Source organism: Enterobacter sp. E1, assembly GCF_016809815.1.
Taxonomy (GTDB): Bacteria; Pseudomonadota; Gammaproteobacteria; order Enterobacterales; family Enterobacteriaceae; genus Enterobacter; species Enterobacter adelaidei.
In genome coordinates this window covers 346,030-403,273 of the sequence record NZ_JAFBJM010000002.1, presented here as the reverse complement: position 1 = coordinate 403,273, position 57,244 = coordinate 346,030, and the positions used below count along the sequence as shown (strand labels likewise).

Sequence of the window (57,244 nt, the reverse complement as noted above, 5' to 3'; positions counted from 1 at the left end):
GTTGTTAAACCAGGGTTCGATCTCGCGGATCTTATTTAAATTCACGCAGAACGAACGGTGACAGCGGAAAAAGTGTGCCGCAGGCAGCTTGCTGCAGAACTCGGTGATGTTCATCGCAATCACATAAGATTCTCGACGCGTATAGACAAACGTCATCTTTTCATGCGCTTCGGCGTAATAAATATCGTTGACTGGCGTCACAATGATACGTTCATCTTTGACCAGATTAATGGTGTCATTTTCACGTACCGTGGGGGTGGCGCTAGCGGGAGCAGTCTGCTGCTGCCATGCGGCTTCCAGCTTTTGCAGCATGCTGATAATACGCGACTCCTGGTAAGGCTTAAGAATATAGTCAAATGCCTCCAGCTCGAAGGCCTCCACGGCGTGCTCTTTCCAGGCGGTGACGAAAACAATGAACGGCTTATGGGCAAACTGATTGATGTTTTGCGCCAGCAATACGCCATCCAGCGACGGAATATTAATATCCAGAAAAATAGCGTCGACCCGGTTGTGCTGCAGAAACTTCAGCACATCCAGACCATCGTCAAAGGTACCCACAATCTCCATCTGGCTGTGGGTTTTGATAAGCCAGGTTAGCTCCTGTTGAGCCAGAATTTCATCTTCTACGATGATGACTTTCATAGGTCACTCCACCAGGGGTAACAGGGATGTTGCCGCATGAACGGATGAACGTTCATTCGGAACGTAAAAAGCGATTTCGGTACCCGGTTCAAGGCGATGAATATGCAGCCCGTCGCCGTAGAGCAGTTTGACCCGATGGTGCACGTTCAGCAGCCCGATTTTATTCCCGGGCATCTCGTTAGATTCCACGCGCTCAATAACTTTGGGATCAATACCGTGGCCGGTATCGCGTACGGCAATGCGCACCCGGTTGCCGCTTTCGGTGACGCTGATAGTGACGACACCTTTGCCTTTACAGGGCTGAATACCGTGAACAATCGCGTTTTCGACCAGCGGCTGGATTAGCAGGCTCGGGATCACGCAGTTGACCTCTTCATCAATATCGTAAATGACCGTGAGCTTGTCGCCAAAGCGTGCCTGCTCAATCGCGATGTAGTCTTTAATCTGGTACAGCTCTTTTTTGATGTCGATCTGCTCGTCATCTTTCAGCTCGATGTTGTAGCGCAGATAGCGGGACAGGTTAAAAATCAGCTGGCGCGCGGTGTCCGGATTAAGACGAATGGACGAGGAAATCGCGTTCAGCGCGTTAAACAGGAAATGGGGATTGATTTTGCTCTGCAGTGCGCGTAACTCTGCCTTATTTGCCATTTCACGCAGTTGCTCCGCCCGGGAAACTTCCAGTTGTGTGGAGATAATTTGCGACAGACCGATGGCCATCTCCTGAAGTGAGGAGGTGATCTGATGCGCGTGGCAGTAATAAATTTTCAGCGTGCCCGTCACGACACCTTTTTCCCATAACGGGATCACCAGCATGGAGTGGATTTCCGGCGTCCGGTGGGCTTCATCATTGTTTTTGATAATGATTTTGCCGTAGTTAATCGCCTGTCTGGTGGTCGGGCTGATGGTGTCATCGTTGTCGTGATAGTTGTGCTCCCCAACACCGACGTAGGCTAGCACGTGGTCGATGTTGGTGATGGCGACGGCATCAGCGTGAATATCGTGGCGGATAATCTCGCAGACCTGACGCAGTGATTCCGCGTTAACGTGGCGGAAAAGCGGCAGGGTTTTGTTGGCAATATCGAGCGCCAGCTTGGCCTGACGAGCAGCACTGGCCTCCTTTTCCCCTTCGACACTTTGCACCAGCAGCACGATAAAACCGATACAGACGCTGCCCAGGATCATGGGAATACCGATTTTCGAGACGATATCCAGCCCCAGTGCGGTGGTGGGAGCCCACACCACGACCAGGATCATGGTTAGCGTTTCGCACACCATGCCTGCGATGATCCCGGCGCGCCAGCGTTGCTTTTTCGGGATCTTGCGGTTAATCCACCCGGAAAGTACCCCGGCAATAATGCTGGTGATAAAGCACGGCACAGCCGTCACGCCACCAATATCAATCAGGTAGCGATGGGTGCCGGCAATCATGCCGGTGATGACGCCCACCCACGGGCCAAACAAAATTCCGCCGGACATGACGGCAATAATCCGCACGTTAACCAGCGACCCCTCAACCGGCACGCCGGACCAGGTGCTGAACAGCGCAAACAGTGAAAAGATGGCGGTAACAGCCAGTAGCTCTTTGGGGGAGTGTGCAGACTTATGCAAAAGCTCGCGAAACAAGCGAATGCGAATAAGGAAGAACAGGCAAATCAGCATTAATGCCGCCCGGTCAAAAACCGCCAACAGCATAGTGAATATTTCGTGCACGAGTAGACCTGGGGTAACGGGAAAGAACCATGATAAAAAACCTGGCGCGTATTGACCAGCTATCCGTCAGGTTTATCAAATGAGGAAAAACCATAGTTTACAAAGGGGATTATCCGGTGTGTGCTGACATGTCCCGATTTTTTATTATCGACGTATCGACAGGTAACTGCTTTGATATCATTGTGTTAAAAAACAGCTATCAGACAGCCGAATTCCCCTTTGGTGCTTCCGCTTTTTAACACAGCAGGGTTCCGGTTTTAGCGCGATCGCTTTTTTTTCATTTCCCTCTCGACAGCATGATTTTTTTCAGGTTATTTTCTAAGCACGCCACATGCGTGGCAGCGTCGCTCGGACGGTCCGGGCGCTAACGTTAATCTGAGGAATCTATGGCTGAATTCAGTCCTGAACGCCGTTTTACGCGCATCGATCGTCTCCCCCCTTATGTTTTCAATATCACCGCTGAACTGAAGATGGCTGCACGTCGTCGTGGCGAAGACATCATTGATTTCAGTATGGGGAACCCTGACGGCCCAACTCCACCGCATATTGTTGAGAAACTCTGCACGGTTGCCCAGCGTCCTGATACGCACGGCTACTCAACGTCTCGCGGTATTCCTCGGTTACGTCGCGCGATCTCGCGCTGGTATCAGGATCGCTACCAGGTTGATATCGATCCTGAAAGTGAAGCCATTGTGACCATTGGCTCGAAAGAGGGCCTGGCACACCTGATGCTGGCGACGCTGGATCACGGTGATACGGTCCTGGTTCCGAATCCAAGCTACCCGATCCATATCTATGGTGCGGTGATTGCCGGGGCGCAGGTACGTTCTGTGCCGCTGGTGGAAGGTGTCGATTTCTTCAACGAACTGGAACGTGCGATTCGCGAAAGTTACCCGAAACCGAAGATGATGATCCTTGGTTTCCCGTCGAACCCAACGGCGCAGTGCGTGGAGCTTGATTTCTTCGAGAAAGTTGTAGCCCTGGCTAAGCGTTATGACGTACTGGTGGTTCATGATTTAGCCTATGCAGACATCGTCTACGACGGCTGGAAAGCCCCGTCTATTATGCAGGTTCCGGGCGCGCGCGATGTGGCAGTAGAGTTCTTTACCCTGTCTAAAAGCTACAACATGGCAGGCTGGCGAATTGGCTTTATGGTGGGTAACAAAACGCTGGTGAGTGCACTGGCGCGAATCAAGAGTTACCACGACTACGGCACTTTTACGCCGCTACAGGTCGCGGCTATTGCGGCTCTTGAGGGCGATCAGCAGTGTGTTCATGAGATTGCGGCCCAGTATAAACGTCGTCGCGATGTGCTGGTGAAAGGGTTACATGAAGCGGGCTGGATGGTAGAAATGCCGAAAGCGTCCATGTACGTCTGGGCGAAAATTCCTGAACCGTATGCGGCGATGGGTTCCCTGGAGTTTGCCAAAAAGCTGCTGCAGGATGCAAAGGTGTGTGTGTCACCTGGCATTGGCTTTGGCGACTATGGCGACACCCATGTGCGATTCGCCCTGATTGAAAACAGCGACCGTATTCGTCAGGCAGTGAGGGGCATTAAGAGTATGTTCCGTGCTGACGGGCTGCTTTCATCAAAAAGTATTGCTGAAAATCCCGCGTCATCATGACATAAAAAAACAGGAGCCGATGGCTCCTGTTTTTTTGACTGCATGTTCTTCACTAGATCATCAGGGCAAAGGTTCCGGCCCAGACTAAAACAATCACCGAAATGCCCATAAAGAAATATTTCACGTTTCATCGCTCCGCGTATCTTGTGGTACGCATTAAAAACAGAGTCCACCTGATTATAGAGAGCTGAAATCCGGTCAAAACGGAAAAGAGATTTTCCCGTTACGCCGTCAACTCCAGCTCAGAATTCTGTGCTTTCCTGTTGCCAGACGGCGCTAATGTACGCTTAAAAATGAGGGGTGGCAAGAGGGATTTTCTTAAATAATTTCCGTTACTTACGAGTGTCGTGGAACGGCGACAGTTTGATTTCAGAGTGCAATAAATTCACTTTTAGCGACGCGCAGAAAAACAATTGTCCAGAGTGATTACAGGTGATTGAAAAGGTTAGTTTCCTGGCGAAACTAACCTTCATGAAGGGCTTAAATATAGAGCGAGGCTTCGCCAAGGGGACGCGTTTTGAAACGGCGATGCATCCAGAGGTACTGCTCTGGTGCACGCATGATTTCGGTTTCGATAATTTTATTGATGAACGCTGCCGCTTCGCATTCGTTTTCCGGATAGTTAGCCATTTCAGGGGAGATATGCAGACGATAGCCTGATTTATCTGCTTTCCTTACCATCGTCACGGTCAACATGGCTGCACCAGACAGACGCGAAATGACAAATGTACCGTTGGTCGTTGCAACGTCTTTAACCGCAAAGAAGGGGGCAAAGCTGCTGCCCTTACGACCGTAATCCTGATCGGGTGCAAACCAGACGGCTTCACCTTTCTTCAGGGCACCGACCATACCGCGCAGGTTATTACGGCTGATCATCGCCTTATTGGAACGCATACGACCCCGCGTCTGTACCCATTCCATCAGCGGGCTGTTGTGAGGACGATAGGTTGCCATCATTGGCTGGCAAAGCCCCATCACACGACCACCCAACTCCAGCGACATAAAGTGAACCCCGACAACCATCACCCCACGATTTTGCATCTGGGCACGTTTAAGGTTATCCAGACCTTCCACATCAAACCACTTACGGACGCGTTCATCCGGCCAGAACCAGGCCATGCCGGTTTCAAGCAGTGCCATGCCGATAGATTTGAAGTTTTCAGCGATGAGTTTCTCGCGCTCTTCGGCATTGTACTGTGGGAAGCAAAGCTCGATATTTTTACGCGCGATGGATTCACGTCGTTTCAGGAAATAGCGGGATGCACTCCCCAGTTTAGACCCCAGCAAACGCAGTACGGGGTAGGGAAGCTGAACCATCAGCCAAAGAACGCCAAGACCAAACCATGTAAACCAGTAACGCGGGTGTAAAAACGCACGTTGAAATTGGGATTGAGACAAAATAGTAAAACCTATGTGAAGCCTGTAAAGGTAGCGCAGAGTGTGCGATACGACGTGCCGATAAGACCGTTCTTCAAGGTGATGGTTGCAGGCTTTACCGAACTTTACGGCGTTACCTGGCCACTGCTGATTTGGGCGGGCGGCGTAATGTAGCACCGTTATACGATATGTGCTATTACTCGTTTTTGATTAAAAAAGCGGCAATGAGAAAGGTGGTTGATTTTGTAGTTTTTATCGACAGATTAAAGATGTATCACTTCATTTCTGGAGCATAATTATGGGTGCTGATAAAGTCTGTTTTAACGGCTAAAACGTGACTGACAGGAAGAACCGGGTGACTGAACAAATCGATTACCAGATTGAAAAGTACAGGTTTACAGAAGCGAATGAACCTTCCCGACTGACAAAGCAGTGGGATGATGTTTTGAGCGAATGCAGGGAGAGCAAAGCCGGTGCCGAAGAGCGTTTACGTATTGCCTTGCTCAATGTCGATTACGTGACCAGTTTCGAGCTCCCTTTTCGTCTGCTGCTAGTGCGTACACCCCAGCTTATAGCCGGGATACGTAACGAGCTGGAACTCAGCCAGAAAAATGTCATTTTTAACGGTAAACGCTTCGGTTGTGTCTGGAGTGTTAAAACGGATCTCAATGACGTCCCTGATAATTATCAATACCGTCTGTCTACCCGCATACGGCGGATTAGCCCGACCACACACACGGCCGAGCCCTTTTTGCAAATTGCCAAAGAAATTAAGCTGCCAGCTGAACGTCTGAAGCGGGCGTTGCTGAGTGGGCTGGACGTTACTGCGCTTGATGCGCTTTTTTGGTTTGGCATCCAACGAATTGCAGCCGAGGTGTCGCGTCTGAGAAAAGCGGGAATGAGGATCGCAACGGATGAAACATGGGTATTTGAAAATCTGACAGGCACGACCCGTCGTGTACCGGTTTATCGTTACGTCTCATAAAGTTATCTTTGGTTAATATTTATACCTGAGAAACGATTTTTGAAAATTAGTTGGTTATGAGGTGTGCTGGGCTTGCTGAGAGCGCGTCATGGTGTCCCCTGCAGGAATCGAACCTGCAACTAGCCCTTAGGAGGGGCTCGTTATATCCATTTAACTAAGGGGACGAGGCGGCACGAGTATAACGTTATTTACACTTAGCGTTAAGCGCATTGCCGCCTGACTGCTCAAAGAGTCACCATTCATGCCGATTTTTTTGTCGATTTATCATCATTTTCCCGTGCCTTAAGCTCTGCTTTGCGTTTGTTCGACATGTCGTTACGGATTTGCGCATGGCTCAACAGCGCGAAGATGAATGTCCCGCCGCAGATGTTGCCCGCAAGCGTCGGCAGGGCGAATGGCCAGAAAAAATCGCTCCAGTGAAGTGTGCCATTAAAGACCAGATAGAGTATTTCAACGCTACCCACCACGATATGCGTCGTGTCAGCCAACGCAATCAGCCAGGTCATCAAGATGATTACCACAATTTTAGCGCTGCCGGCTGAAGGAAACATCCAGACCATCGTGGCGATAATCCAGCCGGAGATGATGGCATTGGAGAACATTTCAGCTGGCGTATTTTTCATCACATCCATGCCAATTTTCACAAACGCATCGCGGGTGGGTTCATCAAATATCGGCATATATTCAAATGCCCAGGCCGCGACGCCTGTACCGATGATATTGCCCAGCAGGACCACGCTCCACAGACGCATCAGTAAACCGAAATTACCGAGGGTAGGGTTTTGCATCACAGGCAGAACGGCGGTAACGGTGTTTTCCGTAAACAGCTGCTGCCGCGCCATGATGACGATAATGAAGCCGAAGGTATAGCCGAGATTCTCGAGTAAAAACCCGCCGGGCACACCTTCCAGTTGAACATGAAAGATGCCTTTTGCAAGCAGAGAAGCTCCCATTGAAAGCCCGGCAGCGATAGCTGACCAGAAAAGGGCCATGACATCACGTTCCATCTCTTTTTCGCCATCCTGGCGAATATGCTCGTGGATCGCCATCGCGCGGGAGGGGAGGCGATCTTCGTCAACTTCTATCTTCTCGCCGCGGGCTTTCTCTTCGCTCTCAATTTCAATCTTCTCATTACTTTCTCCCACTTTTTCTTCGCCTACTTCTTTCATAATTACTCCCGCAGGTTGATTTTCTTCTAAGCGTAGCGGTTTTTATTGGGCTGCCTGTGGGGAAGCTCTTAAATTGGTGGCAATAGCAACAAAGGTGAGACATCTCTTTCAAACACATTATAAAATTGCCAGCGAAACGAATTCCAAAAGCCAGGCTATGCTGAGATCAGAGTCACGCTGGTTACTGCCCGTAATTGTGCTCATGGACATCGGTAAACGTGCTGTTACAATCGCTTGCATGTTTACAGGCGGAGCATTAAAGGCTCCGTTACGGATGGCAATCAACGATAGCCAAACTGAACAGGGAGATATTTATGAAACTTCGGCTGTCGGCGCTTGCGCTGGGTGCGACGATGCTTGTGGGCTGCGCCAGCTCTGGGGAGCAAACGGGACGCTCCGATCCTCTCGAAGGATTTAACCGCTCAATGTATAGCTTCAACTACAACGTGCTGGACCCGTATGTGGTTCGCCCGGTGGCAGTGGCATGGCGCGATTATGTTCCGCAACCCGCGCGTAATGGGTTAAGCAATTTTACCAGCAACCTCGAAGAGCCTGCGGTAATGGTGAACTATTTCCTGCAGGGTGACCCGTATCAGGGGATGGTGCACTTTACTCGCTTCTTCCTGAACTCTCTGTTGGGGATGGGGGGCTTCATTGATGTTGCAGGTATGGCCAACCCGAAACTGCAGCGTGAACAACCGCACCGTTTCGGTAGTACTCTGGGGCATTATGGCGTAGGTTACGGCCCGTATGTCCATCTGCCGTTCTATGGCAGTTTCACCGTCCGTGATGATGGCGGTGATATGGTGGATACGCTGTATCCGGTTCTGTCGTGGCTAACCTGGCCGCTGTCGATTGGTAAATGGACGGTGGAAGGGATTGAAACACGTGCGCAACTGCTCGACTCTGATGGTCTGCTGCGTCAGTCTTCTGACCCGTATATTATGGTTCGTGAAGCGTACTTCCAGAATCATGACTTTATTGCCAACGGCGGTAAGCTGAAGCCGGAAGAGAATCCAAACGCGAAGGCCATCGAAAACGAATTAAAAGACATTGATTCGCAGTAAATAAAAAAGGTGAGCGATGCTCACCTTTTTTGATCCCGCGCGATTAGAACGCGTAGTTGAAGTTAGTACCGAACAGCCAGGCTTTACCTTCAGAACGGAACTCGTACGGACCTTCTTTGATGGTCACGGACTGACCGTGCATGTAAGAGGCACCTACGTCAACAGAAGCATCTTTATTGAACGCATAAGTCGCACCTGCGCTCAGCCAGAAGCGGTCCTGATCCGGGATAGAAATGGAACGTGTCTGAGCCGGAACCGGGCTATCATCAAAGGCAATACCGGTACGGAAGGTCCAGTTAGTATCGTAGTAGTAGGTGGTACCCAGCGCGATACGATAAGAGTCTTTGAAGCTCTCATCCTTATAGAAAAGCGTCTGGCCATTAGAGCCGGTCGCTTTCAGCTCCTGGAACTGACTCCAGCTGGTATAAGCCATGCTGTAGTGAATTGCCCATTGTGGCGCAACCTTGTTGTAACCTGAAACTTCCCACATTTCTGGCAGGTTAAGCGTCAGAGATCCCGGAATAGTTCTGCCACCAGTTGGATACGGGAAACCTGGGACGGCGGTGTTCATGTTGCTGTTGTAATCTCCGTCGAAGTCGATTTTAACTTCAGAACGGTAGGTCAAACCCCAACGGTTGTTTTTATCCAGCTCATACAGAATACCCGCGTTCCAGCCATAACCCCACTCGCTGCCTTTCAGGCGTGCAATTTGGGTGTCGGCAGGGATGGCGGCCAGTTGTTTGGCTTTGGCGATGGCGGCCGGGCGTGCTGCCGCAGGCAGGTTTGGTACCTGAGAGAGAATCTGACCGGCAGCCAGCATACCGGCGTCACCTGCATAGCGCTCGATTTTAGCATCGGCGTAAACCGCATCAAAACCAAGACCAAAGCTCCAGTTGTCGTTCAGACGATAAGCGCCGCTCAGGTTCAGGTTTACGGTTTTCAGGTCAGTTTTACCGCCCATTGTGCCCGCTGCATAGTTATCGCCATATTCAGTCGCCAGACCAAAGTTAGAGGTCACTGATGCCCCCCAACCAAACTGGTCGTTAATAGGTGCAACAAAATGTACGTTTGGAACCCAGGCGCTTGGGGCGATGTTGTCCGCATTCAGGCTCTTACCGGACGGCGATTTACCAGAGATATTAACATCCGGGTCAATATAGACGGCACCAGCAGAGAACGTTGGGCGGTCAAACATCATAATCAGTGCCGGGTTACGGCTCGCGTTACCCGCATCATCAGCGATGGCGCCTTCCCCGGAATATGCGCGGCCAAGGCCAGAGGAAGAAAATTCGTTTAACTGAAAGCCCGCTGACCATGCGGAAGTGGATACGAGTGCCACTGCGACTGCCAGCGCAGTCTTGTTGAACAGGGTTTTCTGGCTCATGACCATAACCTCATTGAGTTATTTTTATTCAATAATTGTTACATACCGTAACAGGAGCGCGAAGTGTAGGGTCTGAGGTATGACAGACAAATCAGACCAGTGGCCAGAGTATAGGTCTGACCAGCCAGAATGTTGCAAGTTTGTTTATTAATATTTTCAAACATGTTTCTTGAAACGAGATCTGCTTGGCAAAAATGTGACCATCGCGACTCACCCAAAAGGGTGGTTTTTGTTTTAGATCATTTTTTAGTGTGATATTGGTCACTTATCCGATTTTACGCCATTAACGGCTGGAGAGAGCCAGCGTCGGGGCGTAAAATATCAGCATCGTGTTTATCTCGCGTCCTGCGCGAATACAGAGGAAATTGAGCTATGAGTAAATGCAGTGCTGATGAAACCCCGGTTTGCTGCTGTATGGATGTTGGTACCATCATGGACAACTCCGATTGCACCGCCTCTTACAGCCGTGTATTCACCAACCGTGCCGAAGCGGAAGAGACACTGACCGCGCTGAGCAAACGTGCGCGTGATGTGGAATCCGAACCGTGCGACATTAAGTCTACCCTCACCGAAGTGGAAGGCGGCGTGAAGCTGGATATCGACTTTGTGTTCGCCTGCGAAGCAGAAACGCTGATTTTCCAGTTGGGTCTGCGTTAATCTTTTTTGCCCGGTGTCATTCCTCACAAATGCCTCTGCCATGCAGGGGCATTTTCTTTTTCTTCTCTGTGTTTTAGCTCGCACTTTTTCGTTTCCCTGATTGGCTGAATGTAAAAAAATGGTTAAGACTATTATCAGGTCAGACCACTTTATGTTTGCGCAAAAAATTTTACAGGGGAGTGTTATGAGTCAGGCATTACCGCTTATTACCCGTCAGGGCGATCGCATTGCCATTGTCAGTGGATTGCGTACGCCATTTGCACGTCAGGCAACGGCATTTCATGGCATACCGGCTGTTGACCTGGGGAAAATGGTGGTGGGGGAGATGCTGGCTCGCAGCGAAATTCCGCCAGAGGTCATCGAACAGCTGGTTTTCGGTCAGGTCGTGCAGATGCCTGAAGCACCCAATATTGCGCGGGAAATCGTCCTCGGAACCGGAATGAATGTCCATACTGATGCCTACAGCGTCAGCCGCGCGTGCGCGACCAGCTTCCAGGCTGTAGCTAACGTGGCTGAAAGCCTGATGGCGGGCACCATTCGTGCCGGTATTGCTGGCGGAGCGGACTCCTCTTCGGTACTGCCGATCGGGGTCAGCAAAAAGCTGGCGCGCATCCTGGTTGACGCCAACAAAGCCCGCACAACCGGACAGAAGCTCAAACTCTTCTCTCGTTTACGCCTGAGGGATCTCATGCCTGTACCTCCTGCGGTTGCGGAATATTCCACGGGTCTACGCATGGGTGATACCGCCGAGCAGATGGCGAAGACCTATGGCATTACCCGCGAGCAGCAGGATGCGCTGGCCCACCGTTCACATCAGCTGGCAGCGAAAGCCTGGTCTGAAGGTAAACTGGCTGATGAGGTGATGACCGCTTATATCCCGCCATATCGAGAACCGCTTGCGGAAGATAACAATATCCGCGGTACCTCGACGCTGGCGGATTATGCAAAACTGCGCCCTGCGTTTGACCGCAAACATGGCACGGTAACCGCGGCTAACAGTACGCCACTGACGGACGGCGCTGCTGCGGTGATCCTGATGACCGAATCCCGCGCGAAAGAGCTGGGTATCACCCCCCTGGGCTATTTGCGCAGCTACGCTTTTACCGCCATTGATGTCTGGCAGGACATGCTGTTAGGGCCTGCCTGGTCCACGCCGCTGGCACTGGATCGCGCAGGGCTGACGCTGGCTGATTTAACCCTGATTGATATGCACGAAGCCTTTGCCGCACAAACCCTGGCAAACGTGCAGTTACTGGCAAGCGAGCGTTTTGCGCGAGATGTGCTGGGCCGTACCCATGCCACTGGTGAAGTGGATCAAAGCAAATTCAACGTGCTGGGCGGCTCTATCGCCTATGGTCATCCGTTTGCCGCCACAGGGGCGAGGATGATCACGCAAACATTACACGAGCTACGTCGCCGTGGCGGCGGGTTTGGCCTTGTTACCGCCTGTGCGGCGGGTGGCCTTGGTGCAGCAATGGTTCTGGAGGCCGAATAATGGATATGCCATCCGCATTTAATCTGACGGTTCGCCTCGATAACGTCGCCGTTATCACTATTGATGTGCCTGATGAAAAGATGAATACCCTGAAGGCTGAATTTGGTGTTCAGGTTCGCGCGATGCTAAAGCAGATCCGTGAAAACAAGGCCATTCGTGGCCTGGTGTTTATCTCTGCTAAGCCGGACAACTTTATTGCCGGAGCCGACATTAACATGATCGCCCGTGCGCAAAGTGCTCTGGAAGCCGAAGAGCTGGCGCGTCAGGGCCAGCAGGTGATGGCGGAGATCAACGCTCTGCCGATCCCGGTGATTGCCGCGATCCACGGCGCATGTCTGGGCGGGGGACTGGAGCTGGCGCTGGCCTGTCATAGCCGTATCTGTACCGATGACGCAAAAACCATTCTGGGTCTGCCGGAAGTGCAGTTAGGACTTCTGCCAGGCTCCGGCGGAACGCAGCGTTTGCCACGCCTTGTGGGGGTCAGCACTGCACTCGAAATGATCCTGACGGGTAAGCAACTGCGTGCCCGCCAGGCCCTAAAAGCCGGCCTGGTTGATGAAGTGGTTCCTCATTCCATTTTGCTGGAGGCTGCCGTCGAACTGGCTCTGAAAGGACGCCAGGCTAAACGTCCTCTACCCGTTCGTGAACGCGTTCTGGCCGGGCCGTTGGGACGTGCTTTGCTGTTCAGTATGGTGGGTAAAAAGACTGAGCAGAAAACCAAAGGCAACTACCCGGCGGCGAAGCGAATTCTTGAGGTTATTGAAACAGGGCTATCGCAGGGCAGCAGTAGCGGCTATGCCGCTGAGGCTAAAGCCTTCGGTGAACTGGCGATGACGCCGCAGTCGCAGGCACTACGCAGCATTTTCTTTGCCAGCACTGAGGTGAAAAAAGATCCGGGTAGTGAGGCTAAACCTGCTCCGCTACGCGCCGTTGGCGTACTGGGTGGTGGGCTAATGGGCGGCGGAATATCTTTTGTTACCGCAAGCAAAGGTAAATTGCCTGTACGTATCAAAGACATCGCTGCGAAAGGGATCAACCACGCGCTGCAGTATAGCTGGCAGAACCTTGATCAGAAGGTCAAACGCCGCCATATCAGGGCAAGCGAGCGTGATAAAACCCTGGCGATGATCTCCGGTACGACGGATTACAGTGGTTTTGCGCATCGCGATCTGGTGATTGAAGCCGTGTTTGAGGATCTGGCGCTTAAGCAGCAGATGGTGGCAGACGTTGAGCTACATTGCGCCCCGCACACCATTTTTGCCTCAAACACGTCGTCATTGCCGATTGGCGATATCGCGGCGAAAGCCGTGCGTCCGGAGCAGGTGATTGGCCTGCACTTCTTTAGCCCGGTAGAAAAAATGCCGCTGGTGGAAGTGATCCCGCATGCCACAACCAGCCCGCAAACCATCGCCACCGTGGTGAAACTGGCCAAAATGCAGGGTAAGACACCGATCGTTGTGGCGGACAAAGCCGGTTTTTACGTTAACCGTATTCTGGCTCCCTATATTAATGAAGCCATGCGGTTGCTGACAGAAGGCGAGAAAATCGAGCACGTCGACGAGGCGCTCGTCAAGTTTGGTTTCCCTGTTGGGCCAATCCAACTTTTGGATGAGGTGGGAATAGACACCGGAACTAAAATTATACCTGTGCTGGAAGCCGCTTATGGCGATCGTTTTACCCCGCCTGCAAATATTGTTTCTGCAATTTTGAAGGACGATCGCAAAGGCAGAAAAAATGAACGCGGTTTCTATCTTTACGGCGCGAAAGGGCGTAAAAGCAAGAAACAGGTCGACCCTTCTGTTTATGGGCTTATTTCGACCGCCGGTCAGGGAAAACTGTCTGCCGTTCAGTGTGCTGAACGGTGTGTGATGATGATGCTCAATGAAGCGGCGCGCTGCTTTGGTGAGCAGGTTATCAGGAGCGCGCGTGATGGTGACATCGGCGCGGTATTCGGCATTGGTTTCCCGCCGTTCCTTGGCGGCCCGTTCCGTTACATGGATACGCTTGGTGCGGGTGAAGTGGTTGCTATCCTGCAACGTTTGGCCTCGCAGTATGGTCCACGGTTTACACCGTGTGACGAATTATTGCAGATGGCGGAACAGGGCCAGACATTTTGGCCTGTAAGGGAAACTGTCCTCGTAAGTTGAGGTCAAAGAAGGGTAAATCCTGAAGTGAATGAACCTGTTCTGGCGATTTTGTAAACAGAGATTGACTATACTTACGCCATTGAGGTAAAAAACAGCGTTTCATTCACCGAATGGATCAGGCACAATGCCCGGCCATCGGGTTTTCTACCTCTCAGCAGTTATCGCGGGTAGTTAACGCCGGTGATTCTGGTTAACAAAAGCGGTGCAATATGCAAGTTTTTATCATGCGTCACGGCGACGCGGCACTCGATGCCGCCAGTGACTCAGTACGTCCTTTGACCGTCTGTGGCTGCGACGAGTCTCGTCTGATGGCGACCTGGCTTAAAGGTCAAAAAGTGGACATCGAACGCGTTCTGGTGAGTCCGTTCCTGCGTGCTGAACAGACGCTGGACGTGGTAGGGGAGTGTATGAACCTGCCTGCCAGTGTGGACGTTCTCCCTGAACTCACCCCGTGTGGCGATGTAGGCCTTGTCAGCGCTTATCTTCAGGCGCTGTACAATGAAGGTGTCGCTTCCGCGCTGGTCATTTCCCACCTGCCACTGGTTGGTTATCTGGTATCTGAGCTTTGCCCGGGCGAGACCCCGCCGATGTTCACGACATCCGCCATTGCCAATGTCACTCTCGACGAAACGGGCAGAGGTACCTTCAACTGGCAGATGAGTCCGTGCAACCTGAAGATGGCAAAAGCGATCTGATGTGACGTGTGCTATAGCGGGGAGCAGAGCATGCTTCCCGCTGTTCTGTCAGGGCAATTCTGGCGGCTGCCACTCTTCTACTTCAATCAACACCAGCAATGCGGCATCTCCGCCGTACTCTTTCGGTGCCTGATGAAAAGCCATCACGTGCGGATGTTGAGCCAGCCACAGGGGGGTTTGTTGCTTGAGAATATGTTTGCCGTGGCCGTGCATCACGCAAGTGCAAAAAACATGTTCACGGCGACAGGCCGCAATTAAAGCTCCCAGCTCTTGCTTCGCCTGCATCTGCGTCAAACCATGCAGATCGAGAAACAGCTCGGGTGAATAATCCCCACGGCGTAATTTCTTCAGCTCAAAATGGCTGACGTCTTCACGAACATACTTCACCGCCCCTTGCGTATTGAGCAGCGGCTGAAATTCATCTGAAAAATAGTGGCTGTTATCCGCCTGCTCCTGCAGCAGCCGTTTGACCGGTACTTCGCTGATTTTTTTACGCTGTGGGCGATGGACAATAGTGTCCTGCGCGATTTTACGCGTCCCGGTCATCAGCTGTCGGAAGAGCGCCTGATCCTCCTCGCTGAGCGATGTTTTCTTTTTCATTTGTCATTCTCATCTCGTATTTCCGATAGTGTACCCGACTAAACGCATTTTTTAACCTCAAGCGGCACGCGTCATTGCTGATTTATCGCCGTCTTCATGGCAAACTAGCCGCCGAAAATTATGCGAGCATGCCCTGGAGGAAAGAGTGGATAAAATTTTTGTCGATGAAGCAGTAAACGAGCTGCATACCATACAGGACATGTTGCGCTGGTCGGTTAGCCGCTTCAGCGCCGCCAATATCTGGTACGGTCACGGTACCGATAACCCGTGGGATGAGGCTGTTCAGCTGGTGCTGCCGTCTCTCTATCTGCCGCTGGATATTCCTGAAGACATGCGCACCGCGCGCCTGACCTCAAGCGAAAAACACCGCATTGTTGAACGTGTGATCCGCCGCGTGAACGAGCGTATTCCGGTCGCCTACCTGACTAACAAAGCCTGGTTCTGCGGCCACGAGTTCTATGTTGATGAACGCGTGCTGGTGCCGCGCTCGCCAATTGGCGAGCTGATTAATAACCACTTTGAAGGTCTGATCGGCCATCAGCCACAACACATTCTGGATATGTGTACCGGCAGTGGCTGCATCGCCATCGCCTGCGCGTATGCTTTCCCGGAAGCGGAAGTGGACGCAGTGGATATCTCCACCGACGCGCTGGCTGTTACCGAGCACAACATTGAAGAACATGGTTTGATTCACCACGTTACGCCAATTCGCTCCGATCTGTTCCGCGACCTGCCAACGTTGCAATACGATCTCATTGTCACTAACCCGCCGTACGTTGATGCGGAAGACATGTCCGATCTGCCGAACGAATATCGCCATGAGCCGGAACTGGGTCTGGCTTCAGGTTCTGACGGCCTGAAGCTGACGCGTCGCATCCTGGCCTGCGCGCCGGATTATCTGACCGACGACGGTGTTCTGATTTGTGAAGTAGGCAACAGCATGGTACATCTGATAGAGCAGTACCCGGATGTGCCGTTCACCTGGCTTGAGTTCGACAACGGCGGTGACGGCGTCTTTATGCTGACCAAAGCGCAGCTGCTCGACGCGCGTGAACACTTCAGTATCTATAAAGATTAATCCAGCGGGCTTCGGCCCGTTTCACAACGCTCAAACACAAACAACAATATCGGAGCCGTGATGGCAGGAAACAGTATTGGACAGTTATTCCGTGTGACCACTTTTGGTGAATCGCACGGGCTGGCATTGGGTTGTATCGTTGACGGCGTCCCGCCAGGCATCGAACTGACCGAAGCCGATTTACAGCACGACCTCGACCGTCGTCGTCCGGGCACTTCTCGCTACACCACGCAGCGTCGCGAACCGGACCAGGTTAAAATTCTCTCCGGCGTCTTTGAAGGCCGTACCACCGGGACCAGCATTGGTCTGCTGATTGAAAACACCGATCAGCGTTCTCAGGACTACGGTGCTATCAAGGACGTGTTCCGCCCAGGCCATGCCGACTACACCTACGAGCAAAAATACGGCTTCCGTGACTATCGCGGCGGTGGACGTTCTTCCGCGCGTGAAACCGCGATGCGCGTGGCCGCAGGGGCGATTGCCAAGAAATACCTGCAGCAGAAGTTTGGCATTGTGATCCGTGGCTGTCTGACCCAGATGGGCGACATTCCGCTGGCCATTAAGGACTGGGAGCAGGTTGAACAGAACCCGTTCTTCTGTGCTGATGCCGACAAGCTGGAGGCGCTGGACGAACTGATGCGCGGCCTGAAAAAAGAGGGCGACTCCATTGGTGCGAAAGTCACCGTGGTGGCGGACGGCGTCCCGGCTGGCTGGGGTGAGCCGGTATTTGACCGTCTCGACGCCGACATCGCCCACGCGCTGATGAGCATTAACGCGGTGAAGGGTGTAGAGATTGGCGACGGTTTTGACGTGGTTCAGCTTCGTGGCAGTCAGAACCGCGACGAAATTACGAAAGCCGGTTTCCAGAGCAACCATGCGGGTGGCATTCTCGGTGGGATCAGCAGCGGGCAGCAGATTGTTGCCAACATCGCACTGAAGCCGACCTCCAGCATCACCGTGCCGGGCCATACGATTAACCGCGATGGCGAAGAAGTTGAGATGATCACCAAAGGACGTCACGATCCGTGCGTGGGGATCCGCGCGGTGCCGATCGCCGAGGCGATGCTGGCTATCGTGCTGATGGATCACTTCCTGCGCCAGCGCGCGCAGAATGCGGATGTGACGACCACCATTCCACGCTGGTAAACATGAAAAAGACCGCAATTGCTCTGCTGGCGCTGCTCGCCAGTGGAGCCAGTCTGGCCGCGACGCCATGGCAAAAAATCACCCACCCGGTGGCGGGGAGCGCGCAGTCCATTGGTGCCTTTTCGAACGGCTGTATCGTCGGTGCCAAGGAGCTTCCGCTACAGTCCGATACCTACCAGGTGATGCGTACCGATCAACGTCGTTATTTCGGTCACCCGGATCTGGTGTTGTTCATCCAGCGTCTGGGAAACCAGGTGCATAACCTGGGGTTGGGCACGATGCTGATTGGCGATATGGGGATGCCTGCCGGCGGTCGTTTTAACAGTGGGCACGCCAGTCACCAGACAGGGCTGGATGTCGATATCTTCCTGCAACTTCCGAAGGCGCGCTGGAGTTCTGCCCAACTGCTAAAACCGCAGGCGCTGGATCTGGTGGCAAGCGACGGAAAAAACGTTGTGCCTTCGCTGTGGTCGCAGGATGTGCTCAGTTTGATCAAGCTGGCGGCAAAAGATAACGACGTCACGCGGATTTTCGTCAACCCGGCTATCAAACAGCAGCTCTGCCTGGATGCCGGAACCGATCGCGACTGGCTGCGCAAAGTCCGCCCGTGGTTCCAGCACCGTGCGCACATGCACGTGCGTCTGCGCTGCCCGGCGAACAGCCTGGAATGTGAAGATCAGCCGCTACCGCCGTCGGGCGATGGCTGCGGATATGAACTGCAAAGCTGGTTTGAGCCAGCCAAACCTGGAACCTCTAAGCCTGAGAAGAAGACACCGCCTCCGTTGCCGCCTTCCTGCCAGGCGCTACTGGATGAGCATGTACTTTAATGGATAATTTCGTCGATCTGTTTATGGTGTCGCCGCTGCTGCTGGTGGTGCTGTTCTTTGTGGCCATGCTGGCCGGTTTTATCGATGCTCTTGCGGGCGGCGGCGGGCTGTTAACCGTGCCCGCGCTACTGGCGGCGGGCATGAGCCCGGCGCAGGCTCTGGCCACGAATAAGCTGCAGGCTTGCGGCGGTTCACTCTCGGCATCGCTCTATTTTATCCGCCGTAAGGTGGTTAGCCTTGCCGATCAGAAGCTCAATATTCTGATGACCTTTATCGGCTCGACGTCAGGCGCGTTGCTGGTCCAGCACGTGCAGTCCGATATTTTGCGCCAGATCCTGCCGATTCTGGTCATCTGCATCGGGCTTTACTTCTTGCTGATGCCAAAACTCGGTGAAGAAGACCGTCAGCGTCGACTGCACGGCTTGCCGTTTGCTCTGATTGCCGGTGGCTGTGTGGGTTTTTACGACGGTTTCTTCGGCCCGGGCGCCGGTTCATTTTATGCGCTGGCGTTCGTGACGCTAGCCGGGTTTAACCTTGCCAAATCCACTGCCCATGCCAAAGTGCTTAACGCGACCTCAAACCTTGGTGGCCTGTTGCTGTTTATCATCGGGGGCAAGGTTATCTGGGCAACCGGGTTTGTGATGATGGCGGGGCAGTTCCTGGGCGCGCGTGCAGGCTCGCGTCTGGTGTTAAGCAAAGGACAAAAACTTATCCGCCCAATGATTGTTATCGTCTCGGCGGTAATGAGCGCCAAACTTCTTTATGACAGCCATGGACAGGAGATCCTCACCTGGTTGGGTATGCACTCATGAACAGTACGCATAAATACGAACAGCTGATTGAGATTTTTGACGGCTGTTTTGCTGACGATTTTAATACCCGTCTGATTAAAGGCGACGACGAACCGATCTATCTTCCCGCTGATGCTGACGTGCCGTATAACCGCATCGTCTTTGCTCACGGTTTTTACGCCAGCGGGTTGCACGAGATTTCGCACTGGTGCATCGCCGGAAAAGCGCGTCGCGAGCTGGTGGACTTCGGCTACTGGTACTGCCCGGACGGACGTGACGCCGCAACGCAGGGGCAGTTTGAAGATGTTGAGGTTAAACCGCAGGCGCTGGAATGGTTATTCTGCATCGCGGCGGGTTTCCCGTTCAACGTGAGCTGTGACAACCTCGAAGGCGACTTCGAGCCAGACCGTATCGTGTTCCAGCGCCGCGTTCATGCGCAGGTGATGGAATATCTTGAGAAAGGCATTCCGGAACGTCCGGCGCGTCTGATCGAGGCTTTACAGAATTATTACCACACGCCGGCGATCGCGGCGGAATGCTTCCCCTGGCCGGAAGATCTTTAACTGAGGAAAGAAGATGATCGCAGAATTTGAATCACGCATTCTGGCGTTAATTGATGACATGGTGGAACACGCCAGTGATGATGAGCTGTTCGCCAGCGGTTATCTGCGTGGTCACCTGACGTTAGCCGTTGCTGAGCTGGAGGCCGGGGACGATCACACTGCCGAGGCCGTTCATGATGAAGTGACCCGCAGCCTGGAGAAAGCTATTCAGGCAGGAGAACTCTCTCCGCGCGATCAGTCACTGGTGCTGGGTATGTGGGACAATTTGTTCCAGCAGGCGAAAGCGAAGTAATTGTTTTCAGCCCTCTCCCGCAGGGAGAGGGCTCCAGACCACAGCCTACTTAACCTTTTTCCCCTTCAGCAGTTTCCGCACCCACAGTCGGTTTGGATTAAGCCCTGCAAGCGTAACCCTGTCCAGCGGAATCGGCTCTTCGCTCATTTGCGCGGCCAGTACTTCAGCCAGCAATGGCGCTGAACATAATCCCCGCGAGCCTAGCCCACCCAGCATAAACAGGTCCGGATACAGCGGTGCACTCACTGCAGTATCTTTGTTTTCCGCAAGATCCTGATAAGCCTCCAGTGTTGCTTCATAGTCCGGTACGTTACCCGCCATAGGCAGATGGTCGCGGGTGGCGCAGCGCACGCCGCAACGCGCTTCCCCCTCGCTGATGTCAACCTCTTTCGCCCACGCAGCATCCGGGAAACAGTCAATCAGTCGCTGGCGGTTTTGCTGTTGGTCCGCATCGCTGTAGTGCATATCCGTTTCGCCACGATGGTAGCTGGCGCCGATGCAGTGATGGCCGTTAGACGGGTTTTGTGGCGTCAGATAACCGTCATAGCACAACACCTGACGCAGCTTGCTCAGTTCGGGCGCGGTCGGGATATGGCTCACCTGGCCGCCGACCGGATAAACCGGCAACGTCTCTGTCTGGATAAACTGGCTGATGTTATGTCCGTTTGCTAGCACAACGCTGGCATGGCTCGCCTCTTTGCCATCGGCAAAACGGAGATTCCAGCGATCTGTGCGGCTCAGCGATTCAACCTTGTGAGCATAATGTGCTGTCAGTCCGCGCGATTGTGCCAGAGCAATGACCGCCGCGGTCAGTTCCGCCGGGCACAGCCAGCCGCCGAGCGGATACTGAATGCCTCCACAGCCGGTGTCCACGCCAGCGGTGTCTGCCACCTCTTGCGTACTTACCGCGCGGGCAATTTCGTCAGGCAGATCCAGCGACAGCATCTGCGTGATTTTTTGCTGGCTCTTTTCATCCCAGCCGAGCTGGGTCACGCCGCACCAGTCATGGTCGAATGCCACTGGCAGGGCGTCATACAGATGACGAGCGAAGATAAAGGCTGCCGGGAAAAACTCACTCAGTGCGGGATCGTGAGCGCTTAAAAGGGGATAGAGCGCCCCCTGACGGTTGCCGGAAGCCCCCCTTGCTGGCGTCTCGTCAGCACAGTAGAGTGTCACCTGCCAGCCCCGGTGGAGAAGGGCGAGAGAAAGCAGGGCGCTGGCGATCCCTCCGCCGACTATCGCCACTTCGCGCGATGCGCTGGCGCGGCGTGCAAACCAGGGCGCCTGAGCGGGAATGTCCAGCGTCTGATCCATCCTGCCGACCAGCATGTCGCGCTTGCGGCCAAAACCTTTGGTCTTCTGCATGGTAAAGCCCGCTTCCTGCAACCCCCGGCGGACAAATCCTGCCGAGGTAAAGGTAGCGAGCGTTGCACCCGGGCGCGCCAGCCGCGCCATCGCGGTGAACAGATGCTGACTCCACATATCCGGGTTTTTGGCAGGCGCAAAGCCGTCCAGGAACCATGCATCTACCTTCTGATTCATCGAATCATCGAGCTTATCGGTCAGTTCATTGATGTCGCCAAGCCACAGATCCAGTGTGATGCGTCCGCCGTCCAGCAGTAAACGGTGACAGCCCCCAATATGAGGCGGCCACTGCGCCTGAAGCTGCTCTGCCAACGGTGCAAGTTCCGGCCAGTGCTGATGGGCGAGCCGCAGATCGTGCGCCGTGAGCGGGAATTTTTCGAAACTGATGAAATGTAATCTTTGTAGCGTAGCCTCAGGGTGTGCAGTGTGAAACTGATCGAACGCCTGCCAGAGGGTCAGAAAATTCAGTCCGGTACCGAAGCCGCTCTCGGCGACCACGAACAGATTCCGCGGATGTACAGGGAAGCGAATGCTGAGCTGGTTTCCGTCGAGGAAAACATAGCGGGTTTCTTCCAGTCCGTTATCATTAGAAAAATAGACGTCATCAAAATCTCGGGAAACAGGTGTACCCTCAGCGTTGAATTCGAGGTTGGCGGGTTGTATAGCATTTTGTTTCACGTAAGTTACTCGTCTGACAGGCAGTGGCACGATCTTAACGATGTGAGCCCATCGGTGCAAATTTCCGCAGAAAATGGCTGATCGGACTTGTTCGGCGTACAAGTGTACGCTATTGTGCGACTCGAAACTTACTATAGTGCGACTTACAGAGGTATTGAATGAAACGTGCAGTGATTACTGGCCTGGGCATTGTCTCCAGCATCGGTAATAACCAGCAGGAAGTCCTGGCATCTCTGCGTGAAGGACGCTCCGGGATCACTTTCTCTGAAGAGTTTAAAGATTCAGGTATGCGCAGCCACGTATGGGGTAACGTCAAACTGGACACCACCGGTTTGATTGACCGCAAAGTGGTTCGTTTCATGAACGATGCCTCTATTTATGCTTATCTCTCCATGCAGGAAGCGATCAAAGATTCCGGCCTGAGTGAAGAGGTTTATCAGAACAACCCGCGCGTGGGTCTGATTGCCGGTTCCGGCGGCTCATCAAAAGCGCAGGTATTCGGTGCTGACGCAATGCGCAGCCCGCGTGGTCTGAAAGCAGTAGGTCCGTACGTGGTAACCAAAGCCATGGGTTCTGCGGTTTCCGCGTGCCTGGCGACCCCATTCAAAATCCACGGTGTGAACTACTCCATCAGCTCCGCGTGTGCGACGTCTGCACACTGCATCGGTAATGCTGTTGAGCAGATCCAACTGGGTAAACAGGACATCGTATTTGCTGGCGGCGGCGAAGAGCTTGGCTGGGAAATGGCCTGTGAATTCGACGCGATGGGCGCACTGTCCACCAAGTACAATGAAACCCCGGATAAAGCATCCCGTACCTATGATGCGCACCGTGACGGTTTCGTTATCGCTGGCGGCGGCGGTATGGTTGTGGTTGAAGAGCTGGAACATGCGCTGGCACGTGGCGCGCACATCTATGCTGAGATCGTGGGCTACGGTGCAACGTCTGATGGCGCTGACATGGTTGCGCCATCTGGAGAAGGTGCGGTGCGCTGCATGAAGATGGCGATGCACGGTGTTGATACCCCAATCGACTACCTGAACTCCCACGGTACCTCTACTCCGGTAGGCGACGTGAAAGAGCTGGGTGCAATCCGTGAAGTCTTCGGCGACAACAGCCCGGCAATCTCCGCGACCAAAGCGATGACCGGACACTCTCTGGGTGCGGCTGGCGTGCAGGAAGCGATCTACTCTCTGCTGATGCTGGAAAACGGCTTTATCGCCCCAAGCATCAACATCGAAGAGATGGACGAGCAGGCTGCTGGCCTGAACATCGTGACCAAACCAATGGACGCGACGCTCACCACCGTCATGTCCAACAGCTTCGGTTTCGGCGGCACCAACGCCACGCTGGTGATGCGCAAGCTGAAAGCATAAGTTTTATGTTTGATTCAGAAAGGGAGCCATAAGGCTCCCTTTTTTTATGCATTGACAACTGGCTGATCTGACAGGCAAACTTCACCACTCAACATTATCCTCACGATAATGCGTAAGCGTTTAACGTCAACCAACGCACCTTAATCCTGATAATCAGGTAGAGGGGGCGTGGCATTTCCCCGCCTTACTCTTCATTTCGGAGTAAAGCATGACTGCAATAACTCAAACAGAAACAACCCCTTCAGCGAACGTCTCGCTGTTCCGTATCGCCTTTGCCGTATTTCTGACCTATATGACCGTTGGTCTGCCGTTGCCGGTGATCCCGCTGTTCGTTCATCAGGAACTGGGCTATGGCAACACCATGGTCGGCATTGCCGTGGGCATTCAGTTTTTAGCCACGGTATTAACGCGTGGATACGCCGGTCGTCTGGCGGATCAGCACGGTGCTAAACGTTCCGCACTGCAGGGGATGTTTGCCTGCGGGCTGGCAGGTGGTGCGTGGCTGCTGGCTGCTCTCCTGCCGGTCGACGCCGCGTATAAATTTGCGCTGCTGGTGCTGGGCCGTTTAATCCTCGGCTTTGGTGAAAGCCAGCTGCTGACCGGTACCCTGACCTGGGGTATGGGTCTTGTGGGGCCTGCGCGTTCCGGAAAAGTGATGTCCTGGAACGGTATGGCCATCTACGGCGCGCTGGCCGCGGGCGCACCGCTTGGACTGCTGATCAATAGCCAGTTTGGATTTGCGGCGCTGGCTGCCACCACCATGCTGTTACCGCTCCTGGCGTGGGCGTTTAACGGCTCGGTCCGTAAAGTACCTGCCCATAAAGGGGAGCGTCCTTCCCTGTGGAGCGTGGTTGGTCAAATATGGCAGCCGGGTCTTGGCCTGGCACTGCAGGGTGTGGGATTTGCGGTGATTGGTACGTTCGTCTCGCTTTATTTCATGAGCCGTGGCTGGGCGATGGCGGGCTTTACCCTCACTGCCTTTGGCGGCGCATTTGTGCTGATGCGAGTGCTGTTCGGCTGGATGCCGGATCGTTTTGGCGGTGTGAAAGTGGCGGTAGCGTCGCTGATGATAGAAACCGTTGGCTTGTTGCTACTGTGGAACGCACCGGTCGCTTCTGTTGCACTGATCGGCGCAGCACTCACCGGTTGCGGTTGTTCACTGATCTTCCCGGCGCTCGGCGTTGAAGTCGTGAAGCGTGTTGCCCCGCAGGTGCGTGGTACAGCATTGGGCGGCTATGCGGCGTTTCAGGATATCTCATACGGTGTCACCGGGCCGCTGGCGGGGCTGTTAGCCACTTCGTTTGGCTATCCGTCAGTGTTCCTGGCGGGAGCGGTTTCTGCGGTGGTTGGGATTATTGTGACGCTGGTGGCGTTTCGCAGGACTTGAGCCGTTGTAGGCCCGGTAAGCGCAGCGCCACCGGGCAAAACCTCAGGCAACCAGCCAGAAAATCGCCAGCGCAATCATCAGCGCAATAAACAACAGCCCCGGACGGGCAGACAGCGTTCTGAAGGTCTCCACGACCGGTGCAAACAGCGGGTTGTAGATCGGCTGAATATCCCTGACTTCCGGCACGCCGCCTTCACGCTCGGCGCGGCGGATAAAGATTTGATTCAGCAAATCCTGCACCTGCGCGGTGGTCAGTACCGTTTGCGGCGTGGCCTGCCAGGTCTGCTGGGCGTAATCCCGAATCACCTCAAACTCATGCGGCTCAAGCGGCTGTTTCAGTGCCGCCTGGAGCGTATGCAGGGTAGGGGTACTCTGGGTACTCAGCGTCTGACGGGCCTGTAGCCAGGTCACCAGATGGGTAAACTGTTTCGCCGGGATCAGCTCGCCCGCTTTCACGCCGGAAAGCTCTAGCATCGACTGCCAGATAAGCTTCGTTGACTCGCCGGTGGCGGCGGCCAGTTTGGTCACCATCTGGTTCAGTGTATTGTGTTCAGCAGGCAGCAGCGGACGCTCGGTTGACGGACGCTGTTGCGGTTGCGGGATGGTCAGCTGATTGGTTTGCAGCAGCGTCAGCACGGTTTTCAACTGCTCTGGCGTCAGCTGACTCAGGGCGGTCTGGCCAAACTGCTGGCGAATGAAATCACTGACCGCCTGTCGGTTATTACCCTGGCCTAACAGCTCGGTGAGCTGTGAGACAATCTGCCGGGTGGTGTGATTTTGCTGTGCGGCGGTAATACGCTGATTCAGATTTTGCTCGGCCGCAGGGAAATGGCGCGACTGCAGCGGTGCATCGTTCCGGACACCTAAATCATGCTTAACCCCGGCCCAGACTTCCGCGTTTTGCTGTGACGTCAGCGCAATCAGGCGCGTGATCAGTCGCTCCAGCACGGTGCGCTGTTGTGTGGATAGCGGTTGTTCACCGGCAACGTTCGGCGTGACAGGGCCTTCACCCGGAGGGCGTGGCGGCGTACCTGAAATGGGCTGCATCGTCAAAAATCCTTAAAGTCAAAACTCAGCGTAAACCTGGCATACGTATATGCCTGGCGGCCAGATTATGGCACACTTGGCAGGTTTTCTTCCTCTCAAACAGGTACTCAGACGTGAAAATCCTCGTTGATGAAAATATGCCTTATGCCCGTGAGCTGTTTAGCCGCCTGGGTAACGTTAAGGCTGTCCCTGGTCGTCCAATCCCGGTTAACGAACTGGATGATGCGGATGCGCTGATGGTGCGCTCGGTGACCAAAGTAAATGAGTCGTTGCTCGCCGGTAAAGCGATTAAGTTCGTCGGGACCGCAACGGCAGGGACCGATCATGTGGATGACAAATGGCTTAAGCAGGCGGGGATCGGTTTTTCCGCCGCGCCGGGCTGTAACGCCATTGCTGTAGTGGAATACGTTTTTTCCTCCCTGCTGATGCTTGCCGAGCGTGACGGTTTTGCGCTGCAGGATCGTACCGTAGGGATTGTCGGTGTGGGTAATGTGGGCGGACGCCTGCAAAAACGTCTGGAAGCGTTGGGTATTCGTACTTTGCTGTGCGACCCTCCGCGCAAAGACAACGGTGAGGAAGGGGATTTCCGCCCGCTGGATGAACTGGTTGAACAGTGCGATGTGATCACTTTCCACACGCCACTGTTTAAAGAAGGGCCGTATAAGTCGCTGCATCTTGCCGACGAAGCCCTGATCCGTCGTCTGAAACCTGGCACTATTCTGATAAATGCCTGCCGCGGTCCGGTGGTGGATAATGCCGCGCTGCTGACATGTCTGAATGATGGGCAAGACCTCAGCGTGGTGCTGGACGTCTGGGAGCCAGAGCCGGATCTCAACGTTGAGCTGCTTAACAAGGTGGACGTGGGTACTGCGCATATCGCCGGTTACACCCTCGAGGGGAAAGCGCGCGGCACGACTCAGGTCTTCGAAGCCTACAGTGCCTTTATTGGGCATCCGCAGCAGGTCGCGCTGGATACCTTACTGCCTGCACCTGAATTTGGCCGCATTACTCTGCATGGTCCGCTCGATCAGGCGACGCTGAAAAGGTTGGTACATTTGGTGTATGATGTGCGCCGCGATGATGCGCTACTGCGTAAGGTGGCGGGGATCCCGGGTGAGTTTGACAAGCTGCGCAAAAACTATGTTGAGCGCCGTGAGTGGTCCTCTCTGTATGTGATTTGCGATGACGCAAAGGCTGCAACGCTACTGCATAAACTGGGTTTTAACGCCGTTCATCACCCGGCGCATTAATGTCTTCTTAATGCTCCCTGTCGGATACTCCGACAGGGACGCTTTTTTATTTCTGGAGTAAACCACCATGTCTGAAGGCTGGAACATTGCCATTTTAGGTGCCACGGGTGCCGTGGGCGAAGCCCTGCTCGAAACCCTTGCTGAGCGTCAGTTCCCGGTGGGCGATATCTATGCGCTGGCGCGTACCGATAGCGCGGGTGAGCATCTGCGTTTCAACAGTAAATCCGTGATGGTTCAGGATGCGGCAGCGTTCGACTGGACGCAGGCGCAGCTGGCATTTTTCTCCGCGGGCGTTGAAGCCACTGCTGCTTACATTGAAGAGGCGACTAACGCAGGATGTCTGGTGATCGACCTGAGCGGTCTGTTCTCCATGGAGCCGGATGTGCCGCTGGTGGTGCCGGACGTGAACCCGTTTGTGCTGGCTGATTACCGTAATCGCAATATCATCGCGGTACCAAACAGCCTGACCAGCCAACTGCTGACCGCTCTGAAACCACTTATCGACGACGGCGGCCTGTCGCGTATTACTGTCACCAGTCTGCTGTCCGCCTCCGCAAATGGCAAAAAGGCCGTCGATGCGCTGGCCGGTCAGAGCGCGAAGTTGTTGAACGGTATCCCGATTGACGAAGACGATTTCTTTGGTCGTCAGCTGGCGTTCAACATGCTGCCATTGCTGCCCGATCGCGAGGGTTCCGTGCGCGAAGAGCGCCGGATCGTCGATGAAGTTCGTAAAATTCTGCAGGACGACGGCCTGATGATCTCCGCGAACGTCGTGCAGTCCCCGGTCTTCTACGGTCACGCGCAGATGGTAGGTTTTGAAGCGCTGCGTCCGCTGGCGGCAGAAGAAGCGCGCGATGCGTTTGGTCGTGGGGAAGACATTGTGCTTTCCGAAGAGAGCGAGTTCCCGACCCAGGTGGGCGATGCCACCGGTAGCGCGCATCTTTCCGTTGGCTGCGTGCGTAACGACTACGGTATGCCGGAGCAGGTGCAGTTCTGGTCCGTTGCTGACAACGTTCGTTTCGGCGGTGCGCTGATGGCGGTCAAAATCGCTGAAAAACTGGTACAGGAGTACCTGTACTGATGTCAGACGTGGATCAAAAGCCAGTTCATAAAATTGCCCTCGGTATTGAGTACGATGGCAGTAAATACTATGGCTGGCAGCGTCAGAATGAGGTGCGCAGCGTCCAGGAGAAGCTGGAAAAAGCGCTCTCTCAGGTGGCAAACGAGCCAATTAACGTCCTGTGCGCGGGCCGTACGGACGCGGGTGTTCATGGCACGGGGCAGGTGGTTCACTTTGAAACCACTGCCGTGCGTAAAGATGCTGCCTGGACGCTGGGTGTAAATGCGAATTTACCTGGTGACATTGCTGTTCGTTGGGTGAAAGCTGTGCCGGATGATTTTCACGCGCGCTTCAGCGCCACGGCGCGTCGCTACCGTTATGTCATCTACAATCAACGTCTTCGTCCAGCGGTGTTAAGCCAGGGTGTGACGCATTTTTATGAACCGCTTGATGCTGAACGTATGCATCGTGCGGCGCAATGTCTGATTGGTGAGAATGACTTTACGTCGTTTCGTGCGGTGCAGTGTCAGTCCCGCACGCCGTGGCGTAATGTCATGCACATAAACGTCAGCCGTTTTGGCGCTTATGTGGTGGTGGATATCAAAGCCAATGCCTTTGTACATCATATGGTACGGAATATTGTGGGCAGCCTGATGGAAGTGGGTGCCGGACACCAGCCGGAGAGCTGGATTGCTGAACTGCTGACAGCGAAGGACAGAACGCTTGCGGCAGCCACGGCGAAAGCGGAGGGGTTGTATCTGGTCTCGGTAGACTATCCGGATCGGTTTGACCTGCCGAAACCGCCAATGGGCCCGCTATTTTTAGCGGACTAAACAAAGGTGCAATTAGGGCTTAAACAATATGGACGTAATTCGTTTTTTGATTGATTTCATCCTGCATATTGATGTTCACCTGGCAGAGCTTGTCGCGCAATATGGCGTCTGGGTATACGCTATTCTGTTCCTCATTCTGTTCTGTGAAACCGGTCTGGTCGTCACCCCGTTTTTACCCGGGGATTCGCTGCTGTTCGTCGCCGGGGCGTTATCAGCGTTACCGACCAATGATCTGAATGTACATCTGATGGTGGTGTTGATGGTGATTGCCGCCATTATTGGTGATGCGGTCAACTATACGATTGGGCGAGTATTTGGTGAGCGGCTTTTCAGTAATCCGGACTCGAAAATTTTCCGTCGTAGCTATTTAGACAAGACCCATGCGTTTTATGAACGCCATGGTGGCAAAACCATTATCCTTGCGCGTTTTGTGCCTATTGTGCGTACATTTGCACCGTTTGTGGCGGGAATGGGACATATGTCCTATCGTCACTTTGCAGCATACAACGTGGTTGGCGCGCTGCTGTGGGTTCTGCTCTTTACCTATGCAGGCTACCTGTTTGGCGATCTTCCGGTGGTTCAGGAAAACCTTAAGTTACTGATTGTAGCGATTATTGTGCTTTCTGTACTGCCGGGCGTGATTGAAATTATCCGTCACAAACGTGCGGCGGCGAAACAAACGAAGTAAATGCACACTGGCGGTTCGACCACTTTTTTATCCAAAGTTTCGGGCTGTTATGTTTTAATGTGCAACATTCATGGTCTGTTGGAGGCAAAAATGGCATTATTCGCCTCTTATAGCAAAACTGGCATACGACCAGGTTCAGGCAGAAAGGTTATCAATGAGCTGGATTGAACGAATTAAAAGCAACATTACCCCAACGCGCAAAGCGAGCATTCCTGAAGGGGTATGGACGAAGTGTGATAGCTGCGGCCAGGTTCTGTATCGCGCAGAGCTGGAACGCAACCTAGAGGTGTGTCCGAAGTGTGACCACCACATGCGTATGTCGGCGCGTAACCGCCTGCATAGCCTGCTGGACGAAGGTTCTCTGGTAGAACTGGGTAGCGAGCTTGAGCCAAAAGACGTGCTGAAGTTCCGCGATTCCAAAAAATACAAAGATCGTCTGGCCTCTGCGCAGAAAGAGACCGGCGAGAAAGACGCGCTGATCGTCATGAAGGGCACCCTGCATGAGATGCCGGTTGTTGCTGCTGCGTTTGAGTTCTCCTTTATGGGCGGCTCAATGGGTTCAGTGGTGGGTGCGCGTTTTGTGCGTGCCGTTGAGCAGGCGCTGGAAGACAACTGCCCGCTGATCTGCTTCTCTGCCTCTGGCGGTGCGCGTATGCAGGAAGCGTTGATGTCTCTGATGCAGATGGCGAAAACCTCTGCTGCACTGGCAAAAATGCAGGAGCGTGGTCTGCCTTACATCTCTGTGCTGACCGACCCAACCATGGGTGGCGTCTCCGCAAGTTTCGCGATGCTGGGCGATCTGAACATCGCTGAGCCAAAAGCGCTGATCGGCTTTGCGGGTCCTCGCGTTATCGAGCAGACCGTGCGTGAAAAACTGCCGCCGGGCTTCCAGCGCAGTGAGTTCCTCATTGAAAAAGGTGCCATCGACATGATCGTCCGTCGTCCGGAAATGCACCTGAAGCTGGCGAGCATTCTGGCGAAGCTGATGAACCTGCCAGCGCCAAACCCGGATGAGCCGCGCGAAGGCGTGGTGGTACCGGATCAGGAACCCGAGGCCTGATAACTGAAAAGGGCAGGGCCGGTTGGCGCTGCCCTTTTGCTTTCTAAACTGTTAATGACAACCGGGCATCATGGAAAATAAAAGCATTCCCCAAGCCACGTCGCCCCTGGCCGCGTGGCTTTCTTATCTGGAAAACCTGCACAGCAAAACCATTGATATGGGCCTTGAGCGCGTAAGCCAGGTCGCTGCGCGTCTTGATGTGCTGAAACCTGCGCCTTTCGTTTTTACTGTCGCGGGCACCAACGGTAAAGGGACGACCTGCCGTACGCTGGAATCCATTCTGATGGCTGCGGGTTATAAGGTTGGCGTTTACAGCTCTCCACACCTGGTACGCTATACCGAACGGGTTCGCGTGCAGAACAGCGAGTTGCCGGAATCGGCACATACGACCTCGTTCGCGGAAATTGAAGCCGCGCGCGGTGAGATCTCATTAACCTATTTCGAATACGGTACGCTTTCGGCGCTATGGCTGTTCAAGCAGGCGCAACTCGATGTGGTGATCCTTGAGGTCGGACTGGGTGGGCGTCTTGATGCCACCAATATGGTGGATGCAGATGTGGCGGTGGTCACCAGCATCGCGCTGGATCATACCGACTGGCTGGGACCGGACCGTGAAAGCATTGGCCGCGAGAAGGCCGGTGTTTTCCGCGCAGATAAGCCCGCCGTGGTCGGCGAGCCGGATATGCCACACACCATCGCTGACGTGGCAAACGAGAAGGGCGCGCGTCTGCTGCGCCGCGGCGTTGACTGGCAGTATGAAGTGCGTGACAACGCCTGGTGCTTTAGCGATGCACAGGGCGCGCTGGACAACCTGCCTCTGCCGCAGGTGCCACAACCTAACGCGGCAACGGCACTGGCAGCACTGCGCGCCAGCGGCCTCGCGGTCAGCGAGCAGGCGATCCGCGATGGTATACAGAACGCGATTCTGCCCGGGCGTTTCCAGATCGTCAGCGAGTCACCACGTCTCATTCTGGATGTGGCTCATAACCCACATGCGGCGGCTTATCTTGCCGGACGTCTTAAATCGTTACCAAAAACCGGGCGCGTACTGGCAGTTATCGGTATGCTTCATGATAAAGATATCGGCGGGACGCTGGCCTGCATGGAGAGTGTGGTCGATAGCTGGTATTGTGCTCCTCTGGAGGGGCCGCGTGGTGCAACAGCCGAGCAACTGATGGAACATCTTGGCAAAGGCGCAATCTACAATAGCGTGGCCCAGGCCTGGCATGCCGCGATGGCGGATGCTAAACCAGAAGATACCGTGCTGGTGTGTGGCTCATTCCACACCGTAGCACATGTCATGGAAGTGATGGACGCGGGGAGAACCGGTGGCGAGTAAGTTTCAGAACCGTTTAACAGGAACCATTGTGCTGGTCGCGCTCGGGGTGATTATCCTCCCGGGTCTGCTCGACGGGCAGAAAAAGCATTATCAGGATGAGTTTGCCGCTATTCCGCTGGTCCCTAAACCGGGTGACCGCGATGAGCCGGATATGCTGCCTGCGGCAACGCAAGCACTTCCTGCTCAACCACCGGAAGGTGCGGCAGAAGAGGTTCGTGCGGGCGATGCTGCAGCACCGTCGCTCGACCCGTCCCGTCTGGCGGCAACAAGCAACAATGAGATCGACCCAGTGCCGGTAGAGCAGCCTAAACCTGTTGAAAAACCGAAGCCGGTCGACAAACCACAGCCGAAACCACAGCGCGATAAGACAGCAGAACAGCTGGCCGCTGCTTCAGAGACAGCTCCACCAGCGAAACCGGCTCAGCAAGAGGCCGCAGCCCCAACGGGCAAAGCTTACGTTGTGCAGCTTGGTGCGCTGAAAAATGCGGATAAAGTCAATGAGGTGGTGGGGAAACTGCGCAGTGCGGGGTATCGTGTTTACACTTCACCTTCCACGCCGGTGCAGGGTAAAATTACACGTATCCTCGTGGGGCCAGAGGCGTCTAAAGACAAACTGAAAGGTTCGCTCGGCGAGCTGAAGCAGATCTCCGGTCTGAGTGGTGTAGTGATGAGCTACAGCGCTAACTAAGTACGACCTGCTCCTGAAAGAGAGAGGCGATAGGCCACGGCGTTGAGCATTTTTTCAGCGCCTTTTTTATTTACGCGCGGGAAGGAAATCCCTACGCAAACGTTTTCTTTTTCTGTTAGAATTCGCCCCGAACTGGATGACAGGGCGTTAAATCGTGGGACACATATGGTCTGGATTGATTACGCCATCATTGCGGTGATTGGTTTTTCCTGTCTGGTTAGCCTGATCCGTGGCTTTGTTCGTGAAGCGTTATCGCTGGTAACATGGGGTTGTGCTTTCTTTGTTGCCAGTCATTACTACACTTACCTGTCTGTCTGGTTCACGGGCTTTGAAGATGAACTGGTCCGAAATGGAATCGCTATCGCGGTGCTGTTTATCGCGACGCTGATTGTCGGCGCTATCGTGAATTACGTGATAGGTCAGCTGGTCGAGAAAACCGGTCTGTCAGGAACGGACAGGGTGCTCGGGATCTGTTTCGGTGCATTACGAGGCGTACTGATTGTAGCCGCGATCTTGTTCTTCCTGGATACCTTCACCGGGTTCTCCAAAAGTGAAGACTGGCAGAAATCGCAGCTCATTCCAGAGTTCAGCTTCATCATCAGATGGTTCTTTGACTATCTGCAAAGCTCGTCGAGTTTTTTGCCCAGGGCATAAACCCTGAGATGTGGCTTAACGAGGAAAAGACGAATGTGCGGTATTGTCGGTATCGCCGGTTTCATGCCGGTAAACCAGTCGATTTATGACGCGTTAACGGTGCTTCAGCACCGTGGGCAGGATGCTGCGGGTATCATCACCATTGATGCAAACAACTGCTTCCGTTTACGTAAGGCGAATGGCCTGGTAAACGATGTGTTTGAAGCCCGCCATATGCAGCGTCTGCAAGGTAATATGGGGATCGGTCACGTTCGTTATCCTACTGCTGGCAGTTCCAGCGCCTCTGAGGCACAGCCTTTCTACGTCAACTCACCGTATGGCATCACCCTTGCCCATAACGGCAACCTGACCAACGCGCACGAGCTGCGTAAAAAGCTGTTCGAAGAGAAACGTCGCCACATTAACACTACCTCTGATTCTGAAATCCTGCTCAATGTGTTCGCCAGCGAGCTGGATAATTTCCGTCACTACCCGCTGGAAGCAGACAACATTTTTGCTGCTATTGCTGCCACAAACCGCCAGATCCGCGGCGCATATGCCTGCGTGGCGATGATCATCGGTCATGGCATGGTGGCCTTCCGCGATCCAAACGGCATTCGTCCCCTGGTGCTCGGCAAGCGCGACCTTGGCGATGGTCGTACCGAATATATGGTTGCCTCTGAGAGCGTGGCGCTGGATACCCTGGGCTTCGAATTCCTGCGTGACGTAGCCCCGGGTGAAGCGGTCTACATTACTGAGAAGGGTCAGCTGTTTACCCGCCAGTGTGCAGATAACCCGGTCAGTAATCCGTGCCTGTTCGAATACGTGTACTTCGCGCGTCCGGACTCCTTCATCGACAAAATTTCCGTGTACAGCGCCCGTGTGAACATGGGGACGAAGCTCGGTGAGAAAATTGCCCGCGAGTGGGATGACCTCGACATCGACGTCGTTATTCCTATCCCGGAAACCTCCTGCGATATCGCCCTGGAAATCGCCCGCATTCTGGATAAGCCGTACCGTCAGGGCTTTGTGAAGAACCGCTACGTTGGCCGCACCTTCATCATGCCGGGCCAGCAGTTGCGCCGTAAGTCCGTGCGTCGCAAACTGAACGCCAACCGCGCGGAATTCCGCGACAAAAACGTTCTGCTGGTGGATGACTCCATCGTCCGTGGCACTACCTCAGAGCAGATTATCGAGATGGCGCGCGAAGCGGGTGCGAAAAAAGTCTACCTGGCTTCCGCAGCGCCAGAAATTCGCTTCCCGAACGTGTATGGTATTGATATGCCAACCGCTAATGAGCTGATTGCCCACGGTCGTGAAGTGGACGAAATTCGCCAGATCATCGGTGCCGACGGCCTGATTTTCCAGGATCTGAACGATCTCATCGACGCAGTGCGTGCCGAGAACCCAGAGATTCAGCAGTTTGAGTGCTCCGTGTTCAACGGCGTCTACGTGACCAAAGATGTTGACCAGAAGTACCTCGACTATCTGGATTCGCTGCGCAACGACGATGCGAAAGCCGTCCAGCTGCAAAACGATCTCGAAAGTTTAGAGATGCACAACGAAGGTTGATGTCTCTGCAAGTGAGGGTATTCGCCCTCACTTGCAACTCCCCGCAAAATCCTGCACAGTCTGCCCTGAAATCAGTAAGGGCGAAAATCATGAAACGACTCATTGTTGGGCTCAGCGGTGCCAGTGGCGCGATTTACGGCGTACGGCTGTTACAGGTTCTGCGTAACGTAGCGGAAGTCGAAACCCATCTGGTGATGAGTCAGGCGGCGCGGCAGACTCTCTCTCTGGAAACCGATCTTTCCCTGCGTGACGTTCAGGCACTGGCAGATGTCGTTCACGATGCCCGCGATATCGCCGCCAGCATCTCCTCAGGCTCATTTAAAACCGCCGGCATGGTTATCCTGCCCTGTTCTATTAAAACGCTCTCCGGCATTGTGAACAGCTATACCGACACGCTGGTGACGCGCGCGGCAGATGTGGTGTTGAAAGAGCGCCGCCCTCTGGTTCTTTGTGTGCGGGAAACGCCGCTGCATCTGGGCCACCTGCGTTTAATGACGCAGGCCGCCGAGTTGGGGGCGGTGATCATGCCACCGGTGCCGGCGTTTTATCATCGTCCTGTCTCACTGGATGATGTGATTAACCAGACCGTTAACCGTGTACTGGATCAGTTTGATATCGACCTGCCTGAAGACCTCTTCACCCGCTGGCAAGGGGCCTGATTCTGTGCACAAACAGAGTGCATGAAAAGAGTCGTTGCCCTGTTTCAGGGCAATTATGCAACGGCGATCATATCCTCGACATTTAATTCGTTTTTTCCCTTTTTCTCTCTCCGGTTCGTTCGGCAGACCTGCTATCTTTCACCATTAAGGCAATATCGCAACGTTTTATTAACATATTTAACGTCGAAGTTTTGACCAGACGGCAATGTGGCATAAGACCTGCAAGATGAAGCCTGCAACACAACACACAACACAATACATAATAAAATCACGGTACTTGAGGGTAAATGTATGAAGAAGACGGTTCTGGCTCTGTCTTTGCTCGTGGGGTTAAGTGCGGCAGCAGGTAGCTACGCAGCGCTTCCACAGACAGTTCGTATCGGTACAGACGCAACCTACGCGCCATTCTCTTCCAAAGATGCGAAAGGCGATTTCGTGGGGTTTGATATCGATCTGGGAAATGAGATGTGCAAACGCATTGCGGTGAAATGCACATGGGTGGGCAGCGACTTTGACGCGTTAATCCCGTCGCTGAAAGCCAAGAAAATCGACGCCATTATCTCTTCTCTCTCCATCACCGAAAAACGTCAGCAGGAGATTGCCTTCTCTGACAAGCTCTACGCTGCGGATTCTCGCCTGATTGCGCAGAAAGGTTCCCCTATCAAGCCAACCATTGACTCGCTGAAAGGCAAGCATGTCGGTGTGCTTCAGGGGTCAACTCAGGAAGGTTACGCCAATGCAAACTGGCGTGAGAAGGGCGTAGACGTCGTCGCGTACCAGAACCAGGATTTGATTTATTCTGACCTGGCAGCAGGTCGTCTGGATGCGGCATTCCAGGATGAAGTGGCCGCAAGCGAAGGCTTCCTGAAGCAACCTGCGGGTAAAGACTACGCGTTTGCAGGCCCGTCAGTGAAGGACAAAAAGTACTTTGGTGACGGTACCGGTATTGGCCTGCGTAAGGATGATACCGAGCTGAAAGCCGCCTTTGACAAAGCGTTCGCAGAGCTGCGTAAAGACGGTACTTACGACAAACTGGCGAAGAAATACTTCGACTTCAACGTATACGGTGAATAACACCAGGCGGTAACGCACCAGAAAGGTGCGTTACGGGAGAGGTTGACCCAATGCAGTGCATTTGTTGCACTGTATTGGATCGCTTTGTGCATACTTACGCATTTATAATGCAAAAAATCCCAGATGAAGGGCATTAATCTTTGCCTGTAGGAGGGGATTGATGGCACATTAGCACCACCCCGTCGTCGTAAAAATCCCGTATGAAGACAGTTTGTTGAGGACAGATATGAAAAAACTCGTGTTATCACTATCTCTGGTACTGGCTTTTTCCAGCGCCACCGCGGCATTCGCAGCCATTCCGCAGAAAATTCGTATTGGTACCGATCCTACCTATGCGCCATTCGAGTCAAAGAATTCTAAGGGTGAACTGGTTGGTTTTGACATCGATCTGGCCAATGAGCTGTGCAAACGCATCAAAGCAGAATGTACCTACGTTGAAAACCCACTGGACGCGTTGATCCCTTCTCTGAAAGCCAAAAAAATCGACGTGATTATGTCCTCACTCTCTATCACCGAAAAACGCCAGCAGGAGATTGCCTTCACGGACAAACTCTACGCGGCTGATTCCCGTCTGGTGGTGGCGAAATCGTCTGACATTCAACCAACGCTGGAGTCGCTGAAAGGCAAACGCGTCGGCGTGCTGCAGGGCACCACGCAGGAAACCTACGGTAACGAACACTGGGCACCGAAAGGGATTGAAATTGTCTCCTATCAGGGCCAGGAAAATATCTACGCTGACCTGACGGCAGGCCGCATCGATGCAGCATTCCAGGATGAAGTCGCAGCGAGCGAAGGCTTCCTGAAGACGCCGGTGGGTAAAGATTACAAGTTTGGCGGTCCGTCCATTAAGGATGTGAAGTTGTTTGGCGTGGGCACCGGTATGGGCCTGCGTAAAGAAGATAACGAATTACGTGAAGCGCTGAACAAAGCGTTTGCCGAAATGCGCGCTGACGGCACGTACGACAAACTGGCGAAAAAATACTTTGATTTTAATGTTTACGGCGGCTAATCGCCCCGTCAAATAACGTGCGGCCCCTCCCGCAGTGGGAGGGGAAAAGACACGGTTCCACCACTCACGATACGACAGGGCTCGCGGTATGCTGTACGGATTTTCTGGCGTTATTTTACAGGGCGCGCTTGTCACCCTTGAGCTGGCTATCAGCTCCGTGGTGCTGGCGGTGCTGATAGGTCTGGCGGGTGCCGGTGCGAAGCTTTCAGCTAACAAACCACTGGCGTTGATTTTTGAAGGCTATACCACGCTCATTCGCGGTGTTCCCGATCTGGTGCTGATGCTGCTTATCTTCTACGGTCTGCAGATTGCGCTGAACAGCGTGACGGACGCGATGGGAATGGGACAAATTGATATTGACCCAATGGTGGCTGGTATTATCACCCTCGGTTTTATCTACGGAGCCTACTTCACTGAAACTTTCCGCGGTGCTTACATGGCCGTGCCGAAAGGTCACATTGAGGCGGCAACCGCATTTGGTTTTACCTCCTCACAAACGTTTCGCCGAATCATGTTCCCGGCCATGATGCGCTATGCGCTTCCGGGTATCGGTAACAACTGGCAGGTTATCCTCAAAGCGACGGCGCTGGTCTCGCTGCTCGGTCTGGAAGACGTCGTTAAAGCGACTCAGCTGGCGGGCAAGAGCACCTGGGAGCCGTTCTACTTTGCGGTGGTCTGTGGCGTGATTTATCTGGTCTTTACGACCGTCTCCAATGGTGTGCTGCTTCTGCTCGAGCGTCGCTACTCCGTGGGTGTGAAGAGGGCTGACCTGTGATTGAGATTATTCAGGAATACTGGAAATCGCTGCTGTGGACAGATGGCTATCGCTTTACCGGCGTGGCGATTACGCTCTGGCTGCTGATCTCCTCCGTGGTGATGGGCGGAATTCTGGCGGTGTTTCTTGCCATTGGCCGCGTGTCGAACAATAAATATATCCAGTTCCCGATCTGGCTGTTTACCTATGTGTTTCGCGGCACACCGCTGTACGTGCAGCTGCTGGTGTTCTATTCGGGGATGTATACGCTTGAGATCGTAAAAGGCACTGAGATGCTGAATGCGTTCTTCCGCAGTGGCCTGAACTGTACGGTGCTGGCGTTGACGCTCAATACCTGCGCCTATACCACCGAGATTTTCGCGGGGGCAATTCGTTCCGTGCCTTACGGTGAAATCGAGGCGGCGCGCGCGTATGGTTTCTCATCAGTGAAACTTTACCGTTGCATTATTCTGCCGTCGGCGCTGCGTATCGCGCTACCGGCGTACAGTAACGAAGTGATTTTGATGCTGCACTCCACCGCGCTCGCCTTTACCGCGACGGTGCCGGATCTGCTTAAAATTGCGCGCGATATTAACTCCGCGACCTATCAGCCGTTTACCGCGTTTGGCATTGCGGCGGTGCTCTATTTAATTATCTCTTATGTTCTGATTAGCCTGTTCCGTAAGGCTGAAAAACGCTGGTTGCAGCATATAAAACCTTCTTCGACGCACTGAGAAAGATGATGGCTGAGAACAAATTAAACGTTATTGATTTGCACAAACGCTACGGCGAACATGAAGTGCTGAAAGGGGTGTCGCTGCAGGCGAATGCGGGCGACGTGATCAGTATTATCGGCTCATCCGGCTCGGGAAAAAGTACCTTCCTGCGCTGCATTAACTTCCTCGAAAAACCGAGTGAAGGCTCGATTGTGGTGAGCGGACAGAATATTAACCTGGTCCGTGATAAAGACGGCCAGCTTAAGGTTGCAGATAAGAACCAGCTGCGCTTGCTGCGTACGCGCCTGACGATGGTGTTCCAGCACTTCAATCTCTGGAGCCATATGACGGTGCTGGAGAACGTGATGGAAGCACCGGTTCAGGTGCTGGGCCTGAGCAAGCAGGAAGCCCGCGAGCGCGCGGTGAAATACCTGGCGAAAGTGGGTATCGACGAGCGCCAGCAGATGAAATACCCGGTGCATCTCTCCGGTGGTCAGCAGCAGCGTGTGTCCATCGCCCGCGCGCTGGCGATGGAACCCGAGGTGCTGTTGTTCGACGAACCGACCTCCGCGCTCGATCCAGAACTCGTCGGTGAAGTGCTGCGCATTATGCAGAAGCTGGCCGAAGAGGGGAAAACGATGGTGGTGGTCACCCATGAGATGGGCTTCGCCCGTAACGTCTCGAATCACGTTATCTTCCTGCATCAGGGGAAAATAGAAGAGCAGGGGCATCCGGACGAGGTGCTGGCAAACCCGCAAAGCCCGCGTTTACAGCAGTTCCTGAAAGGCTCACTGAAGTAGATTTGCCTTTCTCCCTCTCCCCTTTGGGAGAGGGCTGGAGTGCTGCATCAAACTGTACCGCACTCCAGCCGATACACCCAGTCGTCATAGCGCACGCCGTCAATCTCGTACGCCTTTTCCAGCACCTGCGTGCGTACAAACCCGGCTTTCTCTAATACTCGCACCGAGCCGCCGTTATCTGCCAGCACGTAGGCGTTAATCGCTTTCACGCCGGTCTGGTTAAACGCATAGTCACACACCGCGCGCAGCGCCTCGCTGGCAATCCCTTTTCCCTGCGCGGCAGGCACAACCGTATAGCCGATATCGGCCTCTTCACGATTCTCAGGGCTGATTTGCAGGCCAATGTCACCAAGCGGTGTGTCATCATCCCGCAAACGAATGACAAACACATGGGCAGCAGCGAGTCGCGCGGCAAACACGCGTCGGGTCTCTTTTTCCGGCGCGATGGCGGCCATATAGCGCATGATGCTGCGATCTTCTCGTAGCGAGCGGAAGAAGGCCCAGTCAGTGGGTTCAAAAGGAGTGAGGTGAAGCCGGGGAGTGGTGATCGTTGCCATTGTTACGCCATTTCTTCGGAACATGGCCTGTCACTGTAACATATTCACCGTACTACATCCCCCAGCGCCTCTTCTAATTCATACCAGCGGAACGCAAATCCGGCCGCTTCCAGCCGTTTTGGCAGCGCCCGTTGCCCACCTAATGCCAGCACCGATGCTTCACCCATTATCAGGCGAATTACCGTTGCAGGGACACGTAAAATCGCCGGGCGATGCAGGGCGTGCCCCAGCGCATGAGCAAACTGCTCATTACGCACCGGATACGGCGCAACCATGTTAAACGGCCCGCGCAGATCGTTATCCAGCAGCCAGAGAATGCCGTTCACCATATCGTCAATGTGGATCCACGCCATATACTGGCGGCCATTACCTATGGGGCCGCCGAGCCCGAGCCTGAAAGGGGGAAGCATCTTCGCCAGAATGCCGCCTTTCGGCGCAAGCACTACGCCGGTACGCAACAGGCAGACGCGGGTGCGATCGCTCTGCGCGGCACAGGCAATGCGTTCCCACTGGGCGCAGAGTTTGTGGGTAAACTCGTTATGGGGGGGCTCTTCCTCGGTCACTACCACTTCGCCGAGATCGCCGTAATAGCCCACTGCTGAGCCTGAAATCAACACCGAAGGCGGGGTGTGGCTATTGCGGATAAGCTCAACCAGCTTTTCGGTAATGTTCCACCGACTGCTGCAGAGCAACTGTTTTTGCTCTTCCGTCCAGCGTTTATCGGCGATGGGTTCGCCTGCCAGGTTGATGACGGCGTCAAAGCCGTCCAGATTTTGCTGCTCGGACAAATTTTTCCAGATGTCGACACCCGTCCCCAGCACCTGGCGCGCTTTCTCCGGGCTGCGCGTCACAACGGTAATGTCGTGATGCAGCGCCTGCAGGCGCGCAACGAGATGATGACCAATCAATCCTGTACCGCCGGTCAGCAAAATCTTCATACAACCTCCAGGTTTACGCCTGGTGTTGCCAGCTTAACGTCATGGAGACGGAATCGGCATAACGCAGGGCGTGAAGTTTATCGATCTCTACTTCAGCATAAGTGACCCAGTGATGTTCGCGTGCGATGTCGAGCACATCCTGAGTTAATTTTTCCAGCAGAGAGAAGCGGTTATTTTCCACGTACTGGATGATGTTTTTGGTGATGGTGCGGTAGTTCAGCGCATCATTGATGTCTTCACTCGCCCGCGCTTTATCTGCCGGGTAGTGAATCACCACGTTAATGACAATATCCTGACGGTTGGCGATCTCTTCCTCTTTGATACCGATGAAGGTACGCAGGCGTAAATTTTTTATACGAATAATAGCGTCTGGCTGTGACATTGCAGGTCTTCTCCGTGTCAGTATTTCCTGCTCATAATACATGAGAGGCACCCAGCCTCATACAGGGTTAAATTTGCTGGATTTTTTGCATCGCGCGTTCGGTGGCCGGGCGGGTCCGAATACGCTCAAACCAGTTGTTCACCGCCGGGTAAGAGGCCAGGTCAATTCGGTGCTTTTCGAAGGTATTCACCCATGGCCAGCAGGCGATATCAGCAATACTGTAATGATCGCCCCCGAGCCACGGCGTTTTCTCCAGGCGACGATTCAGGACGCCATAGAGCCGTTGAGTTTCTACCTGGTAACGTTCTATCGCATAGGGAATGGGCTGCGGGGCGTAAGCGGTAAAATGGTGATTTTGCCCCAGCATGGGACCCAGTCCACTTACCTGCCAGAACAGCCATTGCAAAGTATGGTGGCGTTCACGCAATTCACCGCTCAACAGTTTGCCGGTTTTCTCCGCCAGATAGAGTAAAATTTCGCCGGATTCAAACAGGCTCAATGGTCTGCCCCCATCCACTGGCTGGTTATCTATGATGGCTGGGATTTTATTGTTTGGTGAGATAGCCAGAAAGAGAGGGCTAAATTGATCGCCTTTGCTGATATCCACGCGAATGATCCGGTAATCCAGTTCGGCCTCTTCAAGAAAGAGGGTGATCTTTTGGCCGTTTGGGGTAGGGGCATAATAAAGGTCGATCATTTTCAACTCTTCTCCATGTGAAGAATGGCGTCATGAAAATGAGTATAGGTGGTTGTTGTAAATCGTGAGTTTTCATCAAGTGACAGCAAGGCAAAGAGATTATATGTTGAGTAAAAACCGATCAGCCGATGAGGATGTTATGAACCAGCCTGTAATCACATTGTGGTCCGATGCGAATTTCTTTTCTCCCTATGTAATGAGCGTATACGTTGCGCTGGCTGAAAAGGGGCTCACTTTTACGCTGAAGACCGTTGATCTTGATGGTGGTGAACATCTCAAGCCGCAGTGGCAGGGCTACGACCTGACCCGACGTGTACCGGTGCTGGAAATAGATGGATTTGCGCTGAGCGAATCGTCAGCGATTGATGAATATCTGGAAGATCGCTTCGCGCCACCAGAATGGGAACGTATCTACCCTCACGATCTGCAAAAGCGTGCCCGGGCGCGGCAGATTCAGGCGTGGCTGCGTAGCGATCTGGTACCGATTCGCGTGGAACGCTCGACGGACGTTGTGTTTGCCGGGGTGAAAAAACCAGCCCTGAGCGCAGAAGGCACAGAAAGCGCGCAAAAACTGATTGAAACCGCCACCTCACTGCTTGCGCATGGCAACCCGAACCTGTTCGGCGAGTGGTGCATTGCCGACGCCGATCTGGCGTTGATGTTAAACCGCTTAATCCTCAACGGTGATGAAGTGCCGCAACTGCTGGTGGATTATGCTGCGTTTCAATGGCAGCGAGCCTCTGTGCAGCGCTATGTGGCACTCTCCGCTAAGCGTGCGGGCTGATAACCCCTGGCGCTTCAGGTATGATAAGGGCAGTTTGTTTTCCCGAGGAGTGACTGATGAAACTAATGTTTGCGTCGGATATCCATGGATCGCTGCCCGCTACCGAGCGAGTTCTTTCCCTGTTTGCGCAAAGCGGTGCGCAGTGGCTGATCATTCTGGGCGATGTGCTCAATCACGGACCGCGTAATGCGCTACCGGAAGGCTATGCCCCGGCGCAAGTGGCGGAAAAGCTCAACCAGCATGCCTCGCGCATCATCGCCGTTCGCGGTAACTGCGACAGCGAAGTCGATCAGATGCTGTTGCATTTTCCTCTTACCGCGCCGTGGCAACAGGTACTGCTGGAAAAAAGTCGCCTGTTTCTGACGCATGGACATCTTTTTAGCCCGGATAATCTCCCGACGCTGGCGGCTGGCGATGTCCTGGTTTACGGTCATACTCATATTCCGGTTGCTGAAAAGCGCGGTGAGATTTATCACTTTAACCCGGGGTCGGTCAGCATACCCAAAGGCGGATACCCTGCGAGCTATGGCATGCTCGATGGAAATACGTTAAGCGTTATCGCACTTAATGATCAGCAAGTTATTGCGCAGGTAGCGATTAATCCGTAAGTTACACCTCAACTGCAAACGCGCCGAAAGAGCGCTTAGACGAGAAGGTTTCCCGATGGTGGAGCAGAATCATTTGGCAAGTACAGAGTGGGTTGACATTGTCAGCGAAGAGAATGAAGTGATCGCGCAGGCCAGCCGCGAACAAATGCGTGCGGAACGTCTGCGTCATCGTGCGACATATATCGTTGTTCATGACGGTATGGGTAAAATTCTGGTTCAGCGCCGCACGGACACCAAAGATTTTCTCCCGGGTATGCTGGATGCCACTGCAGGCGGTGTGGTCCAGGCTGATGAAGTGCTGCTGGATTCCGCGCGTCGTGAAGCGGAAGAAGAGTTAGGTATTGCGGGCGTACCGTTTGCCGAACATGGGCAGTTCTATTTTGAGGATGAAAACTGCCGCGTCTGGGGCGGGTTGTTTAGCTGCGTCTCTCACGGGCCGTTTGCCCTGCAGGAAGAAGAAGTCAGCGAAGTGAACTGGATGACGCCGGAAGAAATTACCGCGCGTTGCGACGAGTTCACTCCAGATTCATTAAAAGCGCTGGCACTGTGGATGAGCCGTAACGCGAATAACGAGTCGACCAAATCAGAGAAAGAGGAAGAGGCTGAGTAAGCCTTAGCAACTCTCTCGCAGACACAGACTGGACGCGATGGGCTTTTGATCGCGCCAGTCTCCGTCATTCAGACGTTCCAGAAGTGCTTTCCCTGCTTCAATCCCAATCTTACGATGCGGCACTGCCATCGTCGTCAGCGGCGGCTGACAGACGCGGCTCACATCGCTGTCGCCAAAGCCTACCACCGCCAGATCGTCTGGTACCTTGATTCGCCTGCGCTGACATTCATACAGCGCGCCACAGGCCAGTTCGTCTGAGACGCACACCAGCGCATCCAGTTCAGGCCATGCCAGCAGGAATTCCGGCAGTTGCGCGGCGCCGGTCGAGAAAACTGGCGGCATGGCAGCGTTAATGACCCGGTTCGGTGACATATGGTGGCGAAGCATCGCTTTGTACCAGCCCTGTAAATGCTGCTGGAAAATCCACTGTTCCTGGTTGGCGCACAGCAGACCAATATTTTGATAGCCGCGCTTAATGACCATTTCCGTCAGTTCGTACATGGCCGCTACGTTATCAATCCCGATATTCATATCAATCGGATCGGCACGCATGGCCCCCATTTCCATTACCGGAATGGAGGCATTTTTCAGCCAGTGGCGGACAGTGTCAGAGTGTTCAACACTGAGCAAAATGGCGGCGGCAATATTCGACGCCAGCAGCGTCTCCAGCAGCTTCTCTTCCTGTTCAAGACGATGCTGGGATTCTGCCAGCATGATCTGATAGCCGGCAGGCTGCAGCACCTGCTGTAGCCCGGCGAACATCTCTGAACAGCCGGCCTCGGAGAGATTAGGAACGACCATCGCAATCGTCCATGACGAGGCTGAGGCCAGTGCACTGGCCGCAAGATTGGGCATATAACCTAACTCTTGCACCGCGGCTTCAATTTTTTCTCGCAGTTTATCGGAAACCTGTTCAGGCGTGCGGAGTGCACGGGACACGGTCATCGTGCCCACACCGGCAAGCTGTGCGACATCGGCGAGTGTCACTTTACCGGTACTGCGCCGTTTTCGGGTTAGAGACATACACCTTCCTGCTGACCAGACGCGTTCTTATTTTCCTTCGTTTCACGTGAGAGGCAGTATACGCCCTAAATCCCTTTTTTTGCTGTGATTTAACTCCATGATTACAATTTGATAGCGCTATCACATTTCTGAATGTTAGCGATTGGTAGCGCTATCTTTGTGATCTTGATCGCAGCCAAGTATTGATGTGTTGAATAAAGTTTGCTCATCTTTTGCAGTGTGACGGGAGTGAAAAGTGCTGAATAAATGGATATATGATACAACCATCACGCTTCAGGAAAGCGTTGAAAGCTGGCCACAGGCGCTGGAGATATGTGCAAAACCGTTGCTGGATCTGAAGGTGATCGCGCCGGAATACGTCACGGCGATCGTTGAACAACATCGTACATTAGGACCTTACTATGTGCTGGCACCAGGGCTGGCGATGCCGCATGCGCGGCCGGAGGAAGGAGCCAAAGGACTGGGGTTGTCTTTATTAAAACTAAAACAGGGCGTCTCTTTTGGTGCCGGTGAGTTTGACCCTGTCGATGTCATTATTATGCTCGCGGCGCCGGACAAACATAGCCATATCGAGATGATTTCTGCACTGGCTGAGCTATTTTCCAGCGATGAAGATATGGCTGAATTGCATCAGGCGAATACCCTGGAGGAAATTAAAACGATTATTGACCGCTTCTGATTTAATTCTTTAATCCGATTTTTCACAACATTACGCGCCGGCGTGATGGGGCGTGCTCTACTCAAAAAAAGGGGACAACAATGAAAATCATGGCTATTTGCGGTTCTGGCCTGGGCAGTAGTTTTATGGTCGAAATGAATATCAAAAAGGTGCTCAAAAAGCTGGAGATTGAGGCCGAGGTTGAACACTCCGATCTCTCCTCGGCCACACCGGGCGCGGCCGACCTGTTCGTGATGGCAAAAGACATTGCGGCCAGCGCCAGCGTGCCGGAAAGCCAGCTGGTGGTGATCAACAACATCATCGACATCAACGAACTTGAAGCGCAACTGCGTGCCTGGTTCGAAAGACAATAACCCTGATAAGGCGAGGTGGATATGTTTATCCTTGAAACGCTGAATTTCGTTGTTGATATATTAAAAGTCCCTTCTGTGCTGGTGGGGTTAATTGCGTTAATCGGTTTGGTTGCACAGAAAAAAGCGTTTTCGGACGTGGTGAAAGGGACAATTAAAACTATCCTGGGATTTATTGTGCTGGGTGGTGGTGCCACAGTACTGGTAGGGTCATTAAATCCTTTAGGCGGCATGTTTGAGCACGCTTTTACTATCCAGGGGATTATTCCAAACAATGAAGCGATTGTGTCGATTGCGCTTGAGAAATACGGTGCCGCGACCGCACTGATTATGGCCTTCGGGATGGTGGCGAATATTATCGTCGCTCGCTTTACCCGCCTGAAGTATATCTTCCTGACCGGGCATCACACCTTTTACATGGCGTGCATGATTGGTGTGATCCTGACGGTAGCGGGCTTTGAAGGCGTAGGGCTGGTCTTTACCGGCTCGCTGATCCTCGGCCTGGTAATGGCCTTCTTCCCGGCAATTGCGCAGCGTTATATGAAGCGTATCACCGGTAACGACGATATCGCCTTTGGTCACTTCGGCACGCTGGGCTATGTGCTTTCCGGCTGGATTGGCAGCAAGGTTGGCAAAGGCTCCCGCTCAACCGAAGAGATGAACCTGCCGAAGAACCTGAGCTTCCTTCGCGACAGTTCCATCTCCATCTCGCTGACCATGATGATTATCTATCTGATCATGGCGGTGAGTGCCGGGCGTGAATACGTTGAGGCCACCTTCAGCGGCGGTCAGAACTACCTGGTCTACGCCATCATCATGGCGATTACCTTCGCGGCGGGCGTGTTCATCATCCTGCAGGGTGTGCGCCTGATCCTGGCGGAAATCGTTCCGGCCTTTACCGGCTTCTCGGAAAAACTGGTGCCCAATGCGCGCCCGGCGTTGGACTGCCCGGTGGTCTATCCGTATGCACCAAACGCGGTGCTGATTGGCTTCCTGTTCAGCTTTCTGGGTGGGATTGTGGGGCTGATCATCTGCGGCCAGTTTAACTGGGTACTGATACTCCCGGGCGTGGTGCCGCACTTCTTCACCGGCGCAACGGCGGGCGTGTTCGGTAACGCCACCGGTGGACGTCGCGGGGCAATGATTGGCGCCTTTGCCAACGGGCTGCTGATCACCTTCCTGCCGGTACTGCTATTACCGGTGCTGGGCGCAATTGGCTTTGCTAACACAACGTTCTCGGACGCAGATTTCGGCGCGGTTGGGATTGTGCTCGGCAACCTGGCGCGCTTCCTGTCGCCGCTTGCCATTACCGGGCTGGTTGTGGCGCTATTCGCGCTGCTGGTGGCGTACAACGTCTTCGCGAAAAACAAACCTGCAGGCGGTAACGCGCAGGAAAACACCGGAGCCAAATCATGAATGAGAAAGAGATAACCGAACTCGCACGTCAGATCCGTCTTGAGACCCTGAAATCCCTGACGCAGCTGGGCTTTGGACACTACGGTGGCAGTATGTCGGTGGTTGAAACGCTGGCCGTGCTGTACGGTGCGGTGATGAAAATCGACCCGGCCGATCCGGACTGGCCAGAGCGTGACTACTTTGTCCTGTCGAAAGGTCATGCGGGCCCGGCGCTCTACAGCACGCTGGCGATCAAGGGTTACTTCCCGGTGGAAGAACTGAGCACACTGAACCAGAACGGTACCCGACTGCCAAGCCATCCGGATCGCCTGAAAACGCGTGGCGTGGATGCCACCACGGGATCCTTGGGGCAAGGGATCTCCATTGCCGGGGGAATGGCGCTGTCGCACAAGCTGGCAGGGCGGCCAAACAGAGTCTTTTGCATCGTCGGTGACGGCGAGCTGAACGAAGGGCAGTGCTGGGAAGCGTTCCAGTTTATTGCGCACCATCGCCTGAACAACCTGACGGTATTTGTGGACTGGAACAAGCAGCAGCTGGATGGCGAGCTGGACGATATTATCTGTGCGTTCGACCTGGAAGGAAAATTCCGCGCTTTTGGCTATGACGTGGTGACGGTCAAAGGAGACGATATTCCGGCGCTGCTGAAAGTGACCTCTCTGGTTCCGGCGAAAGATGCTCGCCCAAGAGTGGTGATCCTGGACAGCATTAAAGGGCAGGGGGTGCCGTATCTGGAGCAGCTCAGTAACTCGCACCATCTGCGATTGACCGCAGAGAGCAAAGCGGCCCTCGATGAGACTATCCGCCAACTGGAGGCTACACATGATTAAGGTTGCACCAGCAGGACAGAAAGATGCCATTGAGATGCGTAAAGTCTACGCGAGTTTTGTGGCTAAGCAGATTGAGGCGGGAAGTGAGATTATCGCCCTTGAAGCGGATCTGATGAGCTCTATGGCGATGGATAGCGTGGCGCGTGATTATCCGCAGCATGTGATTAACTGCGGCATCATGGAAGCGAACGTGATTGGTACGGCTGCAGGGTTGTCTCTCACCGGGCGTAAACCGTTTGTTCATACCTTTACCGCCTTCGCCAGCCGTCGCTGTTTTGATCAGCTGTTTATGTCCCTTGACTACCAGCGCAACAACGTGAAGGTGATAGCTTCAGATGCAGGCGTGACGGCCTGCCACAACGGCGGAACGCATATGTCGTTTGAAGACATGGGTATCGTTCGCGGTCTGGCGCACTCGGTGGTGCTGGAAGTCACCGACGCGGTAATGTTTGAAGACGTGTTGCGCCAGCTTATCGACCTCGAAGGCTTCTACTGGGTACGTACCATCCGTAAGCAAGCACCGAGCGTGTACGCGCCTGGCTCGACGTTTACCATCGGCAAAGGCAATGTGCTGCGCGAAGGCACCGATATTACCCTGATTGCCAATGGCATTATGGTGGCGGAAGCACTGGAAGCGGCGCGTCAGCTGGAGAAGGAGGGCGTCAGCGCGGCGGTCATCGACATGTTTACCCTGAAGCCTATCGACCGGATGCTGGTGAAAAACTACGCCGAGAAAACCGGGCGTATCGTCACCTGCGAAAACCACAGTATTCATAACGGGCTGGGTTCAGCCGTTGCGGAAGTGCTGGTAGAAACCTGCCCGGTACCGATGCGTCGGGTTGGCGTGAAGGAGCGTTATGGCCAGGTGGGGACACAGGATTTCCTGCAGAAGGAGTATGGCCTGACAGCACATGACATTGTGTCGGCGGCGCGTGAGCTGCTGTAAATAAAAAAGGCGACCAGAGGGTCGCCTTTTTGTTGCAGTAAAACTTACTGCTGCTGTGAAGACTGGATCGCGGTCAGCGCGATGGTGTAGACGATATCGTCTACCAGCGCACCACGGGACAGGTCGTTCACAGGTTTGCGCATACCCTGCAGCATTGGCCCGATGGAGATCAGGTCTGCAGAACGCTGTACCGCTTTGTAGGTGGTGTTACCGGTGTTCAGATCAGGGAAGATGAACACGGTCGCGCGACCTGCAACCGGTGAGTTCGGCGCTTTGGATTTCGCAACGTCAGCCATAACCGCAGCATCGTACTGCAGCGGGCCATCGATCATCAGGTCAGGACGTTTTTCCTGTGCCAGACGAGTTGCTTCACGGACTTTCTCTACATCGCTACCTGCACCAGAGGTACCGGTAGAGTAAGAGAGCATGGCCACGCGTGGTTCGATGCCGAAGGCAATCGCGGAGTCAGCAGACTGGATAGCGATTTCAGCCAGCTGCTCTGCAGTTGGATCCGGGTTAATCGCGCAGTCACCGTAAACATAAACCTGTTCAGGCAGCAGCATGAAGAACACGGAAGAAACCAGAGAGCTGCCTGGCGCTGTTTTGATCAGCTGCAATGGCGGACGAATGGTATTCGCAGTGGTGTGAACTGCACCAGAAACCAGGCCGTCAACTTCGTCCTGCTCCAGCATCAGCGTACCCAGCACTACGTTGTCTTCCAGCTGTTCACGCGCAACGGCTTCGGTCATGCCTTTGCTCTTACGCAGCTCAACCAGACGTGCAACATAGCTTTCGCGAACCACTTCCGGGTCAACGATTTCGATACCGGCACCCAGTTCAACGCCCTGAGAGGCCGCTACGCGGTTGATCTCGTCCGGGTTGCCCAGCAGCACACAGGTCGCGATGCCGCGTTCTGCACAGATAGCCGCCGCTTTAACGGTACGAGGTTCGTCGCCTTCTGGCAGAACAACGCGTTTGCCCGCTTTACGCGCCAGCTCGGTCAGCTGATAACGGAACGCAGGAGGAGACAGACGACGGCTGCGCTCGGAGGTCGCCGTCAGGGATTCGATCCAGTCTGCGTTGATGTAACCCGCAACGTATTCCTGAACTTTCTCGATACGCTCGTGGTCATCAACCGGTACTTCCAGGTTGAAGCTCTGCAGGCTCAGAGAGGTCTGCCAGGTGTTGGTGTTCACCATGAAGACTGGCAGGCCAGTGGCAAACGCGCGTTCGCACAGTTTGCTGACGCGCGGGTCCATCTCGTAGGCACCGGTCAGCAGGATGGCGCCGATTTCCACGCCGTTCATCGCGGCCAGGCACGCTGCAACCAGGACGTCAGGACGGTCTGCAGACGTTACCAGCAGGGAACCTGCGCGGAAGTGTTCCAGCATGTGCGGAATGCTACGCGCACAGAAGGTCACGGATTTCACGCGGCGGGTATTGATGTCGCCTTCGTTAACGATGGTGGCGTTCAGGTGACGCGCCATGTCGATTGCACGGGTGGCAATCAGATCGAAACTCCATGGTACCGCGCCAAGTACTGGCAGCGGGCTGGATTCCTGCAGTTTAGCCGGATCAACTTTGATGACTTTCGCTTTGGAGGAGTCGTCGAAGATCTCGGACAGATCAGGGCGAGTACGGCCCTGCTCATCAACTGGCGCATTCAGTTTGTTAACGATTACGCCAGTGATGTTGGTGTTTTTCGCGCCGCCGAAGCTGCTGCGAGTCAGTTCGATACGCTCGTTCAGCTGCTCAGGGGTATCAGTGCCCTGAGACATCACGAAAACGATCTCTGCGTTCAGGGTTTTCGCGATTTCGAAGTTCAGAGACTGGGCAAACTGGTGTTTGCGGGTCGGGACCAGACCTTCAACCAGCACCACTTCCGCGTCTTGCGTGTTAGCGTGGTAGTTGGCGATGATCTCTTCCATCAGCACGTCTTTCTGGTTGCTGGACAGCAGAGACTCAACGTGGCTCATCTTCAGCGGTTCAGCCGCTGGCAGATTGGAGTTCTTGCGAACGATGGTGGTGGTCTGGTCTGGCGCATCGCCACCGGCACGAGGCTGGGCGATTGGCTTAAAAACGCTCAGACGAACGCCTTTGCGTTCCATAGCACGGATAACGCCAAGGCTGACGCTGGTCAGGCCGACGCTGGTTCCGGTAGGGATCAGCATAATAGTACGGGACACGGTTTATCCTCTTTCGTTACCGCCGAAATTGGGCGGGTTACAAAACAGCACCGCCAGCTTAGCTGGCGGTGTGGAATCAGGCGGTAAGACGGTTTGCGTCTTGCGCGATGACCAGCTCTTCGTTAGTTGGGATAACGATAGCCGGGCGGGTGCCTTCTTTGTTGATGAAGCCAGACTTGCCGAAACGGGCAGCCAGGTTACGCTCGTGATCAACGTCGAAGCCCAGAACGCCCAGTTTGCCCAGGGACAGTTCACGCACCATTGCCGCGTTCTCACCGATACCACCGGTGAAGATAACCGCGTCCAGACGGCCTTCCATCAGCGCAGTGTAAGAGCCGATGTACTTCGCCAGACGGTGGCAGTAAACGTCCATTGCACGTTTAGCGTCTTCTTTTTCTGCGTAGTTGTCTTCAACATAACGGCAGTCGCTGGTCACTTCGGTCAGACCCAGCAGGCCAGACTCTTTGGTCAGCATCTTGTTGATCTGATCAACGCTCATGCCCAGAGTGTCGTGCAGGTGGAAGATAATCGCCGGGTCGATATCACCGGAACGTGTACCCATCACCAGACCTTCCAGTGGGGTCAGACCCATGGAGGTATCAACGCATTTACCGTTGCGGATAGCAGAAACAGAACCACCGTTGCCCAGGTGGCAAGTGATGATGTTCAGCTCTTCAACTGGCTTGTTCAGTACTTTTGCCGCTTCCTGAGTCACATAGAAGTGGCTGGTGCCGTGCGCGCCGTAGCGACGAACACCGTGCTCTTTGTACAGGCTGTATGGCAGGGCATAGAGGTAAGACTCTTCCGGCATGGTCTGATGGAACGCGGTGTCAAACACGGCCACGTTTTTATCTTTCAGATTCGGGAAGGATTTCAGCGCTTCAGCGATACCGATCAGATGCGCCGGGTTGTGCAGCGGTGCAAACGAGGCAGCATCTTTGATGCCCTGAATAACAGAGTCGTCGATCACGACGGAGCTGGTGTATTTTTCGCCGCCGTGGACGATACGGTGACCAATCGCAGTCAGCTGAGCAGACAGTTCTGGTTTTTGTGCCAGAATAGTGTTAACGATAAAGTTCAGCGCTTCACTGTGAGCGGCGCCTGCACCTAAAGCCGCTTCTTGTTTGCTGCCGTCCATCTTCCACTTGATACGTGCTTCAGGCAGATGGAAACATTCGGCCAAACCAGAGAGGTATTCGTCACCGTTGAGCGCATCGATGATGGCGAATTTCAGTGAGGAGCTACCGCAGTTCAGAACCAGTACTAACTTACTCGACATGGAAGTACCTATTATTGATACGTGGCTAAAAAAACGTCAGTGAGTCTAACAGCGTAACGCATGATGACTCAGACATTTATGATTAACATCATGCCAAACGAACATTCTGGCATGATGAAAGAAATACCTATGATTTTATGCCATTTTGAACATTTTTCAGACAATGGCATAATATGCGATAATTTGACGAGTTAATGATTCTCGTCTATGGCCCTATCAGGCTGGCACAGGATACCCGATACGGGGTAGGGATGACAAAATATTTTGAACGTTGTCATCGCCTGTTGTGGTTTTGCACGAAAATTTTAAATTTTATATGTGAAGTTGAGGTACAGCCATGTCGACACCAGAGAACCCGACCGTAAATTTCTTTAGTCTGTTTCGTCGGGGACAGCATTACGCAAAGACGTGGCCGATGGAAAAGCGTCTTGCACCCATGTTTATAGAGAATCGTACCATCCGCGCAACGCGCTATGCGATTCGATTTATGCCTCCCGTCGCTATCTTTACCCTGTGCTGGCAAATCGCGTTGGGCGGTCAGCTTGGTCCGGCGGTCGCGACGGCGCTTTTCGCGTTAAGTCTGCCAATGCAGGGGCTCTGGTGGTTAGGTAAACGCTCCATCACACCGCTTCCGCCTTCTATTTTACACTGGTTTTATGAAGTTCGCGGAAAACTGGAAGAGGCAGGCCAGGCGCTTGCCCCGGTCGAAGGCAAGCCGGATTACCAGGCGCTGGCCGACACGCTTAAGCGAGCTTTTAAGCAACTTGATAAAACATTCCTCGATGATTTGTGATTGATCATCGAAACGACTATTAAAAGAAGGCACAGTAACAATCAGTTACCGTGTCTTTTTTTTAAGTGCAATGCGCTACAGGAGTCGAAAGATGGAAATGACCCATGCTCAACGTCTGATTTTGTCTAACCAGTACAAGATGATGACTATGCTTGATCCCGATAACGCTGCGCGCTACAGCCGCCTGCAGACCATCGTCGAACGCGGCTTTGGTTTGCAAATGCGCGAACTGGATCGCGAGTTTGGTGAGCTGAAAGAAGAAACCTGCCGCATCGTGATCGACATTATGGAGATGTATCACGCCCTGCATGTGTCCTGGACGAATCTTAAAGATCAGCAGTCCATTGACGAGCGCCGTGTCACCTTCTTAGGCTTTGATGCTGCTACAGAAGCGCGTTATCTGAGCTATGTTCGCTTTATGGTGAATACCGAGGGGCGTTATACCCACTTTGATGCGGGCACTCACGGCTTCAACGCGCAGACCCCAATGTGGGATAAATACCAGCGCATGTTGAGCGCGTGGCACGGCTGTCCGCGCCAGTACCATTTAAGCAGCAACGAAATTCAACAAATCATTAATGCCTGACGGAGGTGCGTGTGCAGTGTAGAGGTTTTCTGTTTGATCTGGACGGTACGCTGGTGGATTCGCTGCCGGTTGTGGAGCGCTCCTGGTGCCATTGGGCTGACAGACATGGCATCGACCATCAGGATGTGCTGAATTTTATCCATGGCAAACAGGCCATAACCTCGCTAAGGCACTTCCTGGCCGGACGCTCTGAGGACGACATTCAGGCGGAGTTCAAATACCTGGAACACATTGAAGCCACCGATACGGACGGCATCACTGCATTACCAGGGGCACGCGAACTGCTTGAGCATCTGAACGAGGCACAGATCCCATGGGCGATTGTCACCTCCGGTTCCGTGCCGGTTGCTCACGCCCGACACAAGGCGGCAGGTCTGCCAACGCCCGAAGTGTTTATCACGGCGGAGCGCGTTAAGCGCGGAAAACCTGAACCCGACGCTTTTTTACTGGGTGCTGAATTGCTGGGGCTCGCTCCGGCAGAGTGTGTAGTGGTCGAAGATGCAGCAGCAGGCGTCCTTGCCGGGTTAAACGCCGGTAGCCACGTTATCGCCGTCAACGTTCCGACGGGTTCCCCCCGGCTGAGTGAAGCGGACTTTGTACTTGATTCTTTGACGGCACTGGCTGTTTCAAAAGCACCAGACGGCGTTGTAACCGTCTCGCTGAAAATGTAATCCCATGATATAGCCCCACCTTGTTGGGGCTTTTTTATGGTAAAAAATTCTCATCTCCCACTGACAAGGACATGTTGTGAACGGTGAACTGATTTGGGTCCTTAGCCTGCTTTTAATCGCCATCATTCTTTTCGCCACGGGCAAGGTGCGTATGGATGCGGTCGCCTTGTTTATCATCGTTGCTTTTGTGCTGAGCGGTACGCTCACGCTGCCGGAAGCCTTCTCCGGGTTTAGCGATCCCAACGTCATTCTGATTGCCGCCCTGTTTATTATTGGCGATGGACTGGTGCGTACCGGCGTAGCGACCATCATGGGAGCATGGCTGGTGAAGGTGGCCGGTAGCAGTGAAACAAAGATGTTGATCTATCTGATGCTGACCGTCGCCGGGCTGGGGGCGTTTATGAGCTCAACGGGCGTGGTGGCGATTTTTATCCCGGTGGTGCTGAGTGTTTCCATGCGGATGCAGACCTCGCCGTCGCGCCTGATGATGCCTTTGAGTTTTGCGGGTTTGATCAGCGGTATGATGACGCTGGTGGCAACGCCGCCAAACCTGGTCGTTAACAGCGAGCTGATCCGGGAAGGATTCCAGGGGTTCAGTTTTTTCAGCGTCACCCCGCTTGGGTTGGTCATTCTTCTGTTGGGCGTGGTCTACATGCTGCTGACCCGTTTTGCTCTGAAAGGGGAAAAGCAGGATAAAACCAAAGAGGGCTGGAAGCGACGTACCTTCCGCGATCTGATCAAAGAGTACCGCCTCACAGGGCGTGCGCGCCGTCTGGCCATTCGCCCCGGTTCGCCGATGGTTGGGCAGCGGCTTGACGACCTGAGGCTGCGTGAACGTTATGGCGCGAATGTGATCGGTGTAGAGCGCTGGCGTCGTTTTCGTCGGGTTATCGTCAACGTTAACGGGGTTTCGGAATTTCGTGCGCGGGATGTCCTGCTGATTGATATGTCCACCGCAGATGTGGATCTGCGTGAATTCTGCAGCGAGCAAATGCTGGAGCCGATGGTACTTCGCGGAGAGTATTTCTCAGACCAGGCGCTCGATGTCGGCATGGCCGAAGTGTCGCTGATCCCGGAATCGGAACTACTGGGCAAAACCGTGCGCGAAATCGGCTTCCGAACCCGCTATGGTTTAAACGTGGTGGGATTGAAGCGTGATGGCGTCGCGATGGATGGGGCCGTCGTGGATGAGCCTATCCAGTTGGGGGATATTTTTCTGGTCGTCGGTAACTGGAAGCTCATCAGCCAGCTCGGGCAAAAAGGGCGTGATTTTGTGGTGCTCAACATGCCAGTTGAGGAGAGCGATGCCTCTCCGGCCCACAGTCAGGCTCCCCACGCCATTTTTTGTCTGGTGCTAATGGTAGCGCTGATGCTGACCGATGAAATACCTAACCCTGTGGCGGCGATTATTGCCTGTTTACTGATGGGAAAATTCCGCTGTATTGACGCCGAAAGTGCGTATAAAGCGATTCACTGGCCGAGCATTATTCTCATCGTCGGGATGATGCCCTTCGCCCTGGCGCTGCAAAAAACCGGCGGGGTAGATCTGATCGTTAAAGGTTTGATGGACGTTGGCGGCGGGTATGGGCCGTACATGATGATGGTCTGCCTGTTTATTATGTGCGCCACCATCGGTCTGTTTATCTCAAACACCGCGACGGCGGTATTGATGGC

58 protein-coding genes and 1 tRNA gene (2 of these 59 running past the window's edge) are annotated in these 57,244 nt (G+C 53.9%); 42 read left to right on the top strand and 17 right to left on the bottom strand.

The genetic code is table 11. The features are described from left to right. Positions 1–642, bottom strand: the 5' portion of a protein-coding gene (locus JGF26_RS08055) for a LytTR family DNA-binding domain-containing protein (protein ID WP_134707698.1). The gene continues 90 nt to the left of window position 1, outside the view; the window shows 642 of its 732 coding nt (coding positions 1–642); its start codon is at positions 640–642; the stop codon falls past the left edge of the window. 3 nt (positions 643–645) lie between these two features. Further along, positions 646–2,352 carry a sensor histidine kinase gene (locus tag JGF26_RS08050; RefSeq protein WP_108090849.1) on the bottom strand — a complete coding sequence of 569 codons (1,707 nt, stop codon included), beginning with the start codon at positions 2,350–2,352 and terminating at the stop codon, positions 646–648. Positions 2,353–2,738: 386 nt separating this feature from the next. Here JGF26_RS08050 and alaC point away from each other — a divergent pair, with 386 nt between their 5' ends. After that, a complete protein-coding gene (gene alaC / locus JGF26_RS08045) occupies positions 2,739–3,977 on the top strand; it encodes an alanine transaminase (protein WP_049007114.1) in 1,239 nt (412 codons plus the stop codon). A gap of 52 nt (positions 3,978–4,029) precedes the next feature. Here the strand turns inward: alaC and ypdK are convergent, their stop codons facing one another. Beyond that, the gene (ypdK, locus tag JGF26_RS22555) at positions 4,030–4,101 is read right to left on the bottom strand and encodes a membrane protein YpdK (protein WP_099458937.1); all 72 of its coding nucleotides are present in this window, start codon (positions 4,099–4,101) and stop codon (positions 4,030–4,032) included. Between the two features lie 356 nt (positions 4,102–4,457). Then, positions 4,458–5,378, bottom strand: coding sequence for a kdo(2)-lipid IV(A) palmitoleoyltransferase (gene lpxP / locus JGF26_RS08035; RefSeq protein WP_028016191.1), 921 nt, complete (start codon positions 5,376–5,378; stop codon positions 4,458–4,460). 331 nt (positions 5,379–5,709) lie between these two features. Between lpxP and JGF26_RS08030 the strand changes: the two genes are divergently transcribed. Further along, positions 5,710–6,339 (top strand): helix-turn-helix domain-containing protein, encoded by a 630-nt coding sequence (locus tag JGF26_RS08030; protein WP_028016192.1) that lies wholly within the window; start codon positions 5,710–5,712, stop codon positions 6,337–6,339. Positions 6,340–6,428: 89 nt separating this feature from the next. On the opposite strand, the gene JGF26_RS08025 is transcribed toward JGF26_RS08030, so the two are convergent. Both JGF26_RS08025 and JGF26_RS08020 read right to left on the bottom strand, forming a co-directional pair. Continuing rightward, positions 6,429–6,503, bottom strand: a tRNA-Arg gene (locus tag JGF26_RS08025). A 75-nt stretch (positions 6,504–6,578) separates the two neighbouring features. Further along, positions 6,579–7,508 (bottom strand): formate/nitrite transporter family protein, encoded by a 930-nt coding sequence (locus tag JGF26_RS08020; protein ID WP_134707699.1) that lies wholly within the window; start codon positions 7,506–7,508, stop codon positions 6,579–6,581. Positions 7,509–7,822: 314 nt separating this feature from the next. On the opposite strand from JGF26_RS08020, the gene mlaA reads away from it, so the two are divergent. Beyond that, positions 7,823–8,575 (top strand): phospholipid-binding lipoprotein MlaA, encoded by a 753-nt coding sequence (mlaA, locus tag JGF26_RS08015; protein WP_028016194.1) that lies wholly within the window; start codon positions 7,823–7,825, stop codon positions 8,573–8,575. A gap of 43 nt (positions 8,576–8,618) precedes the next feature. On the opposite strand, the gene fadL is transcribed toward mlaA, so the two are convergent. Continuing rightward, entirely contained in the window at positions 8,619–9,959 is a 1,341-nt protein-coding gene (gene fadL, locus JGF26_RS08010; RefSeq protein WP_080357350.1) for a long-chain fatty acid transporter FadL, read from the bottom strand. Positions 9,960–10,331: 372 nt separating this feature from the next. Here fadL and JGF26_RS08005 point away from each other — a divergent pair, with 372 nt between their 5' ends. From JGF26_RS08005 to sixA, 4 genes are all read left to right on the top strand, one after another. Continuing rightward, positions 10,332–10,616, top strand: a complete 285-nt coding sequence (locus JGF26_RS08005; protein ID WP_028016196.1) for a YfcZ/YiiS family protein — start codon at positions 10,332–10,334, stop codon at positions 10,614–10,616. A 184-nt stretch (positions 10,617–10,800) separates the two neighbouring features. Then, positions 10,801–12,111 carry an acetyl-CoA C-acyltransferase FadI gene (gene fadI / locus JGF26_RS08000; RefSeq protein WP_134707700.1) on the top strand — a complete coding sequence of 437 codons (1,311 nt, stop codon included), beginning with the start codon at positions 10,801–10,803 and terminating at the stop codon, positions 12,109–12,111. After that, the gene (fadJ, locus tag JGF26_RS07995) at positions 12,111–14,258 is read left to right on the top strand and encodes a fatty acid oxidation complex subunit alpha FadJ (protein ID WP_134707701.1); all 2,148 of its coding nucleotides are present in this window, start codon (positions 12,111–12,113) and stop codon (positions 14,256–14,258) included. The genes fadI and fadJ overlap by 1 nt, the downstream gene beginning before the upstream one ends. A gap of 209 nt (positions 14,259–14,467) precedes the next feature. After that, on the top strand, positions 14,468–14,953 hold the full coding sequence (gene sixA, locus JGF26_RS07990; RefSeq protein ID WP_028016199.1) for a phosphohistidine phosphatase SixA: 486 nt from the start codon (positions 14,468–14,470) through the stop codon (positions 14,951–14,953). A gap of 48 nt (positions 14,954–15,001) precedes the next feature. Here sixA and smrB read toward each other — a convergent pair whose 3' ends face one another. Next, positions 15,002–15,553 (bottom strand): endonuclease SmrB, encoded by a 552-nt coding sequence (gene smrB, locus JGF26_RS07985; protein ID WP_028016200.1) that lies wholly within the window; start codon positions 15,551–15,553, stop codon positions 15,002–15,004. A gap of 145 nt (positions 15,554–15,698) precedes the next feature. Here smrB and prmB point away from each other — a divergent pair, with 145 nt between their 5' ends. The 6 genes from prmB to JGF26_RS07955 are packed head-to-tail and all read left to right on the top strand — an operon-like array spanning position 15,699 to position 20,250. Next, positions 15,699–16,631, top strand: coding sequence for a 50S ribosomal protein L3 N(5)-glutamine methyltransferase (gene prmB, locus JGF26_RS07980; protein WP_008502612.1), 933 nt, complete (start codon positions 15,699–15,701; stop codon positions 16,629–16,631). A gap of 60 nt (positions 16,632–16,691) precedes the next feature. Then, positions 16,692–17,777, top strand: coding sequence for a chorismate synthase (gene aroC / locus JGF26_RS07975; protein ID WP_047174231.1), 1,086 nt, complete (start codon positions 16,692–16,694; stop codon positions 17,775–17,777). A gap of 2 nt (positions 17,778–17,779) precedes the next feature. Beyond that, positions 17,780–18,604 carry a penicillin-insensitive murein endopeptidase gene (gene mepA / locus JGF26_RS07970; protein ID WP_134707702.1) on the top strand — a complete coding sequence of 275 codons (825 nt, stop codon included), beginning with the start codon at positions 17,780–17,782 and terminating at the stop codon, positions 18,602–18,604. Next, positions 18,604–19,416, top strand: coding sequence for a sulfite exporter TauE/SafE family protein (locus tag JGF26_RS07965; protein ID WP_028016203.1), 813 nt, complete (start codon positions 18,604–18,606; stop codon positions 19,414–19,416). Before mepA ends, JGF26_RS07965 begins: the two co-directional genes overlap by 1 nt. Continuing rightward, on the top strand, positions 19,413–19,958 hold the full coding sequence (locus JGF26_RS07960; protein ID WP_049005892.1) for an elongation factor P hydroxylase: 546 nt from the start codon (positions 19,413–19,415) through the stop codon (positions 19,956–19,958). Before JGF26_RS07965 ends, JGF26_RS07960 begins: the two co-directional genes overlap by 4 nt. A 13-nt stretch (positions 19,959–19,971) precedes the next feature. Next, positions 19,972–20,250 (top strand): YfcL family protein, encoded by a 279-nt coding sequence (locus JGF26_RS07955; protein WP_028016205.1) that lies wholly within the window; start codon positions 19,972–19,974, stop codon positions 20,248–20,250. Between the two features lie 45 nt (positions 20,251–20,295). Here the strand turns inward: JGF26_RS07955 and mnmC are convergent, their stop codons facing one another. Continuing rightward, positions 20,296–22,293: a bifunctional tRNA (5-methylaminomethyl-2-thiouridine)(34)-methyltransferase MnmD/FAD-dependent 5-carboxymethylaminomethyl-2-thiouridine(34) oxidoreductase MnmC gene (gene mnmC / locus JGF26_RS07950; RefSeq protein ID WP_134707703.1), complete on the bottom strand. Its 1,998-nt coding sequence runs from the start codon at positions 22,291–22,293 to the stop codon at positions 20,296–20,298. A gap of 158 nt (positions 22,294–22,451) precedes the next feature. Between mnmC and fabB the strand changes: the two genes are divergently transcribed. Then, positions 22,452–23,669 carry a beta-ketoacyl-ACP synthase I gene (fabB, locus tag JGF26_RS07945; protein ID WP_028016207.1) on the top strand — a complete coding sequence of 406 codons (1,218 nt, stop codon included), beginning with the start codon at positions 22,452–22,454 and terminating at the stop codon, positions 23,667–23,669. 208 nt (positions 23,670–23,877) lie between these two features. Next, positions 23,878–25,056 (top strand): MFS transporter, encoded by a 1,179-nt coding sequence (locus tag JGF26_RS07940; RefSeq protein WP_049005888.1) that lies wholly within the window; start codon positions 23,878–23,880, stop codon positions 25,054–25,056. Between the two features lie 42 nt (positions 25,057–25,098). On the opposite strand, the gene flk is transcribed toward JGF26_RS07940, so the two are convergent. Beyond that, complete coding sequence (flk, locus tag JGF26_RS07935; RefSeq protein ID WP_134707704.1) at positions 25,099–26,103, bottom strand: flagella biosynthesis regulator Flk; 1,005 nt, start codon at positions 26,101–26,103, stop codon at positions 25,099–25,101. A gap of 113 nt (positions 26,104–26,216) precedes the next feature. Here flk and pdxB point away from each other — a divergent pair, with 113 nt between their 5' ends. The 15 genes from pdxB to hisP all read left to right on the top strand — a co-directional run bounded on the left by pdxB (position 26,217) and on the right by hisP (position 40,238). Then, positions 26,217–27,353, top strand: coding sequence for a 4-phosphoerythronate dehydrogenase PdxB (gene pdxB / locus JGF26_RS07930; protein ID WP_108090841.1), 1,137 nt, complete (start codon positions 26,217–26,219; stop codon positions 27,351–27,353). Positions 27,354–27,420: 67 nt separating this feature from the next. Beyond that, complete coding sequence (locus JGF26_RS07925) at positions 27,421–28,434, top strand: aspartate-semialdehyde dehydrogenase (RefSeq protein ID WP_134707705.1); 1,014 nt, start codon at positions 27,421–27,423, stop codon at positions 28,432–28,434. Beyond that, a complete protein-coding gene (gene truA, locus JGF26_RS07920; protein WP_134707706.1) occupies positions 28,434–29,246 on the top strand; it encodes a tRNA pseudouridine(38-40) synthase TruA in 813 nt (270 codons plus the stop codon). The genes JGF26_RS07925 and truA overlap by 1 nt, the downstream gene beginning before the upstream one ends. Positions 29,247–29,274: 28 nt before the next feature. Next, complete coding sequence (locus JGF26_RS07915) at positions 29,275–29,934, top strand: DedA family protein (RefSeq protein WP_028016213.1); 660 nt, start codon at positions 29,275–29,277, stop codon at positions 29,932–29,934. Between the two features lie 154 nt (positions 29,935–30,088). Beyond that, complete coding sequence (accD, locus tag JGF26_RS07910; protein ID WP_134707707.1) at positions 30,089–30,994, top strand: acetyl-CoA carboxylase, carboxyltransferase subunit beta; 906 nt, start codon at positions 30,089–30,091, stop codon at positions 30,992–30,994. 70 nt (positions 30,995–31,064) lie between these two features. Beyond that, a complete protein-coding gene (gene folC / locus JGF26_RS07905; RefSeq protein WP_028016214.1) occupies positions 31,065–32,333 on the top strand; it encodes a bifunctional tetrahydrofolate synthase/dihydrofolate synthase in 1,269 nt (422 codons plus the stop codon). Continuing rightward, positions 32,323–33,021 carry a cell division protein DedD gene (gene dedD / locus JGF26_RS07900; protein ID WP_028016215.1) on the top strand — a complete coding sequence of 233 codons (699 nt, stop codon included), beginning with the start codon at positions 32,323–32,325 and terminating at the stop codon, positions 33,019–33,021. Before folC ends, dedD begins: the two co-directional genes overlap by 11 nt. 165 nt (positions 33,022–33,186) lie before the next feature. Next, the gene (gene cvpA / locus JGF26_RS07895; protein ID WP_000262116.1) at positions 33,187–33,675 is read left to right on the top strand and encodes a colicin V production protein; all 489 of its coding nucleotides are present in this window, start codon (positions 33,187–33,189) and stop codon (positions 33,673–33,675) included. 33 nt (positions 33,676–33,708) lie between these two features. Then, a complete protein-coding gene (purF, locus tag JGF26_RS07890; protein WP_049005877.1) occupies positions 33,709–35,226 on the top strand; it encodes an amidophosphoribosyltransferase in 1,518 nt (505 codons plus the stop codon). Between the two features lie 89 nt (positions 35,227–35,315). Beyond that, positions 35,316–35,885, top strand: a complete 570-nt coding sequence (locus tag JGF26_RS07885; protein WP_049005876.1) for a UbiX family flavin prenyltransferase — start codon at positions 35,316–35,318, stop codon at positions 35,883–35,885. 291 nt (positions 35,886–36,176) lie between these two features. Then, positions 36,177–36,959, top strand: a complete 783-nt coding sequence (argT, locus tag JGF26_RS07880) for a lysine/arginine/ornithine ABC transporter substrate-binding protein ArgT (RefSeq protein WP_028016218.1) — start codon at positions 36,177–36,179, stop codon at positions 36,957–36,959. 226 nt (positions 36,960–37,185) lie between these two features. Then, positions 37,186–37,968, top strand: a complete 783-nt coding sequence (hisJ, locus tag JGF26_RS07875) for a histidine ABC transporter substrate-binding protein HisJ (RefSeq protein ID WP_049005874.1) — start codon at positions 37,186–37,188, stop codon at positions 37,966–37,968. 88 nt (positions 37,969–38,056) lie between these two features. After that, positions 38,057–38,743, top strand: coding sequence for a histidine ABC transporter permease HisQ (locus tag JGF26_RS07870; protein WP_014832782.1), 687 nt, complete (start codon positions 38,057–38,059; stop codon positions 38,741–38,743). Then, positions 38,740–39,456, top strand: a complete 717-nt coding sequence (locus JGF26_RS07865; protein WP_028016219.1) for an ABC transporter permease — start codon at positions 38,740–38,742, stop codon at positions 39,454–39,456. The genes JGF26_RS07870 and JGF26_RS07865 overlap by 4 nt, the downstream gene beginning before the upstream one ends. Before the next feature lie 8 nt (positions 39,457–39,464). After that, complete coding sequence (hisP, locus tag JGF26_RS07860) at positions 39,465–40,238, top strand: histidine ABC transporter ATP-binding protein HisP (protein WP_028016220.1); 774 nt, start codon at positions 39,465–39,467, stop codon at positions 40,236–40,238. A 47-nt stretch (positions 40,239–40,285) separates the two neighbouring features. On the opposite strand, the gene JGF26_RS07855 is transcribed toward hisP, so the two are convergent. The 4 genes from JGF26_RS07855 to yfcG form a co-directional block, all read right to left on the bottom strand. After that, positions 40,286–40,795 carry a GNAT family N-acetyltransferase gene (locus tag JGF26_RS07855; RefSeq protein ID WP_108090839.1) on the bottom strand — a complete coding sequence of 170 codons (510 nt, stop codon included), beginning with the start codon at positions 40,793–40,795 and terminating at the stop codon, positions 40,286–40,288. Between the two features lie 44 nt (positions 40,796–40,839). After that, entirely contained in the window at positions 40,840–41,733 is an 894-nt protein-coding gene (locus JGF26_RS07850) for a TIGR01777 family oxidoreductase (protein ID WP_128347386.1), read from the bottom strand. Between the two features lie 13 nt (positions 41,734–41,746). Then, complete coding sequence (folX, locus tag JGF26_RS07845) at positions 41,747–42,115, bottom strand: dihydroneopterin triphosphate 2'-epimerase (RefSeq protein ID WP_028016226.1); 369 nt, start codon at positions 42,113–42,115, stop codon at positions 41,747–41,749. Between the two features lie 67 nt (positions 42,116–42,182). Continuing rightward, the gene (gene yfcG, locus JGF26_RS07840; protein ID WP_028016227.1) at positions 42,183–42,812 is read right to left on the bottom strand and encodes a GSH-dependent disulfide bond oxidoreductase; all 630 of its coding nucleotides are present in this window, start codon (positions 42,810–42,812) and stop codon (positions 42,183–42,185) included. Positions 42,813–42,951: 139 nt separating this feature from the next. Between yfcG and yfcF the strand changes: the two genes are divergently transcribed. From yfcF to yfcD, 3 genes are read left to right on the top strand one after another with little or no spacing between them, the layout of a single operon-like run. Continuing rightward, complete coding sequence (gene yfcF / locus JGF26_RS07835; protein ID WP_028016228.1) at positions 42,952–43,596, top strand: glutathione transferase; 645 nt, start codon at positions 42,952–42,954, stop codon at positions 43,594–43,596. 56 nt (positions 43,597–43,652) lie between these two features. After that, positions 43,653–44,204 carry a phosphodiesterase gene (yfcE, locus tag JGF26_RS07830; protein WP_028016229.1) on the top strand — a complete coding sequence of 184 codons (552 nt, stop codon included), beginning with the start codon at positions 43,653–43,655 and terminating at the stop codon, positions 44,202–44,204. 55 nt (positions 44,205–44,259) lie between these two features. Further along, positions 44,260–44,814 (top strand): NUDIX hydrolase YfcD, encoded by a 555-nt coding sequence (yfcD, locus tag JGF26_RS07825; RefSeq protein ID WP_028016230.1) that lies wholly within the window; start codon positions 44,260–44,262, stop codon positions 44,812–44,814. Between the two features lie 3 nt (positions 44,815–44,817). Here yfcD and JGF26_RS07820 read toward each other — a convergent pair whose 3' ends face one another. Beyond that, a complete protein-coding gene (locus JGF26_RS07820) occupies positions 44,818–45,837 on the bottom strand; it encodes a LacI family DNA-binding transcriptional regulator (protein ID WP_128347387.1) in 1,020 nt (339 codons plus the stop codon). 235 nt (positions 45,838–46,072) lie between these two features. On the opposite strand from JGF26_RS07820, the gene JGF26_RS07815 reads away from it, so the two are divergent. From JGF26_RS07815 to JGF26_RS07795, 5 genes are all read left to right on the top strand, one after another. Further along, positions 46,073–46,516 (top strand): PTS sugar transporter subunit IIA, encoded by a 444-nt coding sequence (locus JGF26_RS07815; protein WP_134707708.1) that lies wholly within the window; start codon positions 46,073–46,075, stop codon positions 46,514–46,516. Positions 46,517–46,596: 80 nt separating this feature from the next. Further along, positions 46,597–46,869, top strand: a complete 273-nt coding sequence (locus JGF26_RS07810) for a PTS sugar transporter subunit IIB (protein ID WP_003861447.1) — start codon at positions 46,597–46,599, stop codon at positions 46,867–46,869. A 21-nt stretch (positions 46,870–46,890) separates the two neighbouring features. Beyond that, positions 46,891–48,282 (top strand): PTS ascorbate transporter subunit IIC, encoded by a 1,392-nt coding sequence (locus JGF26_RS07805; RefSeq protein WP_028016233.1) that lies wholly within the window; start codon positions 46,891–46,893, stop codon positions 48,280–48,282. After that, entirely contained in the window at positions 48,279–49,109 is an 831-nt protein-coding gene (locus JGF26_RS07800) for a transketolase (RefSeq protein WP_134707709.1), read from the top strand. Before JGF26_RS07805 ends, JGF26_RS07800 begins: the two co-directional genes overlap by 4 nt. Beyond that, positions 49,102–50,055 carry a transketolase family protein gene (locus JGF26_RS07795; protein ID WP_049005858.1) on the top strand — a complete coding sequence of 318 codons (954 nt, stop codon included), beginning with the start codon at positions 49,102–49,104 and terminating at the stop codon, positions 50,053–50,055. The genes JGF26_RS07800 and JGF26_RS07795 overlap by 8 nt, the downstream gene beginning before the upstream one ends. A 44-nt stretch (positions 50,056–50,099) precedes the next feature. Here JGF26_RS07795 and pta read toward each other — a convergent pair whose 3' ends face one another. Next, complete coding sequence (gene pta, locus JGF26_RS07790) at positions 50,100–52,241, bottom strand: phosphate acetyltransferase (protein ID WP_134707710.1); 2,142 nt, start codon at positions 52,239–52,241, stop codon at positions 50,100–50,102. A 76-nt stretch (positions 52,242–52,317) separates the two neighbouring features. After that, entirely contained in the window at positions 52,318–53,520 is a 1,203-nt protein-coding gene (gene ackA / locus JGF26_RS07785; RefSeq protein WP_028016237.1) for an acetate kinase, read from the bottom strand. Positions 53,521–53,857: 337 nt separating this feature from the next. Between ackA and yfbV the strand changes: the two genes are divergently transcribed. From yfbV to JGF26_RS07765, 4 genes are all read left to right on the top strand, one after another. After that, complete coding sequence (gene yfbV / locus JGF26_RS07780; RefSeq protein WP_028016238.1) at positions 53,858–54,313, top strand: terminus macrodomain insulation protein YfbV; 456 nt, start codon at positions 53,858–53,860, stop codon at positions 54,311–54,313. 91 nt (positions 54,314–54,404) lie between these two features. Then, positions 54,405–54,899 carry a YfbU family protein gene (locus JGF26_RS07775; RefSeq protein WP_028016239.1) on the top strand — a complete coding sequence of 165 codons (495 nt, stop codon included), beginning with the start codon at positions 54,405–54,407 and terminating at the stop codon, positions 54,897–54,899. An 11-nt stretch (positions 54,900–54,910) separates the two neighbouring features. Further along, positions 54,911–55,570 carry a sugar phosphatase gene (locus JGF26_RS07770; RefSeq protein WP_049005854.1) on the top strand — a complete coding sequence of 220 codons (660 nt, stop codon included), beginning with the start codon at positions 54,911–54,913 and terminating at the stop codon, positions 55,568–55,570. Between the two features lie 76 nt (positions 55,571–55,646). Then, positions 55,647–57,244 carry the 5' portion of an SLC13 family permease gene (locus JGF26_RS07765; protein WP_134707711.1) on the top strand. 235 nt of this gene lie beyond the right edge of the window, so only the first 1,598 of its 1,833 coding nucleotides appear in the window; its start codon is at positions 55,647–55,649; its stop codon lies beyond the right edge, outside the window.

Bases quoted from the DNA above. Each gene is read 5' to 3' on its own strand.
- alaC (WP_049007114.1), top strand. From the start codon at position 2,739: ATGGCTGAATTCAGTCCTGAACGCCGTTTTACGCGCATCGATCGTCTC.
- JGF26_RS08020 (WP_134707699.1), bottom strand. From the start codon at position 7,508: ATGAAAGAAGTAGGCGAAGAAAAAGTGGGAGAAAGTAATGAGAAGATT.
- mlaA (WP_028016194.1), top strand. From the start codon at position 7,823: ATGAAACTTCGGCTGTCGGCGCTTGCGCTGGGTGCGACGATGCTTGTG.
- fadL (WP_080357350.1), bottom strand. From the start codon at position 9,959: ATGAGCCAGAAAACCCTGTTCAACAAGACTGCGCTGGCAGTCGCAGTG.
- JGF26_RS08005 (WP_028016196.1), top strand. From the start codon at position 10,332: ATGAGTAAATGCAGTGCTGATGAAACCCCGGTTTGCTGCTGTATGGAT.
- fadI (WP_134707700.1), top strand. From the start codon at position 10,801: ATGAGTCAGGCATTACCGCTTATTACCCGTCAGGGCGATCGCATTGCC.
- fadJ (WP_134707701.1), top strand. From the start codon at position 12,111: ATGGATATGCCATCCGCATTTAATCTGACGGTTCGCCTCGATAACGTC.
- sixA (WP_028016199.1), top strand. From the start codon at position 14,468: ATGCAAGTTTTTATCATGCGTCACGGCGACGCGGCACTCGATGCCGCC.
- smrB (WP_028016200.1), bottom strand. From the start codon at position 15,553: ATGAAAAAGAAAACATCGCTCAGCGAGGAGGATCAGGCGCTCTTCCGA.
- aroC (WP_047174231.1), top strand. From the start codon at position 16,692: ATGGCAGGAAACAGTATTGGACAGTTATTCCGTGTGACCACTTTTGGT.
- mepA (WP_134707702.1), top strand. From the start codon at position 17,780: ATGAAAAAGACCGCAATTGCTCTGCTGGCGCTGCTCGCCAGTGGAGCC.
- JGF26_RS07965 (WP_028016203.1), top strand. From the start codon at position 18,604: ATGGATAATTTCGTCGATCTGTTTATGGTGTCGCCGCTGCTGCTGGTG.
- JGF26_RS07960 (WP_049005892.1), top strand. From the start codon at position 19,413: ATGAACAGTACGCATAAATACGAACAGCTGATTGAGATTTTTGACGGC.
- JGF26_RS07955 (WP_028016205.1), top strand. From the start codon at position 19,972: ATGATCGCAGAATTTGAATCACGCATTCTGGCGTTAATTGATGACATG.
- fabB (WP_028016207.1), top strand. From the start codon at position 22,452: ATGAAACGTGCAGTGATTACTGGCCTGGGCATTGTCTCCAGCATCGGT.
- JGF26_RS07940 (WP_049005888.1), top strand. From the start codon at position 23,878: ATGACTGCAATAACTCAAACAGAAACAACCCCTTCAGCGAACGTCTCG.
- flk (WP_134707704.1), bottom strand. From the start codon at position 26,103: ATGCAGCCCATTTCAGGTACGCCGCCACGCCCTCCGGGTGAAGGCCCT.
- JGF26_RS07925 (WP_134707705.1), top strand. From the start codon at position 27,421: ATGTCTGAAGGCTGGAACATTGCCATTTTAGGTGCCACGGGTGCCGTG.
- truA (WP_134707706.1), top strand. From the start codon at position 28,434: ATGTCAGACGTGGATCAAAAGCCAGTTCATAAAATTGCCCTCGGTATT.
- JGF26_RS07915 (WP_028016213.1), top strand. From the start codon at position 29,275: ATGGACGTAATTCGTTTTTTGATTGATTTCATCCTGCATATTGATGTT.
- accD (WP_134707707.1), top strand. From the start codon at position 30,089: ATGAGCTGGATTGAACGAATTAAAAGCAACATTACCCCAACGCGCAAA.
- folC (WP_028016214.1), top strand. From the start codon at position 31,065: ATGGAAAATAAAAGCATTCCCCAAGCCACGTCGCCCCTGGCCGCGTGG.
- cvpA (WP_000262116.1), top strand. From the start codon at position 33,187: ATGGTCTGGATTGATTACGCCATCATTGCGGTGATTGGTTTTTCCTGT.
- purF (WP_049005877.1), top strand. From the start codon at position 33,709: ATGTGCGGTATTGTCGGTATCGCCGGTTTCATGCCGGTAAACCAGTCG.
- JGF26_RS07885 (WP_049005876.1), top strand. From the start codon at position 35,316: ATGAAACGACTCATTGTTGGGCTCAGCGGTGCCAGTGGCGCGATTTAC.
- argT (WP_028016218.1), top strand. From the start codon at position 36,177: ATGAAGAAGACGGTTCTGGCTCTGTCTTTGCTCGTGGGGTTAAGTGCG.
- hisJ (WP_049005874.1), top strand. From the start codon at position 37,186: ATGAAAAAACTCGTGTTATCACTATCTCTGGTACTGGCTTTTTCCAGC.
- JGF26_RS07870 (WP_014832782.1), top strand. From the start codon at position 38,057: ATGCTGTACGGATTTTCTGGCGTTATTTTACAGGGCGCGCTTGTCACC.
- hisP (WP_028016220.1), top strand. From the start codon at position 39,465: ATGGCTGAGAACAAATTAAACGTTATTGATTTGCACAAACGCTACGGC.
- JGF26_RS07855 (WP_108090839.1), bottom strand. From the start codon at position 40,795: ATGGCAACGATCACCACTCCCCGGCTTCACCTCACTCCTTTTGAACCC.
- JGF26_RS07850 (WP_128347386.1), bottom strand. From the start codon at position 41,733: ATGAAGATTTTGCTGACCGGCGGTACAGGATTGATTGGTCATCATCTC.
- folX (WP_028016226.1), bottom strand. From the start codon at position 42,115: ATGTCACAGCCAGACGCTATTATTCGTATAAAAAATTTACGCCTGCGT.
- yfcG (WP_028016227.1), bottom strand. From the start codon at position 42,812: ATGATCGACCTTTATTATGCCCCTACCCCAAACGGCCAAAAGATCACC.
- yfcF (WP_028016228.1), top strand. From the start codon at position 42,952: ATGAACCAGCCTGTAATCACATTGTGGTCCGATGCGAATTTCTTTTCT.
- yfcE (WP_028016229.1), top strand. From the start codon at position 43,653: ATGAAACTAATGTTTGCGTCGGATATCCATGGATCGCTGCCCGCTACC.
- yfcD (WP_028016230.1), top strand. From the start codon at position 44,260: ATGGTGGAGCAGAATCATTTGGCAAGTACAGAGTGGGTTGACATTGTC.
- JGF26_RS07820 (WP_128347387.1), bottom strand. From the start codon at position 45,837: ATGTCTCTAACCCGAAAACGGCGCAGTACCGGTAAAGTGACACTCGCC.
- JGF26_RS07810 (WP_003861447.1), top strand. From the start codon at position 46,597: ATGAAAATCATGGCTATTTGCGGTTCTGGCCTGGGCAGTAGTTTTATG.
- JGF26_RS07805 (WP_028016233.1), top strand. From the start codon at position 46,891: ATGTTTATCCTTGAAACGCTGAATTTCGTTGTTGATATATTAAAAGTC.
- JGF26_RS07800 (WP_134707709.1), top strand. From the start codon at position 48,279: ATGAATGAGAAAGAGATAACCGAACTCGCACGTCAGATCCGTCTTGAG.
- JGF26_RS07795 (WP_049005858.1), top strand. From the start codon at position 49,102: ATGATTAAGGTTGCACCAGCAGGACAGAAAGATGCCATTGAGATGCGT.
- ackA (WP_028016237.1), bottom strand. From the start codon at position 53,520: ATGTCGAGTAAGTTAGTACTGGTTCTGAACTGCGGTAGCTCCTCACTG.
- yfbV (WP_028016238.1), top strand. From the start codon at position 53,858: ATGTCGACACCAGAGAACCCGACCGTAAATTTCTTTAGTCTGTTTCGT.
- JGF26_RS07775 (WP_028016239.1), top strand. From the start codon at position 54,405: ATGGAAATGACCCATGCTCAACGTCTGATTTTGTCTAACCAGTACAAG.